The 57671-nt window shown below is 62.1% G+C and carries 47 protein-coding genes; 14 read left to right on the forward strand and 33 right to left on the reverse strand.

Annotated features, from left to right (window positions below; genetic code table 11):
* Positions 1-299: 299 nt before the first annotated feature.
* From V5F23_RS09960 to V5F23_RS09970, 3 genes are all read right to left on the reverse strand, one after another.
* Positions 300-1436 carry a hybrid-cluster NAD(P)-dependent oxidoreductase gene (locus V5F23_RS09960; RefSeq protein WP_338498291.1) on the reverse strand — a complete coding sequence of 379 codons (1137 nt, stop codon included), beginning with the start codon at positions 1434-1436 and terminating at the stop codon, positions 300-302.
* Between the two features lie 9 nt (positions 1437-1445).
* The gene (locus tag V5F23_RS09965) at positions 1446-2702 is read right to left on the reverse strand and encodes an aromatic ring-hydroxylating dioxygenase subunit alpha (protein WP_338498292.1); all 1257 of its coding nucleotides are present in this window, start codon (positions 2700-2702) and stop codon (positions 1446-1448) included.
* A gap of 137 nt (positions 2703-2839) precedes the next feature.
* Entirely contained in the window at positions 2840-3778 is a 939-nt protein-coding gene (locus V5F23_RS09970; RefSeq protein ID WP_042729776.1) for a LysR substrate-binding domain-containing protein, read from the reverse strand.
* Between the two features lie 176 nt (positions 3779-3954).
* Here V5F23_RS09970 and V5F23_RS09975 point away from each other — a divergent pair, with 176 nt between their 5' ends.
* Together V5F23_RS09975 and V5F23_RS09980 are read left to right on the forward strand one after the other, a co-directional pair.
* Positions 3955-4662, forward strand: coding sequence for a TetR/AcrR family transcriptional regulator (locus V5F23_RS09975; RefSeq protein ID WP_042729775.1), 708 nt, complete (start codon positions 3955-3957; stop codon positions 4660-4662).
* Positions 4652-5437 carry a pyrroline-5-carboxylate reductase dimerization domain-containing protein gene (locus V5F23_RS09980; protein ID WP_042729774.1) on the forward strand — a complete coding sequence of 262 codons (786 nt, stop codon included), beginning with the start codon at positions 4652-4654 and terminating at the stop codon, positions 5435-5437. The genes V5F23_RS09975 and V5F23_RS09980 overlap by 11 nt, the downstream gene beginning before the upstream one ends.
* 48 nt (positions 5438-5485) lie before the next feature.
* Here V5F23_RS09980 and V5F23_RS09985 read toward each other — a convergent pair whose 3' ends face one another.
* Positions 5486-7522 carry an NADH:flavin oxidoreductase gene (locus V5F23_RS09985; protein WP_042729773.1) on the reverse strand — a complete coding sequence of 679 codons (2037 nt, stop codon included), beginning with the start codon at positions 7520-7522 and terminating at the stop codon, positions 5486-5488.
* A gap of 191 nt (positions 7523-7713) precedes the next feature.
* Between V5F23_RS09985 and V5F23_RS09990 the strand changes: the two genes are divergently transcribed.
* On the forward strand, positions 7714-8616 hold the full coding sequence (locus V5F23_RS09990) for a glycine betaine ABC transporter substrate-binding protein (protein WP_042729772.1): 903 nt from the start codon (positions 7714-7716) through the stop codon (positions 8614-8616).
* Positions 8617-8786: 170 nt separating this feature from the next.
* Here V5F23_RS09990 and V5F23_RS09995 read toward each other — a convergent pair whose 3' ends face one another.
* Together V5F23_RS09995 and V5F23_RS10000 are read right to left on the reverse strand one after the other, a co-directional pair.
* A complete protein-coding gene (locus V5F23_RS09995) occupies positions 8787-10730 on the reverse strand; it encodes a methyl-accepting chemotaxis protein (RefSeq protein WP_042729771.1) in 1944 nt (647 codons plus the stop codon).
* Positions 10727-11008: a hypothetical protein gene (locus V5F23_RS10000; RefSeq protein WP_152622915.1), complete on the reverse strand. Its 282-nt coding sequence runs from the start codon at positions 11006-11008 to the stop codon at positions 10727-10729. Before V5F23_RS10000 ends, V5F23_RS09995 begins: the two co-directional genes overlap by 4 nt.
* An 8-nt stretch (positions 11009-11016) precedes the next feature.
* Between V5F23_RS10000 and V5F23_RS10005 the strand changes: the two genes are divergently transcribed.
* Complete coding sequence (locus tag V5F23_RS10005; protein WP_042729770.1) at positions 11017-12045, forward strand: GlxA family transcriptional regulator; 1029 nt, start codon at positions 11017-11019, stop codon at positions 12043-12045.
* 115 nt (positions 12046-12160) lie between these two features.
* Here V5F23_RS10005 and V5F23_RS10010 read toward each other — a convergent pair whose 3' ends face one another.
* Positions 12161-12883, reverse strand: coding sequence for a pirin family protein (locus V5F23_RS10010; protein ID WP_042729769.1), 723 nt, complete (start codon positions 12881-12883; stop codon positions 12161-12163).
* A gap of 230 nt (positions 12884-13113) precedes the next feature.
* On the opposite strand from V5F23_RS10010, the gene V5F23_RS10015 reads away from it, so the two are divergent.
* Both V5F23_RS10015 and V5F23_RS10020 read left to right on the forward strand, forming a co-directional pair.
* Positions 13114-14064: a GlxA family transcriptional regulator gene (locus V5F23_RS10015; RefSeq protein WP_042729768.1), complete on the forward strand. Its 951-nt coding sequence runs from the start codon at positions 13114-13116 to the stop codon at positions 14062-14064.
* 183 nt (positions 14065-14247) lie between these two features.
* Entirely contained in the window at positions 14248-15714 is a 1467-nt protein-coding gene (locus V5F23_RS10020; RefSeq protein ID WP_042729767.1) for a winged helix-turn-helix domain-containing protein, read from the forward strand.
* On the opposite strand, the gene V5F23_RS10025 is transcribed toward V5F23_RS10020, so the two are convergent.
* Positions 15661-18468, reverse strand: a complete 2808-nt coding sequence (locus V5F23_RS10025) for a winged helix-turn-helix domain-containing protein (protein ID WP_042729766.1) — start codon at positions 18466-18468, stop codon at positions 15661-15663. The genes V5F23_RS10020 and V5F23_RS10025 overlap by 54 nt on opposite strands.
* Positions 18469-18725: 257 nt before the next feature.
* Here V5F23_RS10025 and V5F23_RS10030 point away from each other — a divergent pair, with 257 nt between their 5' ends.
* From V5F23_RS10030 to V5F23_RS10060, 7 genes are all read left to right on the forward strand, one after another.
* A complete protein-coding gene (locus tag V5F23_RS10030) occupies positions 18726-19547 on the forward strand; it encodes an alpha/beta hydrolase (protein WP_042729765.1) in 822 nt (273 codons plus the stop codon).
* A 176-nt stretch (positions 19548-19723) separates the two neighbouring features.
* Complete coding sequence (locus V5F23_RS10035) at positions 19724-20671, forward strand: LysR substrate-binding domain-containing protein (protein ID WP_338498302.1); 948 nt, start codon at positions 19724-19726, stop codon at positions 20669-20671.
* Entirely contained in the window at positions 20668-21081 is a 414-nt protein-coding gene (locus V5F23_RS10040) for a DoxX family protein (protein WP_042729763.1), read from the forward strand. The genes V5F23_RS10035 and V5F23_RS10040 overlap by 4 nt, the downstream gene beginning before the upstream one ends.
* Positions 21074-21691: an antibiotic biosynthesis monooxygenase gene (locus V5F23_RS10045; RefSeq protein WP_042729762.1), complete on the forward strand. Its 618-nt coding sequence runs from the start codon at positions 21074-21076 to the stop codon at positions 21689-21691. The genes V5F23_RS10040 and V5F23_RS10045 overlap by 8 nt, the downstream gene beginning before the upstream one ends.
* Before the next feature lie 151 nt (positions 21692-21842).
* On the forward strand, positions 21843-23681 hold the full coding sequence (locus tag V5F23_RS10050) for an amidohydrolase (RefSeq protein ID WP_053150969.1): 1839 nt from the start codon (positions 21843-21845) through the stop codon (positions 23679-23681).
* Positions 23682-23822: 141 nt separating this feature from the next.
* Positions 23823-24452: an isochorismate family cysteine hydrolase YcaC gene (gene ycaC / locus V5F23_RS10055; RefSeq protein WP_047737223.1), complete on the forward strand. Its 630-nt coding sequence runs from the start codon at positions 23823-23825 to the stop codon at positions 24450-24452.
* A gap of 257 nt (positions 24453-24709) precedes the next feature.
* Positions 24710-25591, forward strand: coding sequence for a LysR family transcriptional regulator (locus V5F23_RS10060; protein ID WP_042732424.1), 882 nt, complete (start codon positions 24710-24712; stop codon positions 25589-25591).
* Positions 25592-25673: 82 nt separating this feature from the next.
* Here the strand turns inward: V5F23_RS10060 and V5F23_RS10065 are convergent, their stop codons facing one another.
* The 24 genes from V5F23_RS10065 to V5F23_RS10180 all read right to left on the reverse strand — a co-directional run bounded on the left by V5F23_RS10065 (position 25674) and on the right by V5F23_RS10180 (position 55389).
* Positions 25674-26150, reverse strand: coding sequence for a hemerythrin domain-containing protein (locus V5F23_RS10065; RefSeq protein ID WP_042732423.1), 477 nt, complete (start codon positions 26148-26150; stop codon positions 25674-25676).
* 339 nt (positions 26151-26489) lie between these two features.
* Positions 26490-27953: an NADH-quinone oxidoreductase subunit NuoN gene (nuoN, locus tag V5F23_RS10070; RefSeq protein WP_042732422.1), complete on the reverse strand. Its 1464-nt coding sequence runs from the start codon at positions 27951-27953 to the stop codon at positions 26490-26492.
* Positions 27954-27960: 7 nt separating this feature from the next.
* Entirely contained in the window at positions 27961-29493 is a 1533-nt protein-coding gene (gene nuoM, locus V5F23_RS10075; protein WP_042732421.1) for an NADH-quinone oxidoreductase subunit M, read from the reverse strand.
* Between the two features lie 39 nt (positions 29494-29532).
* Complete coding sequence (gene nuoL / locus V5F23_RS10080; protein WP_047737220.1) at positions 29533-31386, reverse strand: NADH-quinone oxidoreductase subunit L; 1854 nt, start codon at positions 31384-31386, stop codon at positions 29533-29535.
* Positions 31383-31691, reverse strand: a complete 309-nt coding sequence (gene nuoK / locus V5F23_RS10085; RefSeq protein WP_003180046.1) for an NADH-quinone oxidoreductase subunit NuoK — start codon at positions 31689-31691, stop codon at positions 31383-31385. Before nuoK ends, nuoL begins: the two co-directional genes overlap by 4 nt.
* Positions 31692-31695: 4 nt before the next feature.
* Positions 31696-32196: an NADH-quinone oxidoreductase subunit J gene (nuoJ, locus tag V5F23_RS10090; protein WP_042729789.1), complete on the reverse strand. Its 501-nt coding sequence runs from the start codon at positions 32194-32196 to the stop codon at positions 31696-31698.
* 9 nt (positions 32197-32205) lie between these two features.
* Positions 32206-32754 (reverse strand): NADH-quinone oxidoreductase subunit NuoI, encoded by a 549-nt coding sequence (nuoI, locus tag V5F23_RS10095; protein ID WP_003180051.1) that lies wholly within the window; start codon positions 32752-32754, stop codon positions 32206-32208.
* Positions 32755-32765: 11 nt separating this feature from the next.
* Positions 32766-33773: an NADH-quinone oxidoreductase subunit NuoH gene (nuoH, locus tag V5F23_RS10100; RefSeq protein ID WP_042729788.1), complete on the reverse strand. Its 1008-nt coding sequence runs from the start codon at positions 33771-33773 to the stop codon at positions 32766-32768.
* Positions 33770-36484 carry an NADH-quinone oxidoreductase subunit NuoG gene (gene nuoG, locus V5F23_RS10105; protein ID WP_042729787.1) on the reverse strand — a complete coding sequence of 905 codons (2715 nt, stop codon included), beginning with the start codon at positions 36482-36484 and terminating at the stop codon, positions 33770-33772. The genes nuoH and nuoG overlap by 4 nt, the downstream gene beginning before the upstream one ends.
* A 142-nt stretch (positions 36485-36626) precedes the next feature.
* A complete protein-coding gene (gene nuoF / locus V5F23_RS10110; protein ID WP_042729786.1) occupies positions 36627-37985 on the reverse strand; it encodes an NADH-quinone oxidoreductase subunit NuoF in 1359 nt (452 codons plus the stop codon).
* Positions 37982-38479, reverse strand: coding sequence for an NADH-quinone oxidoreductase subunit NuoE (nuoE, locus tag V5F23_RS10115; RefSeq protein WP_042729785.1), 498 nt, complete (start codon positions 38477-38479; stop codon positions 37982-37984). The genes nuoF and nuoE overlap by 4 nt, the downstream gene beginning before the upstream one ends.
* Before the next feature lie 2 nt (positions 38480-38481).
* On the reverse strand, positions 38482-40266 hold the full coding sequence (gene nuoC / locus V5F23_RS10120) for an NADH-quinone oxidoreductase subunit C/D (protein ID WP_042729784.1): 1785 nt from the start codon (positions 40264-40266) through the stop codon (positions 38482-38484).
* 74 nt (positions 40267-40340) lie between these two features.
* Positions 40341-41015, reverse strand: a complete 675-nt coding sequence (locus V5F23_RS10125; RefSeq protein WP_030141322.1) for an NADH-quinone oxidoreductase subunit B — start codon at positions 41013-41015, stop codon at positions 40341-40343.
* Positions 41016-41025: 10 nt separating this feature from the next.
* The gene (locus V5F23_RS10130) at positions 41026-41439 is read right to left on the reverse strand and encodes an NADH-quinone oxidoreductase subunit A (RefSeq protein ID WP_030141323.1); all 414 of its coding nucleotides are present in this window, start codon (positions 41437-41439) and stop codon (positions 41026-41028) included.
* A 624-nt stretch (positions 41440-42063) separates the two neighbouring features.
* Positions 42064-43389 (reverse strand): isocitrate lyase, encoded by a 1326-nt coding sequence (aceA, locus tag V5F23_RS10135; RefSeq protein WP_041021072.1) that lies wholly within the window; start codon positions 43387-43389, stop codon positions 42064-42066.
* Positions 43390-43893: 504 nt separating this feature from the next.
* Entirely contained in the window at positions 43894-44655 is a 762-nt protein-coding gene (locus tag V5F23_RS10140; RefSeq protein ID WP_042729783.1) for a secretin N-terminal domain-containing protein, read from the reverse strand.
* 190 nt (positions 44656-44845) lie between these two features.
* Positions 44846-47044, reverse strand: a complete 2199-nt coding sequence (locus V5F23_RS10145) for a hypothetical protein (RefSeq protein ID WP_212803624.1) — start codon at positions 47042-47044, stop codon at positions 44846-44848.
* A 360-nt stretch (positions 47045-47404) separates the two neighbouring features.
* A complete protein-coding gene (locus V5F23_RS10150; RefSeq protein ID WP_042729781.1) occupies positions 47405-47830 on the reverse strand; it encodes a GNAT family N-acetyltransferase in 426 nt (141 codons plus the stop codon).
* Positions 47823-48989: a cupin domain-containing protein gene (locus V5F23_RS10155; protein WP_042729780.1), complete on the reverse strand. Its 1167-nt coding sequence runs from the start codon at positions 48987-48989 to the stop codon at positions 47823-47825. The genes V5F23_RS10150 and V5F23_RS10155 overlap by 8 nt, the downstream gene beginning before the upstream one ends.
* Positions 48990-49073: 84 nt before the next feature.
* Positions 49074-50444 (reverse strand): adenylosuccinate lyase, encoded by a 1371-nt coding sequence (purB, locus tag V5F23_RS10160; RefSeq protein ID WP_042729779.1) that lies wholly within the window; start codon positions 50442-50444, stop codon positions 49074-49076.
* A gap of 272 nt (positions 50445-50716) precedes the next feature.
* Positions 50717-51340 (reverse strand): high frequency lysogenization protein HflD, encoded by a 624-nt coding sequence (gene hflD / locus V5F23_RS10165; RefSeq protein ID WP_042732087.1) that lies wholly within the window; start codon positions 51338-51340, stop codon positions 50717-50719.
* A complete protein-coding gene (mnmA, locus tag V5F23_RS10170; RefSeq protein ID WP_042732086.1) occupies positions 51337-52461 on the reverse strand; it encodes a tRNA 2-thiouridine(34) synthase MnmA in 1125 nt (374 codons plus the stop codon). The genes hflD and mnmA overlap by 4 nt, the downstream gene beginning before the upstream one ends.
* A 59-nt stretch (positions 52462-52520) precedes the next feature.
* Entirely contained in the window at positions 52521-52967 is a 447-nt protein-coding gene (locus tag V5F23_RS10175; RefSeq protein WP_042732085.1) for an NUDIX hydrolase, read from the reverse strand.
* Positions 52968-53163: 196 nt separating this feature from the next.
* The gene (locus V5F23_RS10180; protein ID WP_042732084.1) at positions 53164-55389 is read right to left on the reverse strand and encodes an NADP-dependent isocitrate dehydrogenase; all 2226 of its coding nucleotides are present in this window, start codon (positions 55387-55389) and stop codon (positions 53164-53166) included.
* A gap of 496 nt (positions 55390-55885) precedes the next feature.
* Between V5F23_RS10180 and icd the strand changes: the two genes are divergently transcribed.
* The gene (icd, locus tag V5F23_RS10185) at positions 55886-57142 is read left to right on the forward strand and encodes an NADP-dependent isocitrate dehydrogenase (RefSeq protein ID WP_042732083.1); all 1257 of its coding nucleotides are present in this window, start codon (positions 55886-55888) and stop codon (positions 57140-57142) included.
* 79 nt (positions 57143-57221) lie between these two features.
* Here the strand turns inward: icd and cspD are convergent, their stop codons facing one another.
* A complete protein-coding gene (gene cspD / locus V5F23_RS10190; protein WP_152622963.1) occupies positions 57222-57473 on the reverse strand; it encodes a cold shock domain-containing protein CspD in 252 nt (83 codons plus the stop codon).
* Between the last annotated feature and the right edge of the window lie 198 nt (positions 57474-57671).

The following is a 57671-nucleotide window of genomic DNA, read 5'->3' on the forward strand; positions in this document are numbered from 1 at the left end:
AATCAGACACTTAAGCCGATCAGATGGGTCGGCTTTTTTGTGCCTGCGTAAAACCTGCGCAAAGCGACCCCGTGCTCACACGGTGTGTTTCCCGCATCCAGCCCAACCCAAAACAGGTCGGGCGCGTGCCTACATCCCCTCAGTCCTCTCAAATCACCACCCGCCGCACCCTCCCACCCAACGGCACAATCCGCCCCCCCGGCGCCGGTAACGGCCGTCCCGTCAAGCCCATGCCTTCGCTGATCAATACCGCACCGTCCACCACGCAAAGGACTCGTCAGGGGCTCCAGAAGAGCTTGTCAGAGATCGATTACCAGGTCCGACGTCGGCTTGCTGCAGCACAGCAGGCGCAGGCCCTTATCGATTTCCCGTTGGCGGATCCCGCCGTTGTGGTTCATGTCCACTGTGCCTTCGAGCAGCGCCGTCTTGCAGGTGCCGCACACGCCCTGGCTGCAAGAGGAGGGCACGATGGCGCCGGCTTTCTTGGCCGCACTCAGCACGGTCTGGGTGCCAGTCATGGTGAAGGTCTTTCCCGAGCGGGACAGGGTCACCGTGAACAGGCTCGCCTGATCCAGCGAAGGCGCTTGTTCGATCACCGGCTCTGCGTTCAGCACCGAGATGTCGAAGCTTTCCTGGTGGTAGTGGGCGAAGTCGAACCGCGCGTCCTTGAGCAGCGATTTGACGGCCTCCATGTAGCCTTGAGGGCCGCAGATGAACACTTCGCGCTCCCTGAAGTCCGGGACGTGTTGGCTGAGCAAAGGCAAATCGAGCCGGCCGATGGGGTGTTGCCAGTCGACGGTGGTGCCCGGGCTTTCGCAGACGTGCAGCACGCGCAGGCCGGCCATGCGCGCCTGCATGCCCTGGAGTTCGTCGTGGAAGATGATGTCGGTCGGCGTACGGGCGCTGTGCACGAAGACGATGTCCAGGTCGCTGGCCATGTCGAAGGCTGTGCGGGTCATCGACATCAGGGGCGTCACGCCGGAGCCTGCCGACAGGTAGAGCCATTTCTTCGCCGGAATGCCGACCGGGGTAAAGCTCCCCGCCGGGCCGGACGCGCGCAGGCAGTCCCCGGGCTGGAGGCGGTCGTGCAGCCAGTTCGACACGAGCCCACCCGGCACCCGCTTGACGGTGATGGCGAACGCGAACGGGCGAGTGGGGGACGACGACACGGTGTAGCAGCGGGCGATGGGCTGGCCGGCGATGACCGGTGATAGCGTGATGAATTGGCCCGCTTCGAAACTCAGCGCGCTGAAGTCCGCGCAGCGAAACACGAACGTCTTCACGTCATGGGTTTCCGGGTACACGGCGCAGCACACCAGGGTTTTCTGTTCGCCGCTGTTCCATTGCGCGCCAAACGTGCCCCATGTCTGTGGGTCGGTAAAGCGTCTGGCAGCGTCGGTAGGCTCAAGGGGGGCAAGGTTTTCGTAAGTTGTCATGTCCATTGCTCACACGCCATGGGCGGCCAGGCGCGCCGAGTACCAGCGCGAGAACTGATCGACATAGGATTCGGTGAAGGCCGAGAACGGTCCCGGTGCGTAGGCCGGGTCCTGGGTGCCGCTGTGGGTGATGCCCACGAGGCTGGCGTCCTGGAGGTTGGTCGCGGCCCAGACTTCGGTCAGTTTATCCAACTGGTAGTCCACGCCCTCGATGGCGTCCGCGTGGACCAGCCACTTGGTCCGCACCAGGGTTTTGTCCGGTGCCAGGGGGATGATGTAGGAGATCACGGCGTGGTCGCTCATGACGTGCGTCCATGAGTTGTGCGTCCACAGGTGCATGTCTCCCAGGTCACGGCGGGTGATGTGGCCGAACAGGCGCGTGCAGGCCACTCGGGTATCGAGGGTCTGGGATTCGCCATGGCCGGCGATGACCAGGCGCTGGGAGCGGAATTGAGTGACCACGTCCTCGCCCAGGTGTTCGACGGCGTCGCAGAGGTAGCCCTCGTTCTCCCAGTTGCGCTTGGTGTCGGCATTGCGACGGTGGTATTCGTCGAGCGCCTGAAGCGAGTCCTCGCTGAGCCCGTCGGTGCAGAAGCCGAAATCTTCCGGCAGGAACGACGCTGTCAGTTCGGGATGAGTACCGGCGCAGTGATAACACTCACGGTTATTCTCGATGACCAACTTCCAATTGCCGTTCTCGATAATTTCCGATTCATGGGCAATCTTTGAATAAGTAAGTTCGTATTGGGCAAAGCGCGGTGACATGACGTGGTCAAGGTAACTGATATCTTCCGGCGCTTCGTCAGCCAGGCAAACGAATATATGCGTGCCGACTACTTTGGTGTGAACCGGTATCAGGCGCTTGCAGGTAGGGTCGAAGTTCTGGCCCATGTGCGCGGCATGTTTCAAACTGCCGTCCAGGTCATAAGTCCACTGATGATAAGGGCAGACCAACAGGCCCACGGTGGATTTGCCCGCCGGCTTCAAGCGCGCCCCGCGATGCCGGCAGACATTGCGAAACGCCTGCACCTGCTCGTCATCGTCGCGTATCAGGAGGATCGAAGACTTGCCGATGTCGAGGGTGGAGACGTCCCCGGGCTCGGCAATGTCGCTGGTCACACCGACCAGTATCCAATGCTGGGTAAAGAAGATATCCACGTCGTTTTCGAAGACATCCTGTCGACCGAACAGGCCGCCGGGCATGCCGTGCCCGGTTGTGCGATCGGTTAGAAGTTCTCGGTGGGTTTTCACGGCGCTGAGGGTCATTGAGGGATCTCGCTCGAACTAATAAAAGTCGCTAAGTGGCGGCCATCACAGTATCGAAACGGGGTATTTTTCCGTCAACGCGCTTTATTTTCACCTTGGCATAACCCGCAGTTATGCCAGCAAAGTATTACGGTCGATCAATGTTTCAGGTGGCTGTCGTCCTGTAACCAATCAACTAACGTGGGAGTGATCGCGCCCGGTTCTCGACCGGTGGGCACGACCACGTAGTAGGCGTCCTTGGGCTTGACCACGTAGGGGGTGATCCTGACCAGTTCGCCACTGTTGAGCAGGTGCGCAATCAGTCGGCCCCAGCCCAGCGCGATGCCGTACCCCTGGAGAGCGGCCTGGATCGCGTCGTTGTAGGCGCTGCACCGCAGTGAATAATTCAGCTTGGGATGCATGTCCCCGAGTTCCCGGCACCAGCCGTTCCAGGTCATCCAGCCTTCGAGGGTGGCGTCGGAGTCGATCAGGGCCACGTCCAGGAAATCATCGATCGACGTTGGCGCCGGGTGGGCCGCCAGCCAGGCGGGCGAGCACACGGGAAATACTTCTTCGTCGAACAGGAAGATCGAGCGGCCGTCATCCCATTTGCCGTTGCCGAAGCGGATGGCCAGGTCCGCGTCATCCCGATAGGCGCCCGTCGAAAGCAACGGCGTGATCAAGCGCAGTTTCAATTGCGGTTGCAGCGTACGCAGCGACATCAACCGAGGCAGGATCCTCATATGGGAAAACGCCCCGGTGCAGGCCAGGGTGATCTCCTGTTCGCCGATGCCCTCGGCAATCTTGTCGAATACGCTGGCCATGCGGTGAATGGATTCGGCCACGACCGAATGCAGCAGATAGCCCTCGTGTGTCAGCTTGATGGCGCGGTGCAGACGATGGAACAGCTTGGTGCCCAGCGTATCTTCCAGCAGGCGGATCTGCTTGCTGACGGCCGCCTGGGTCACACCCAGCTCCTGGGCCGCGAGGGTAAAACTGGCAAGCCGCGCCACGGCTTCGAACTCCAACAGGGCGGTCATGGACGGGATCAACCGTCGATAGCCCTTGACCTTTTTATCCATCTCGCTGGGTTGCATGGGCACATTCCGCTACGGGGCTTGTGGGCGTTCATGGGCGGGGTTTGCATCGAAGAACACGAACCGGATCAAGCCTGCCTGCTCTCAACTGTTTGGTCAATGAAATGTACTCAGATGTACATTTTTCGGTCGGCAGGGTACATTCGGTTCAGGTTTTTTGAAGAAGGTGAAGCGAGATGTCCCAGTTAGGGAAGGCGCGTGGCAAGGCCCAGGACAGCGGTTGGCGCGGGTCGCCGGAAGGTTGGCTGGAGGCCGCCTACGACGCCTTGAAGGAATCGGGCATCGACGCCGTCAGGGTCATGCCGCTCGCCAAGCGCCTGGGTCTGTCGCGAACCAGCTTCTACTGGTTTTTCGAGGATCGCGAACAGTTGCTGGCGGCCTTGCTCTCTCGCTGGCGGGAGACCAACACCGGCGGACTGATCCGCCAGACCGAAAGTTATGCCGAGAGCATTTCCGAAGCGATCCTGAACGTGTTCGAGTGCTGGCTCAACCCGCAACTGTTCGACTCCCAATTCGAGTTCGCGGTGCGCAGTTGGGCGCTGCAGTCGGCGGAGGTGGCCCAGGAAGTCGCTACCGTGGATGAACAGCGGATGAATGCGCTGGCGAGCATGTTCAAGCGTTTTGGCTACGACAGCCAGGGGGCCGATACCCGGGCCCGAACGATCTATCTGACCCAGATCGGCTACATCAGCATGAACACCCGTGAGCTGATCACCACGCGTTTCGAGCGTATTCCGCATTACGTGAGCATCTTCACCGGCAAGGTGCCCAAGCAGCGCGAGCTGGATCGTTTCTATGGGAAGTTCGGCTACGCCGAAAAAGAACCGGGGGTCTTCGTGCCCTTGGCAGAGACGTTCGAGGAAGGGGCGGGTGATGATCAGTAAGACCCTGGGCATCATCGGCGGAACCGGCTGGCTGGGCGGGGCAATCGCCCACGCGTTGCTGGCCACTGCGCGGCTGCCGGCCGCTAACCTGGTGCTCTCCAACCGCTCGGGCAGTTATCCGCTGGCCGGGCAAGGTGTGTGCCTGGTCACGGACAACCAGGCCTTGGTGGCGCGCAGCGATGTGGTGATCATTGCCGTGCGACCCGAGCATTTCGCCAGCCTGGACATCGATGCGACAGGCAAGATCGTCATTTCGTTGATGGCCGGGATCACCGCGCAGGCGATTGCCACGCAGACCTCGGCTTCGGCGGTGGTGCGGGCGATGCCCAACGCGGCGGTGGAAATCCGGCAGTCCTTTACGCCCTGGTTCTGTTCGGGGACGGTGGACACCGCGACGCGAGAGCTGGTGCAGCAACTGTTCGAATCCGTGGGCACGGCGGCAGAGGTCCGGGAGGAGGGGTTCATCGACTACCTGTCTGCGCTGTCGGGCACCGGCCCGGCTTTTCCGGCCTTGCTGATGACCGCGCTGGCCAACCAGGCAATGGCCGCCGGCCTGCCTGCCGATATCGCGCAATTGGCCGCCAGGAACGTGGTGGTCAATAGCAGCCAACTGCTGCAAACCCATGACGCGCAGCAAATGATCGAGGCCTTGGTGGCCTATCGGGGCGTCACGGCCGCGGCGTTGCAGTCAATGGCCGACAGCCGCTTCGAAGAACACCTCGGCCAAGCCTTGCAGGCCGGGGCGGCGGTGGCTCGCAAAGGGCTTCACGGCTGAGACGGATAACCCCTGTGGCAAGAGCCCTCGCCACAGGGGGGCAAGACCTCAAATGTCCTTGAGCAAGCGCAGTGCATCATAGATGGCCGCGTGGGTATTGCGTGCCGACACGGCATCGCCGATGCGGAACAGTTGGAAGCGGCCTTCCGGGTGGGTCACGATGTTCTGGGGCTTGCCGGCGATCAGATCCTGCTGCTCGACCGCACCGTTGTTGCGCGAGTAAGGGCGCAATTCGAAGTACAGATCATCGAGGGGAAGGGTGCCGTGGTTGATCACCACCTGATCGACCACGCGCTGCTTGTGTACCTGGCCATAATCGCTGCCGAAGGTGGCCACCAGTTGCCCGTCGCGTTGCTCGACGGTGTCGACCCGGTAGGTGACGGTAAAGGTGACGTTCAGGTCTTGCAGGCTGCGCATGTAGGGCACCAGGTTCATCGCCATCACTTCCGGGGCGAATGACCGGTCCGGTGTGACGATCTCCAGTTTCGCGCCGCTGCTGGCGATGACTTCGGCCGCCTGCAGCGCGGCGTGGTCGCCCGCGTCGTCGAAGATCAGCACGTTCCTGCCGGGTTTGACGTCGCCGCAAATGATGTCCCAGGTCGACACCACCAGTTCATTGCCGTGCTTGAGCACCTCGGTGTGGGGCAGGCCGCCGGTGGCGACGATCACCACGTCCGGTTCCTCGGCCAATACCGTCTCGGCCTCGGCCCAGGTGTTGAAGTGGAACTTGACGCCCAAGCGTTCGCATTGCGCCATGCGCCATTCGATGATGCTGATCATCTCGCGGCGGCGTTCGCTGAGGGCCGTCAGGCGGACCTGCCCGCCGGGTTGGTCCGCCACCTCGAACACCGTGACGGCATGCCCGCGTTCACCGGCCACCCGTGCCGCTTCCAGGCCTGCCGGGCCGGTGCCGATCACCACCACCTTGCGCTTGAGCGGCGCCTTGGAAATCTCGTGGGGCATGGTGGTTTCGCGCCCGGTGGCGGCGTTGTGGATGCAATACGCCGCGCCCCCCTGGTAGATGCGGTCCAGGCAGTAGTTCGCGCCCACGCAGGGGCGGATGTCCTCTTCGCGTTTTTCAATGATCTTGCGCACGATGTGCGGATCGGTCATGTGCGCGCGGGTCATGCCGATCATGTCCACCTTGCCGGAGGCGATGGCGTGGCGTGCCGTGGCGACGTCGGGAATCTTGGCGGCGTGGAAGGTCGGGAAACCGGTGGCCGAGCGGATCTCGCCGGCAAAGTCCAGGTGCGGGGAATTGCGCATGCCCTGGATCGGGATTACATCGGTGAGGCCGGCGTCGGTGTCGATGTGCCCGCGAACGACGTTGAGGAAGTCGACCAGGCCGCTGTCCTTGAGCATATGGGAGATCCGCAGGCCGTCGCTGGCCCCGAAACCGCCGGGCAGGTCTTCATCGCCGGTGTAGCGAATCCCCAGCAGGAAGTCTTCGCCGCAGCGTTGGCGGATGCCGCGCAGGATATCGAAGGTAAAGCGCAAGCGGTTCTCCAACGAACCGCCGTAGGGGCCATCGAGGTCGTTGGTCAGGGGCGACCAGAACTGGTCCATGAGATGACCGTAGGCCTGCAGTTCCAAGCCATCGAGTCCGGCCGCCTTCATGCGTTCGGCGGCGTCGACGTAGTCCTTGATGATGCGATCGATGTCCCAGTCTTCCAGCTTTTTCGGGAAGGCCCGGTGCGAGGCCTCGCGGCGATGCGAGGGCGAGACCACCGGCAGCCAGTCGGCCTTGTCCCAGCGTGTGCGCCGCCCCAGGTGGGTCAGTTGAATCATCACCGCCGCGCCATGCTCGTGGCACTCGTCGGTCAGGTCCTTCATCCATTTGACCACTTCGTCCTTGTACGCCAGCACGTTGTTGAACACCGGCGGGCTGTCCCGCGATACCGCGGCGGACCCGGCGGTCATGGTCAATGCCACGCCGGCCTTGGCACGTTCGACGTGATAGGCCCGATACAGGTCTTTCGGCATGCCGTCGACTGGGTAAGCCGGCTCATGGGAGGTGGTCATGATCCGGTTTCTGAGGGTCAGGTGTTTGATCTGGTAGGGCTGCAGCAAGGGATCGCTGGACATGGTGTTGCGCTCCGGGAACAGAACATCAGGCTGGGTTTTGACATGACGGTATGTGCAATGTTCACCTGTGTCAACGGTTGTGACACTGGTGTACATTTCCCTTGCCCAACCCCAAGGCCGGGATTACTATCGGCTTGAAATTTTTTCTACTGCCCTGCCAATAACCATTAATACAGACGCGGAGACGCACCATGATCACGTTATCCAGTAGAAGCTGTATCGGCTGGCTCGCCGGCCTGGCGATGGCCTCCAGTTGCCTGGTTGCACAAGCCGAGGAACCCACGCCTATCCGGATCGGGTGGGTGAATTGGTCGGATACGGAAATCGCCGTGAAACTGGCAGACACGGCCCTGCGAGACCATCTCAAGCAACCGGTCAAGCTGGTCCTGGCCGATATCGGCATTCAGTTCCAGGCACTCGCCAACGGCAGCATCGACCTGATTCCGATGGTCTGGCTGCCAAACACGCACAAGTCGTTCTATGACAAGTACCAGGACAAGCTCGAAGACCTGGGCTGGTTGTATGAAGGGCGGATCGGCATGGCGGTGCCGACGTCCGTTCCCACCAGCGAGCTGGCCAGCGTCGAAGACCTCAACAAGCCTGAGGTGCGGGAGAAACTCGGCGGCAAGATCCTCACCTCCGAAGTGGGCAATGGGCAGTACAAGCTCACCGAGAAAGCCATCCAGGCCTACAAGCTCGATGGCTACAAGATGGTCGCGTCCTCGGAGTCCGGCATGCTGAGCGAGCTGGACCGCAACCTCAAGCGTGACCGGTGGTCACTGATCAACGCCTGGAGCCCCCATTGGATGTTCTCCAAATGGTCGCTGCGCTACCTCGATGATCCCAAGCAGATCTTCGGCGGCGCCGAGCAGATCCACGCCGTTGCCCGCAAAGGCTTCAGCGCGCAGCACCCTGACGTCGCGCGGTTTTTCGCCAATTTCAAGATTCCCCAGGCTGATCTTGAGAAGTTGATGGCCAGCGCCCGCGACAGCTCGGCTGACAAAGTGGTTGCCGAGTACTACGCCGCGAACAAGCCGCGTTTCGAAGCCATGTTCGGCAACCAGACGGCGTCCGCGACAACGGGCCAGCAATGATCGCCGGCGTTGAGTGATGGGGCGGGCCGGTGCCCGTGATGGACGGTGAGGGGCACCGGTTTCGTTGGCAGTTTTTGCAGGAGCATCGTCGCTGATGACGATTGATCGATCAGGCGATGCATTAGACAGTCTGACCCCGGAGCCGTCCCTGGCTCCCTCGGGGCCAATGCTTAGAACTTGAAGCGTCCCACCAGCCCCTTGAGCTGCCCGGAAATGTCCGTCAGGCGGCCCGAACCGGTTTGTGCCGAGTGGGCGAATTCCTCGACCAACTGGGCGTCGGCATGGATCTGCGCGATGTGCCGGTTGATGTCTTCCGCCACCTGATGCTGTTCCTCGGCGGCCGTGGCGATCTGGGTGTTCTGGTCGCGAATCGAGTCCACCGAGTGGCGGATCTTGTCGAAACTGTCGCGGGCCTGCTGGATGCGCTCGACACTGGTTTGCGACACTTGCAGGCTGCTCTGCATCTGCTGCGTCACTTCCTGGGTCCGTCGGGCCAGGTTGCCCAGCAGGCTGTCGATTTCGCCGGTGGAGTCGGCGGTGCGCCGTGCCAGTGCCCGTACTTCATCGGCCACCACGGCGAACCCGCGGCCCTGGTCGCCGGCGCGCGCGGCTTCGATGGCGGCGTTGAGGGCCAACAGGTTGGTCTGTTCGGCAATCGAGCGGATGGTGTCGAGGATGGTGTTGATGTTCTTGCTGTCCTGCTCCAGGGCCTGCATGGTCTGGGTCGACTTCTGCAGGTCCTCGCTCAGTTTCAACACGCTGCCGGTGGCTTCGCCGATGTGATGCTGGCCGTCGTGTACGTCACGGTAGCCGGTGTCGGCACTGGAGGCGGCTTCGCTGCACGAGCGCGCCACTTCGTTGGCGGTGGCGACCATTTCGTTGAACGCGGTGCTCACCAGTTCCACGGCCTGGCGCTGGCGCCCGGCGGCTTCGTTCATGTTCTGGGCGACATCGCTGGTATCGGCGGCGGCGCTCTGCAGATCGGACGACGCACTGCCGATGCGTTGCACCAGCTGGGCGATCATGCCCAGGAACTGGTTGAACCAGCTCGCCAGGGTGGCGGTTTCGTCCTTGCCTTGCACGCTGAGCTGACGGGTCAGGTCGCCTTCACCTTCGGCGATTTCCTGCAGGCCGTTGGCCACGCCGCGGATCGGACGCACGATCACGCTGGCAAAGCTCGCCCCGACCACCGCGAACACCGCGGCCAGTACGGCGGCAATCACTGCGATCAGCCACGTCAGGCTCGACGCCTCGGCCATCACTTCGTCGCGCTTGATCAGGCCGATGAAGCGCCAGCCCAGGCCCTTGGAGCTGACCACGTTGGCCATGTAGGGCACGCCGTCGATCTCGATCTGGGTCACGCCGTCGCCGCTCTTGGCCAGTTCGGCATAGTTGGGGCCGAGGTCGGCGAGGGGCTTGAAGTTGTGCTTGGCGTCACTGGCATCCACCAGGACGTTGCCGTTGCCCTCGATCAGCATCAGGTAACCGCTGTCGCCCAGCTTGATGGCCTTGACCAGTTCGGTCAGTTGCTTGAGCGACACGTCCAGGCCGACAACGCCGATGACCTTGCCGTTGGCGTCGGTGACGGTGTGGACCGTGCAGATCAGTGTCACGTCGTCCGGCGCCCAATAGTAGGCGTCGGTGCGGGTGGTGGTGCCGGGCGAGGCCAGGGCAGCCTTGTACCAGGGGCGCACGCGCGGGTCGTAGTTGGACAACTTGGCGTCGTCAGGCCAGCTGGCGTAGCCGCCGTCATTCTGGCCCAGGGAAAGGTACGCGGTGGTCGGATGGGACTTGGCGAAGCCGTCGAAGATCGCCAGCAACTGCTGGTTGGTTTCCGTCAGGGGAATTTGTGCGGCGTCGGCGCTCGAATAGTTCTTCAATCCCTTGGCCGAGACAATCCGCGGATCCTTGGCGAAGAACTCGACGTTCTGGCTGATGCCGTCGAAGAACATCTTCATCCCGTTGTCGATCTGGCGGATCTCGCGGCCGCTGCTGTCCAGGAAGTTGGTCTTTGCCGCGTCTCGCAGGTTCAATACGACGAGCACCGCCACCAGGATAACCGGGAGGCAGGCAATGGTCGCGAACGCCCATGTCAGCTTTTGCTTGATATTCATGACTTCTCCCGCGGAATATTTTTGATGTTGGAACGGCGGAAACGATAGCGGTTGGCGTTGCGAGTTTCTGGAAAGGGAAAAGCGCCCATGCCCACACCCGGTATATCGACCAAAGTCGTAGGCACTTGAGACCATTCAGCGTAATTTGGACCGGCCGCTGCGCCGCGCAGCAAGGTGATTGCAGCGAACGCGGCCAGGCTGGAAAATAGCGCGGATGGCCCTGCCGCCTTTGCGCGAACGCAAAAGTGAAGCAAGTCCTGATCGTCTTCTGTATTCACGAGGCCCTATGCCAAGCGCATTCGAGAGCGTACTTAAAAACAAGAACATGGCTTATCGACCCCAGGGGGCGACCCCGGCCAGCCAAGCGCCCATTCGCGTCGCGTTTGTATTGATGGACAATTTCTCGATGATGTCTTTCACCGGCGCGGTCGATGCGCTGGTGACCGCCAACCTGATGAGCGACAAGCCCCTCTATGAGGTGCTGACGGTGGGCGTCTCGGGTGGGCAGGTGACGAGTGACCTGGGAATTGTCATCTCGACCGACATCGAGCTGGCACAGATGCCGGAAAACCAGGACGTGATGATCGTCGCCGGCGGTTTTCGCGTGAAACTGCAAGGTCATCCGTTGCTGCGCCGCAAGCTGCGCGCCAATGCCACGGCCGGGGCGATCATGGGCGGGCTGTGGAACGGTGTGTTCTTTGTCGCCGACGCCGGCCTGCTGGAAGGGTTTGAGTGCGCCGTCCACCCGGAAAGCCGGGCGATGATGGCCGAAGTGTTCCCCAACGTGAAAGTGTCCAGCCGTGCCTATGTCCTGGACCGCGGACGCGTCAGCTGCGCCGGGGCCAACAGTTCGTTGCGCATGATGCTCCAGTTGATCCGCCAGACGGGCGGCGAGGCGCTGGTGGGCGCGATCGAGGAAATCCTGCGCTGTGATGAATCGGGCGATGCGTCGGACCTGCCGCCGGTGTTCGTCGAGACCGACCCAACGCTGCCGGAAAGCCTCAAGTTGGCCTTGGAATTGATGTGGCAAAACGTCGAGGAACCGCTGACGATCGATGAGCTGGCGGCCTGCGTGAAGATTTCCAAGCGCCAGCTGGAGCGGCGTTTCTGCAGTTTTCTCGGGGCGACCCCGACGCGTTACTACCTGGAGCTGCGCCTGACCCGCGCCCGCCAGCTCATCCAGCAGACCAATCGCTCGGTGACGGAAATCGCCGTGGCAACGGGGTTCGTCAGTTCGCCGCATTTCCAACGACGCTTCCGGGACTTCTTCGGCGTGCCGCCGGGCAGCTACCGTTCGACGTTCGCGCGCAAGTAAGCGCTGTGGGTGGGGGATGCGCCGAGGCCTCGTCTTGTCGGACGAGGCCTGCGCCTTGTGGGGTATTGCGGTCGCTTGAACGTTGCCTCGGTCATGCCCGGAGCCCTGTCGCGGCTCATGGCATTTGCGGCAGTTCCCGCGGTTGCAGGTCGAACACCAGCACTTCCGAATCCACGCCGTTGCTCAATGTCAGCACCTGTTCCTCGCGGACTCGCACGCCGTCGCCTTCCTGCAGTGACTGGCCATTGAGTTCGACCGAGCCCCGGGCGACGTGCACATAGGCGTAACGGTCCGGTGCCAAGGTCAGGGTGGCGCTTTCGTTGCCGTCGAACAGCCCGGCATAGACCCGTGCATCCTGGCGCACCTCGAGCGAGCCGTCGGCGCCGTCCGGGGAGATGATCAGTTGCAGGCGACCGCGTTTCTGCTCGGCGCTGAAGTGCTCCTGTTGGTAGCGTGGCTTGGCGCCGCTGACATTGGGCACGATCCAGATTTGCAGGAAGTGCACCAGTTCGTCCGCGCTGTGGTTGAACTCACTGTGGGCCACGCCGCTGCCGGCACTCATCAACTGTACGTCGCCGGGGCGGATCACCGAGCCTGTGCCCAGGGTGTCCTTGTGTTCCAGCGCGCCTTCGAGCACGTAGGAGAAAATCTCCATGTCCCGATGGGGATGCTGGCCGAAACCTTTGGCAGCGGCGACGCGGTCATCATTGATGACCAGCAGGTCGGAGAAGCCCTGTTGGTTGAGGTCCCGGTAGTTGGCGAAAGAAAAGGTGTGGAACGAGGTCAGCCAGCCGTGGCGGGCGATGCCGCGATCCGAAGCTTTGCGAAGGGTCAGCATGATGGATTCTCCTGATGTCTGTGGGCGGCGGCTGGGCCGTTCGCCGGGTTCAGAAGAAGATTAATGGTTATCGTAATCTTCAATAAGTAGATGAAAAACGAAATACTGTCTCTTTTGAGTGGACAATAGTCAGCTCGCCCCCGGCGCTTGGCTTCGTCATAATGCCCCTCCACCGACCTCGTGGGCTTGAACGTTTACTGTGTCTCTCTGATTTCCTGGCGTTTCTACTGATGAAAACCGTTGCAATGGTGCTGTTCCCCGATTTCTTGTTGCTCGACATGGCCGGGCCGCTGGAAGTGTTTTCGATTGCCAATCGGTACCTCGACGCGGATAACCATTATCAACTGTTGACCCTGGGCACCGAGCGCGGCCCGATGCGCGCTTCCAACGGCGTGACCGTGCAGGCCGACATCCACATCGACCAGGCGTGGGCCGCCTACGACGTGTTGCTGGTGCCGGGCGGGCCGGGCGCCTACAACGACCGGCACCCGGGGCTGCATATCTGGCTGAAGGCCGCCGCGCAGCGGGCCACGCGCTACGGCTCGATTTGCACCGGCGCCTTTGTACTGGGCGAGGCCGGGTTGCTTGACGGTTACCGCGTCACCACCCACTGGCACTACACCGAGCGGCTGATCCAGCGTTTCCCCAAGGCGCTGGTGGAGACCGACAAAATCTTCCTGCAGGACCGGCGCCTGATCACGTCCGGTGGCGTCACCGCCGGTATCGACCTGGCGCTGTCCATCGTTGCCCAGGATCACGGCCGCAAAGTGGCGCTGGACGTGGCCAAGGTGTTGTTGGTGGTGATGAAGCGCCAGGGCGGCCAGGCGCAGTTCAGTCCGCTGGTGGCCGCGGTGGCGGCGCAGGAATCGGCCATTACCCGGGTGCAGAACCATGTCATGGAACATCTGGAGGAACCGTTCACCATCGAGCGCATGGCGGCGCTGGCCTCCATGAGCTCGCGGCATTTCGCCCGGCTGTTCGCTCGTGAAGTGAAGATGACCCCGATGGAGTTCCTGCAAGGCGCGCGCATTGACCGGGCCCGCCAGTTGCTCGAAAGCACCGACCTGCCGCTCAAGACCGTGGCCTTTCGCAGCGGCTTCGGCAGTGTCCGGCACATGCGCTCGCTGTTCAGTGAAAAGCTCGGCCTGACCCCCGTCCAGTACCGCCAACAGTTCAGTTGAGCCGAAGATGTCCGTCCAGGGCATCGTCATGTCCGTGGTGCGTCCTGTGCCAGCATTGTTCTGCAAACGATGGCTGCCAAGATAACGGCACACCCTCTGGAAAGGATGTGCAGGAGCCGGGGCAGACGCGTTCGTTGATTCGCGACGTCATGCCCGCCGCGGTGATCCGGCGCTTGATTGCTCATGAACAGTCTCGTCACACCCGATACCGAAGCGGCGGTGGGCTTCGGTCCGTTTGTCTTCTACCCCCAGCAACGCCTGGTGACCCGCGATGGCGAACCGCTTGTGCTGGGGGGGCGGGCCCTGGACATTTTCCAGGTGCTGGTGGAGCACGCCGGCGCCTACGTCAGCAAGCAAGCCTTGTTGACCCGCGTCTGGCCGGACAGCGTCGTCGAGGAAATCAACCTGCGGGTGCACATCGCGGCCCTGCGCCGAGCCTTTGGCGACGGGCAGGACGGCTGCCAGTACATTCTCAACGATCCCCGGCAAGGCTATTGCCTTGCCGCCTCCCTGGCCCCGACGACCGACCTTGAACGACACAACCTGCCGGCCCGGCTGAGCCCGGTGATCGGTCGCGATAAAGTGCTGGGGCGGTTGCTGGCCGACGTGCCCCGTCAGCGCCTGACCACCGTGACCGGCCCGGGTGGCGTCGGCAAGACCACCGTGGTGCTGCGGGTGGCGGAGCTGTTGCTGGAGCATTTTGCCGACGGCGCCTGGTTTGTCGACCTGGCCACCCTCACCGAGCCGTACCAGTTGCAGGCACACGTGGCGCAGGCCCTGGGGCTCGCGCCCGACGCCCTGATCCGGCAACTGCAAGCCCGGCGCCTGTTGCTGGTGCTCGATGGCTGCGAGCATCTGTTGCAGGCCTGTCGGGAGCTGGCGCTGAGGGTGGGCGCCTCGGCGCCCGGTGTGACATTGCTGTTGAGCAGCCGCGAAGCCTTGAACATGGTCGATGAATGCACCGTGCAGTTGCCAGGCCTGGCACGGGTGTCGCCCCTTGAACTTGAGCCGCAACTGTTGGCGAGCCCGGCCACGCAGCTGCTGATCGAACGGGTTGGCGCCCGGCAGCAAGGGTTCGCCGCCACCGACCGCGACCTGGTGGCGATCGCGCAAATCTGCCAGCGCCTGGACGGCTTGCCGCTGGCGCTGGAACTCGCGGCGGCCCAGGTCGGGGTGCTGGGCGTGGCCGGCGTGCTGGAGCAACTGGAGCAGGGGCTGTCGTTGTTGAGCCACGGGCGGCGTACCGCGGTGGCCCGGCATCAAAGCCTGGAGGCGATGCTGGATTGGAGTTTCGAACGCCTGAGCGCCGCCGAGCAACGGGTGTTCCAACGGCTGGCGGTGTTTGAGCGGCCCTTTACCCTGAAGGCGGCGATGGCGGTCATCAGTTGCCCGGAGCTGGGCGTGGATCAACTGCCGTGGTTGCTGTCACGCCTGGCCAGCCAGTCCCTGGTGATGGTCGAGGCCTGTGCCAATGGCGTCCGGTTTTTCTGGCTCAATACCACGCGCGCCTATGCCCTGGAAAAGCTCCGGCGCAGCGGCCAGTGGTCGTTGTACCACCGGCGCTACCTCTTGCAGGACGCCGTCAAACCCTTGCATTCAAGGCCCGCACCGCCCCGACAAGGCCTGGAGCAGCGCGTCGGCCTCCATTAGGTCGGGGGTGTCGAAGCCTTCGGTGAAGCGCCGATAGACCGGGCCGAGTAACCCGTGTGCGTCCAGGTCCTGGCCCCGACGTTGCCACAGCCGCGCCAGGGTCGTGGCGCTGCGCAGTTCCCAGGCCAGGGCGTTGTCTCGCCGGGCCACCGCCAGTGATTTGAGCAATTGTTCTTCGGCACGCGCCTCCAGCGCGGGGTCGTTGCGTGCCAGCAGGGTTTGCGCGTCGGCCCGAAGGATCTCCGCCGCACACCAGCCCGCCGCGCCGCTGTGGGCGCGTTCCAGTTGTGCCGGGGTGACGCAATCGGCGCGCAGGGTGGTGACGATGTCCTGGACCAACCGCGCGCTGGTCGAGTCGATGTCCGGCGGCGGGTTATCGAAAGCGCGGACGTAATGCCGGGCCCAGTCGTGGAAGAACATCACGAAGTGCTTTTTCGTCTGGTGCTGCAACAGGTCGAGCCTGTCCTGGGCGGTTGCGTGATCGCCGTTGTAGCGGGCGATCACGCAACTGGCCAGCGCCAGGGTGTAGCAGATCGAGGTGCCATGGTTGATCTGCAAGGCAATCTGCAACGCCAGGTCGGCGGTCCGCTGGGCTTTCTCGGCGAAGCCCTGTAGCCACAGGATGCGCGCCAGAATGGTCAGCGATGCCACGCTCTGGTCGTACTGCACGCCGAAACCGTGGGTGAAACGGCTCAGATGCCCGCTCTGGGCCATGCGCTGGATCACCTGCTCGGCGTCGCGGCGGGCCACGGCCTGGTTCCCGGCGAAGTGCAGCGCCAGGACACGCAGGCGCTGGGCGCTGAGGGACAGGATCGGGTCGCCCTGAGGCCCCAGCCGGTCGAAATCCTGGCTCTGCTCCAGCGCCTGGCGGTAATTGCCGCAACTGAGGTTGACCGCCATGTGGCCGGACACCGCCCGCAATTCGCCGGCCAGGTCCTGGCTTTGCCGGGCCAGCCGGCGCGCCGTGATGAAGGCATTGATGGTGGCCGGGGTGCCGCCTTCGGTGTGGTAACGGTAGCTGCCGTGCGCCAGTTCCAGGGCAAGGGTCAGCTTCGGACATGGCGTGGGCGTGGCCCGCAGCAAGGCCAGCGCCTTGCTGACGTAGAGGCCATGCTCCTTGAGCAAGGACAACTCCTGCCAGAGCGGCAAGGTTCGGGCGGTCAGGCGGATCGCCACGGCCCGCACACCCTGCGCGCCCAACCCCCAATCGAGCGCCGCGCGAATGTCGTCGCGATAGGCCGCGTAACGGCCGATCCACAGTCGCGTCGGGGTGGTCTGCCAATCGTCTTCGGCCTGTTCCATCAGCGTCAGGCAGCGCTCGGCGTGACGTTCCCGGCTCGCGGACAGTTCTCCGGCATCGGTGAGTTTTTCCAGGGCATAACTGCGCGTGGTGTCCAGCAGGCGGTAGCGCACTTCTTCGTCGCCGATCTCGACGTTGAGCAATGACTTGGCCACCAACTGGCTGACGGACACCAGCACCTGTTCGGGCGCCACCTGCTGGCCGACGATCACCGCCGCCGCCGAGACTAGGTTGAAACTGCCCATGAACACCGCCAGCCGTCGCAGGCAGGTTTGCTCGCAAGGGGTGAGCAGGGCGAAGCTCCAGTCCAGCGTGGCGCGCAAGGTCTGCTGACGGGGGGCGGCATCGCCGCTGTTGTGAAGCAAGGCCAGACTGTCCAGCAGTTGCCGGTGCAGCTGTTGCACGGTAAAGCGGCTGATCTGCGCGGCGGCCAGTTCGATGGCCAGGGGAATGCCGTCCAGCCGCCGGCAGATGTCCACCACCAGCGGCACGTCGGCGTCGGTCAGCTCGAAGTCGTCGCGGCTGGCCATCGCGCGCTCGGCGAACAACTGCAAGGCCGGGTACGCCAGGGCCGGGAAGCCTTCGATGGGCATTTCCGGCGGTGGGAACGCCAGGGCATCCAGGCGCTGGACGTGTTCGCCTTCGGCACGCAGGTCTTCGCGGCTGGTGGCGAGGATGTGCAGATGCGGGGCGCCGCGCAGCAAGGTTTCGCTGAGCTGGGCGACGGCGTCGATCAGGTGTTCGCAGTTGTCGATGACCAGCAGCAGGTGCCGTTCCTTGAGTTGCCGGGTGATGGTCTCCAGCGGGTCGCCGTCCTGCAACGGCAGGTCCAGCAGCGCCGCCAGGTTGGGCGCGATCATGGCCGGGTCGTTCAGTGGGGCCAGGTCCAGCAGGTAGGTGCCATCACGGTAGCGGCCGATCAGCCGTTCGGCGACCCGCAGGGCAACGGTGGTCTTGCCGATGCCGCCGGTGCCCACCAGGGTGATGAAGCGTTTGCGTGGCAGTTGCGCCACCAGGTTTTCCAGCAGGGCGTGGCGTCCGATCATCCGCGTGTGCCGCAGCGGCAGGTTGTGCGCCAGGGCAGGGTGGGGCGTGGGCGCCGGTGGTTCGAGAGGGGCCAATGACACGGGGGCCACGAAGCTGTAGCCGCGCTGCGCCACGGTGATGATGTAGCGCTGGCCAGCCTGGCCGTCGCCCAGGGCCTTGCGCAGCGCCGCGACGTGCACCCGCAGGTTGGTGTCTTCGACAACGCTCTTGGGCCAGACGCGGGCGATCAGTTGTTGTTTGCTCACCACCTGCCCGGCGTGTTCGAGCAGTACCAGCAGGATATCCACCGCCCGTCGTCCCAGGCGCAACGGTTGCCCGGCTTCCATCACCAGGCGCTGTCTAGGGTGGACCCGGTAAGGGCCGAAATGCACCGTCTGGTCGACGGGCAGGCTGGGGGATTGACTCATCATGCGCTCGATATTCTGTCCCGGTGCAGGGCGGGTATACCTGAGCATGTTCCTCAGGTTTGTCGGCAAGTGCAACGGTTTAGAGCCTTGCAGGCGCAAAAGCTTGTTCGTGATGAAGCCGCTTCGGCCCCCAGGAAACGTCACACCCTCATCGCGGGAGGGTCTTGCTCCGACAAAAAATTAACAACGTTTAACTCACGCTCACACCCCTGCTGACCAGACCATGAAGCCATTCACTCACCTCAAGGAATCATGGCATGAGTACCTTCATCACCCGCGACGGCACCGAGCTCTACTACAAGGATTGGGGCAGTGGACAACCGGTGGTGTTCAGCCACGGCTGGCCATTGAACTCGGACAGTTGGGAAGCGCAGATGATGTTCCTGGCTTCCAACGGCTACCGGGTGATCGCTCACGACCGCCGTGGGCACGGGCGCTCCAGCCAGCCTTGGGACGGCAACGACATGGACACCTACGCTGACGACCTGGCCGAGCTGATCGAGCGACTGGACCTGAAGGACGCGGTGTTGCTGGGCTTCTCCACCGGCGGTGGCGAAGTGACGCGCTACATCGGTCGCCACGGTGCCGCGCGCGTCGCCAAGCTCGGCCTGATCTCGGCGGTGACCCCGCTGATGCTCAAGACCGCGTCCAACCCGGGCGGCTTGCCCATCGAGGTGTTCGACGGCTTCCGCCAGGCCTCCCTGGCCGACCGTTCTCAGCTATACAAGGATGTGGCCAGCGCGTTTTTTGGCGCCAACCGTCCGGGCGCCAAAGTCTCCCAGGGCATGATCGACTGGTTCTGGATGCAAGGCATGCTCGCCGGGCACAAGAACACCTATGACTGCATCAAGGCGTTCTCGGAAACCGACCTTTCCGACGACCTGCGCGGCATCGACGTGCCGACCTTGGTGGTGCATGGCGACGACGACCAGGTGGTGCCGATCGAAGCCGCCGGCATCGCCGCCGCCAAGCTGCTCAAGAACGCTCAGTTGCTGGTCTACCCCGGCGCGCCCCATGGCCTGACCGATACCCACAAGGACCGTCTGAACGCTGATTTGCTGGCGTTTATCCGGGGCTGAAGGGGGCTGCCCTGATGCTTGGGGCAAGCCACAAAACCTAATGTGGGAGCGAGCTTGCTCGCGAAAGCGCAGGGTCAGTCGACGAGGATGTTGAAGGTCGGCACGCCTTCGCGAGCAAGCTCGCTCCCACAGGGACTTCACCCATCCCTGGCCATTCAACAGGATCAAATAACCCGATGAACCGCAACGATTTACGCCGTCTCGACATGAACCTGCTGGTGATCTTCGAGGCGCTGATGTTCGAAAAGAACCTGACCCGCGTCGCCGAGAAGCTGTTCATGGGCCAGCCGGCGGTGAGCGCGGCGTTGGGGCGGCTGCGGGATCTGTTCGACGACCCGTTGCTGATCCGCCACGGTCGTGGCATGGAGCCGACGCCTCGGGCCCTGGCCATTCTGCGGGAACTGCAACCGGCCATGGACACGATTTCCGGCGCGGTCAGCCGGGCCAAGGCGTTCGACCCGTCCACCAGTTGCGATGTGTTTCGCATCGGCCTGTCGGACGATGCCGAGTTCGGCCTGTTTCCACCCTTGCTCAGCCAACTGCGTGAAGAAGCGCCGGGCATCATCGTGGTGGTGCGTCGGGCCAACTATCTGCTGATGTCGTCGTTGCTGGGCAGTGGCGAAATCAGCGTGGGCGTCAGCTATACCACCGATTTGCCGGCCAATGCCAAGCGCAAGAAGCTGCGGGACATCCCCTGCAAGGTCTTGCGCGGCGACAATCGCCCAGGGCCACTGATCCTGGATGAGTACTGCGCAAGGCCCCACGCCATGGTGTCGTTTTCGGGCGACCTGAGCGGCAACATCGACCTGGACCTGGCCCGCATCGGCCGGACCCGCAAGGTGGTGCTCGGGGTGCCACAGTTCAGTGGCTTGCGCGCCTTGCTGGCAGGCACCGAGCTGATCGCCACCGTGCCCGACTATGCCGCCTGTGCCCTGGTCGAAGGCTGCGCGCTGCGGGCCGAGGACCCACCGTTCGAGATCAACGCGGCGGAACTGTCGATGGTCTGGAGCGGCGTGCATGACAACGACCCCGCCGAGCGCTGGCTGCGCTCGCGCATTGCCACCCACATGTCCCAACCGTTGCCGGCCGCGGCTTACGCAGATTCGGACGGAGCCCACCGATGAACATCACCGATGAACGCCCGATGCAGGATCTGGGCTTGCTGTTCCTGCGCCTCAGTGGCGCGCTGTTTTTGCTGTGGGTCCATGGCTTGCCGAAGCTGTTGCACTACAGCGCCGAACTGACCCGCATCGAAGACCCGTTTCACCTTGGCGCGGCGCCCACGCTGATCCTGGCGATCTTCGCCGAAGTGGTGTGCCCGCTGCTGATCATGGCCGGCGTGCTGGTGCGCCTGGCCTGCCTGCCAATCCTGTTTTTGCTGGCCGTGGCGCTGCTGGTGGTGCACCCGCAGTGGAGCCTGGAAGAAGGGCAGTTCGGTTGGTTGCTGCTGATTGTATTTACCAGCGTCTTCATCGCCGGCCCTGGCCGCCTGGCGATGAACACGCGCTTTGTTGGAGTGCTTCGTCATGTCTGAATTGCAAACCGTTGAGCCCAAGGCCAAGCCTGGCGTCGACGAAATCGTCACCCTGGTGGTCAAGCACCGGATCAAGGCCGGCCAGGACGCGGCCTACGAGGCCTGGCTGCGGCGCATCGTGCGCGTCGCCGGTGGCTGGCCAGGGCACTTGGGGGTGGACGTGGTGCGAGGCAAGCAGGACGGCCTGTCGCTGTTCACCTGCGTGCTGCGCTTCTGTTCCACCGAGGCCTTGCAGCGCTGGCTGGATTCGCCCGAGCGCAGCGAGTTGGTGCAAGAGGCGGCGCCGTTGCTGGCCGATGGCGACCAGACCGAAGTCGCGTCCCACAAGGAGTTCTGGTTCACCCCGCTGGCGGACGCCGCCACACCGCCGCCGCGCTGGAAGCAGGCCGTGGTGACCTTGCTGGTGATCCTGCCGCACACCTTGCTGGTGCCGCTGATCTGGGGGCCCGTGCTGCAACTCCACGCGATTCTTTCCAACTACGTGGTCGCGACGTTCCTGATCACCCTGACCATCGTGCTTTCGGTCTGCTACGTATGCATGCCGCTGGCGACCCGTCTGTTCGCACCGTGGATGGAGGCTTCGAAGGCGCATGAGCATTTGGAGCCTTAGCTTGTTGAGTGTTGCGCCGAGCACTGTTGTGGCGAGGGGATTTATCCCCGCTCGGTCGCGTAGCGGCCGCTCTTTCAGGACTGCTTCGCAGTCCAGCGGGGATAAATCCCCTCGCCACAATTTCTATTTTTGATCGTTGAAGGAAAACCCTATGAACGCCGATCTGATTCTGTTCAATGGCCAGTTCCACACCGTCGACCGGGAAAACCCCCGGGCCAGCGCCGTGGCGATCAGCCAGGGCAAATTCGTTGCCGTGGGCACCGACGCCGAAGCCATGGCCCTGCGCGGCAGCGGCACCCAGGTCATCGACCTCAAGGGCCGCACCGTCATCCCCGGGCTCAATGACTCGCACCTGCACCTGATCCGGGGTGGCTTGAACTACAACCTGGAACTGCGCTGGGAAGGCGTGCCGTCCCTGGCCGATGCTCTGCGCATGCTCAAGGACCAGGCCGACCGCACGCCGACGCCTCAATGGGTGCGTGTGGTGGGCGGCTGGAACGAATTCCAGTTCGCCGAAAAACGCATGCCGACCCTGGAAGAACTCAACCAGGCGGCCCCGGACACCCCGGTGTTCGTCCTGCACCTGTATGACCGCGCCTTGCTCAACCGCGCCGCGCTGCGCGTGGCCGGCTACACCCGCGACACGCCGAACCCGCCCGGCGGCGAGATCGTGCGTGACAGCAACGGCGAGCCGACCGGCATGCTGGTGGCGCGACCTAACGCGATGATCCTCTACTCGACCCTGGCCAAGGGACCGAAGTTGCCGCTGGAGTACCAGGTCAACTCCACCCGCCAGTTCATGCGTGAACTCAATCGCCTCGGGCTGACCAGCGCCATCGATGCCGGCGGTGGTTTCCAGAACTACCCGGACGATTACGCCGTGATCGAGCAGTTGGCCCGGGAACAGCAGTTGACGGTGCGCATCGCCTACAACCTGTTCACCCAGAAACCCAAGGAAGAGCTCAGCGACTTCAAGAACTGGACCGGCAGCGTCAAGCTGCACCAGGGCGACGACTTCCTGCGGCATAACGGCGCCGGCGAAATGCTGGTGTTCTCGGCGGCCGACTTCGAGGACTTCCTCGAACCGCGTCCGGACCTGCCGGCGAGCATGGAGCAAGACCTGGAACCGGTGGTGCGGCACCTGGTGGAACAGCGCTGGCCGTTCCGCCTGCACGCCACCTACAACGAGTCCATCAGCCGCATGCTCGATGTGTTCGAGAAGGTCAACCGCGACATCCCGTTCAACGGCCTGCCGTGGTTCTTCGACCACGCCGAAACCATTACCCCGCAGAACATCGAGCGGGTCCGCGCGCTGGGCGGCGGCATCGCCATCCAGGACCGCATGGCCTTCCAAGGTGAGTACTTCGTGGACCGCTACGGCGCCAAGGCCGCCGAAGCCACGCCGCCGATCAAGCGCATGCTGGCCGAAGGCGTGCCGGTCGGCGCCGGCACCGACGCCACCCGGGTGTCGAGCTACAACCCGTGGACCTCGCTGTACTGGATGGTCAGCGGCCGCACCGTCGGCGGCCTGGCATTGCACGAAGAAGGTCTGCCGCGCCTGACCGCCCTGGAACTGTTCACCCACGGCAGCGCCTGGTTCTCCTCGGAGCAGGGCAAGAAGGGCCAGATCAAGGTCGGCCAACTGGCGGACGTGGCAGCCCTGAGCGCGGACTTCTTCAGCGTCGAGGAAGAAGCCATCAAGTGGATCGAGTCCGTGCTGACGGTGGTGGGCGGCAAGGTGGTCTACGCCGCCGGCGATTTCGAGAAGCTCGGCCCGGCCAGCGTTCCAGTGCTGCCGGACTGGTCGCCAGTGGTCAAGGTCCCTGGTCACTGGCGCCCGAGCTCGCCGTTGCAGGCGCAAGTCCACCAGTGCAGCGGGCCGTGCACGGTGCACGCCCACAGCCATGAACGGGCACGCCTGTCGAACGTTCCGGTCAGCGATTTCCAAGGCTTCTGGGGCGCGTTCGGCTGTTCCTGCTTCGCGTTCTGACGAACACCAACATCCCCCTGTGGGAGCGGGCTTGCTCGCGAAAGCGGTGTGTCAGCTTGCGACGTCGTCGGATGTGCCGACGCATTCGCGAGCAAGCCCGCTCCCACAGGACTTGTAACATCCATCCAAAGGAGTCATCCCATGAGCAATGTTCCCAGCTACAACCGCCTGAACAAAGACGACGCTGTGGTCCTGCTGGTCGATCACCAGACTGGCCTGATCTCTCTGGTCCAGGACTTTTCGCCCAACGAGTTCAAGAACAACGTGCTGGCCCTGGCTGACCTGGCGAAGTTCTTCGAACTGCCGACCATCCTGACCACCAGTTTCGAAAAAGGTCCGAACGGCCCGATCGTGCCGGAACTCAAGGAAATGTTCCCGGACGCACCGTACATCCCGCGTCCAGGCCAGATCAACGCCTGGGACAACGAAGACTTCGTCAAGGCGATCAAGGCCACCGGCCGCAAGCAACTGATCATCGCCGGTGTGGTGACCGACGTCTGCGTAGCGTTCCCGACCCTGTCGGCACTGGCTGAAGGTTTTGACGTGTTCGTCGTCACCGACGCTTCGGGCACCTTTAACGAAACCGTGCAACAAGCCGCCTGGGTCCGCATGACCGCCGCTGGCGCGCAAATGATGAACTGGTTCTCGGTGGCCTGCGAGCTGCACCGTGACTGGCGCAACGACATCGAAGGCCTGGGCAACCTGTTGTCCCAGCGCATTCCGAACTACCGCAACCTGATGAACAGCTACTCGGCGCTGACCGCCAAGTAAGCTGAGCTCACAGGCTAAACGGATGCCCGCCATCGTGCGGGCATCTTTTTGCCTGGCGAAAACCTGTGGCGAGGGGATTTATCCCCGTTGGGCTGCGTAGCAGCCCCAAAGTTGATCACCTGGTGTGTCAGACTGTTTACCGGAGTCAGTAATCAGGTCTGCTGCGCAGCCCAGCGGGGATAAATCCCCTCGCCACAGGGTTGAGTTCACCCTGAACACCTTTATAAAGTTCTTGATTATTCACCCACGGATCCCCAATGAACCCCTTCGAAGACATGCGCATTTTCGTCCAGGTCATGGAGTCGGGCAGCTTTACCGCGGCGGCGGACAAGCTCGGGCTGTCCAAGCAGTTCGTCAGCCGCAAGCTGATGGAGCTGGAGCAGCGTCTGGGCGTGCGCCTGCTCAATCGTTCGACGCGGCGCCTGGACATTACCCCCTTGGGCCAGCGTTATTACGAATCAGCATTGCGCCTGCTCAGTGAAATCGAAGAGGTGGAGCAGGGCATCAGCGGCCAGACCGACGCGCCACGCGGCACCATTCGCCTCAGCGCGCCGCTGTCGTTCGCCGTGGCGCACCTGGGGAGCCTGCTGCCGGTGTTCCTGCAACGCTACCCCGACGTCAGCGTCGAAGTGGATTTGAGCGACCGCTCGGTGGATCTGCTGGGGGAGGGCTACGATCTGGCGTTGCGCATTGGCGTGCTGGAGGACTCGACGCTGATTGCCCGGCGTATCGCCAGCATCGAGCGGCTGTATTGCGCCAGCCCGGCCTACCTGGCAGAACGCGGTACGCCCGAGCGACCTGAAGACCTGCGCAATCACGATTGCCTGCCTTATGGTCACAGCCGGCAAGTCCAATGGCGCTTCGAAGGACGTGGCAAACCTTTGTCCCTGGATGTCACCGGACGCATGCGGGCCAACAATGGTGACCTGCTTCGGGACGCCGCCATTGCCGGCATGGGCATCACCTACCTGCCCACCTTCATTCTCGGCGATGCACTGAAGGACGGTCGATTGACCCGGGTGCTGGAGGGTTACGAGACCGAGCCACTGACGCTGTCGGCGGTTTACCCGCAACATCGGCAGGGCTCGCGCCCGGTACAGGCGCTGGTGGAGTTTCTGCGCGAACAGATGCAGCCGTGACGCACGGGGCTGGATCGGTTAGTACAGGACCCCATAACGACGTTCAGCCGTCCGGAGACGGCTGAAGCACTCGAGGCAAGGATCAGGCGGCGAGGTTGGCGCTGCCCAGTTCCTTTTTGTACTGCGCTTTCATGGTTTCCATTTCCGCACCCAAGGCATCCAGCTTGGCCTTGCCCAAGACTTTCTTGGCCTGGGGGAACATCTCCTTTTCTTCCTCTTCGATGTGGTGTTCGAGCAGTTCCTTGACCACCTTCACCCGACCGGCGAATTCAGGCTGGGATGGATCGGTGGCTTTCAGGTCCGGCAGCACCAGCGAGTCGACGGTGCGATGCTCTTCCTTGGCCTCGTAATACATTTCCGCTTCGTCCTTGCCACCCGCTTGCTTGAAAGCCGGATACAGGATCTCTTCTTCCAGGCGGGTGTGGATGGTCACTTCCATTTCCAGTTTCGCCAACAGATCGGTGCGTTTCTTGATGGCGCGATCAGTGGATTCGCTCAGTTGGGTCAGAATCGCTTTCACGCGTTCATGGTCGGCTTTCAAAAGGTCGATGGCGTTCATAAGTAGCTCCTGGCAATTCACGGTTGCGGGTAGGCTTCAAGCGCCGACGCCGCGTATGGGGTAAATTGCATCAGCCATGCCAGCCAGCGCTTATAAAAAAGTACAGGTAAAACAAAGAGTTGGATGAGTGGTAAGTTCCGGCTTCGTGCAAGCTGCAAGACCCGGGGTAAAAGCTCGTTGCACTTTGCGCTGACGCGCGGCTAAAAGCTCCTGTTGACACACCTGGCCCGTGGCGAGGGAGCTTGCTCCCTCGCCACGATTTGTCATTCTTCAGAACCAGCCATAAAAAAACCCGTATCTCGCGATACGGGTTTTTTCACAGCGGTGCTGCCGAGGCGATCAGCCCACCAGGCCCGCTTGCTGGACCAGGGTCAGCAACGGTTGTGGGTACACGCCCAGGAAGAACGCCAGTACGGCGATAGCCAGCAGCATCACGCCGCCTGCCTTCTGCTCCCAGTGCAACTCGGCGTCGTGGCGACGCAGGTTCGGTTCCATCAGGTACAGGGTGACCATGACGCGCAGGTAGTAGAACACGCCGATGGCACTGCCCAGCACCAGGGAGCCGACCAGCCACCATTGGTGCGCCTCGACGCCGGTGGCGATGATGTAGAACTTGCCGATGAAGCCGGCGGTCAGCGGAATGCCGGCCAGGGACAGCATCATCACGGTCAGTACGGCGGTCAGGTACGGACGGCGCCAGAACAGGCCACGGTATTCGTACAGGGCGTCGGCGTCGCGGCCGTTGTATGGCGAGGACATCAGGGTGATCACGCCGAACGCGCCGAGGCTGGTGATGACGTAGGTGACCAGGTACACGCCAATGGCTTCCACCGCCAGGCCCTTGCTGGCGATCAACGCGATCAGCAGGTAGCCGAAGTGGGCGATGGACGAGTAACCCAGCAGGCGCTTGAGGTTGCTCTGGGTCAGTGCCAGCAGGTTACCGAACAGGATCGACACGATGGCAATGATCGTCAGCACGTCGTTCAGCACGCCGCTGCTGGCCACCGGGGAGATCTGGAACAGGCGAACCATCACCGCGAACACCGCCACTTTCGACGCGGTGGCCAGGAACGCCGCCACCGGTGCCGGGGCGCCCTCGTAGACGTCCGGGGTCCAGAGGTGGAAGGGCACCAGCGACAGCTTGAACGCCAGGCCGATCAACATCATGCCCAGGCCCAGTTGCGCGATCGGGCTTGGCAGGCCGGTGGCCGCCAGGGCCTGGCCGATACCGACGAAGCTCAGGGTGCCGGCTTCTGCGTAGAGCAGCGCCATGCCGAACAACAGGAACGCGGAGCCGGCCGCCGACAGCACCATGTACTTGATGCCGGCTTCCAGGGAGCGCTTGTTGAAGAAGGCGTAGGCCACCAGACCGTAGACCGGTACCGACAGCAGTTCCAGGCCGATGAACAGGCTGGCCAGGTGCTGCGCGCTGACCAGGACCAGGCCACCGGCGGCGGCCATCAGGATCAGCAGGTACAGTTCTTCGCGGTTGCCCGGGTAACCCGAACCGCCATCGCCGAGGTAGGCGTGGGCGAGGGTGACGCAGGCGAGGGTGGCGACCAGGATCAACGCCATGTACAGGCAGGCGAAGCTGTCGATCTGGATCAGCGGCGTGACCACCAGGGGCGCGACTTTCAGGGCCGGCAGGATCGACAGCAGGGCCAGGTTCAGCCCCGCCACCGACAGCAGGAAGGTCTGTGAGTGATTGCGCCGCCAGGCGATCGCCAGCATCACCACGATGATCGTGGCGCTGGTGATCAACAGCGGCGCAAGCGCGATAAAGTGTTGAATCGTGAATTCCATAGCGCTCTTACCGGGCCGAAGCGAGTTGAGAGAAGGCGGTGCCGAGCCACTGCTGCACGCCATGCATCGTGGCGGCAGAGGTGTCGAGGAACGGTTGCGGGGAAACGCCGAGGTATACCAGCAGCACCGCAAGGCCAAGCACCATGATCAGTTCGCGAGCGTCCATGCCGCGCAGCACTTCATCCGACTTGGCCGGACCGAAGTAGGCGCGGTGGATCATGATCAGCGAGTAGACCGAACCGAACACCAGGCCGGACGTGGCGATGGCCGTGATCCATGGCGCACTGACGAACGAGCCGATCAGGATCAGGAACTCGCCGACGAAGTTGCCGGTCCCCGGCAGGCCCAGGGAGGCGGCCGCGAAGAACAGACTGATGGCCGGCAGGTAGGCGATGCGCGACCAGACGCCGCCCATCTCGCGCATGTCGCGGGTGTGCAGGCGCTCGTACAACTGGCCGCTGAGGATAAACAGCGCCGCCGCCGACAGGCCGTGGGCGAGCATCTGGATCACCGCGCCTTGCAGGGCCAGCTGGCTGCCGGAGTAGATACCGATCAGCACGAAGCCCATGTGCGAGACGCTGGAGAAGGCGATCAGGCGCTTGATGTCGGTCTGGGCGAACGCCAGGAACGCACCGTAGAAAATCCCGATCAGGCCCAGGGTCATGGCGATGGGCGCGAACTCGGCCGAGGCGTTGGGGAACATCGGCAGGGCAAAGCGCAGCAGGCCGTAGGCCGCGGTCTTGAGCAAGATACCGGCCAGGTCCACGGAACCGGCGGTCGGCGCCTGGGCGTGGGCGTCGGGCAGCCAGGAGTGGAATGGCACCACCGGCAGCTTCACCGCGAACGCGATGAAGAAGCCCAGCATCAGCACGTACTCGGTGGTGCGCGACATCTGCACTTTCAACAGGTCGGCGTAGTTGAAGGTGATCACGCCGGTGTTGTTGAAGTTGACCAGCACCAGGCCAAGGATCGCCACCAACATGATCAGGCCGGACGCCTGGGTGAAGATGAAGAACTTGGTCGCCGCGTAGATCCGGGTCTTCTTGCCGTCCGAGGAACTGTGACCCCAGAGCGCGATGAGGAAGTACATCGGCACCAGCATCATTTCCCAGAAGAAGAAGAACATGAACAGGTCCAGCGCCAGGAACACGCCGACGACACCGCCCAGGATCCACATCAGGTTCAGGTGGAAGAAGCCGACGTGACGCTGGATCTCTTTCCAGGAGCAGAGCACCGAGAGGATACCCAGCAGGCCGGTCAGCAGGATCATCAGCAGCGACAGGCCGTCGAGGGCCAGGTGCACGCTGATGCCGAAGCGCGCGATCCACAGGTGCTTGAATTCAAGCGCCCAGGTCGGCTCGGCGCCAGGCGCCGGGGCAAATGTGAAGTCGCCGGTCGCCCACAGCCAGAGGCCGAGCGCGAGTTCCAGGGACATGGTCAGCAGCGCAATCCAGCGCGGGAGCGTGGAGCTGGAGCGCTCCGCGATCCAGCACAACAGGCCGCCGATGAAGGGGATCAGGATTAGCCAGGGCAGAATCATGACGGGCTCGTTTCCTTTCGCAAGTTCGCAAGGTTCATATCAGACCGCTACCAGCACGATGGCGCCGATAACCAGCACGGCGCCAGCCGCCATGGAAGCCGCATACCAACGCAGTTGACCGGTCTCGGTACGGCTCAGGGCGGTGTGGCCGCCCTTGGCCATGCGCGGGATCAGGCCAATGGTCTGGTCGAGCGGGTCTTTGCGCAGAATGTGGCTGATCGCAAGGTATGGCTTGACGAACAGTTTGTCGTAGATCCAGTCGAAGCCCCAGGCGGCGAACCACCAGGCCGAAAGGACACGGCCCAGGCCGCTGTTGGCGATGGCGGTGACGAAACGACGCTTGCCCAGGAACAGCAGGGCGGCCAGCAGGATCCCGGCCAGGGCGATGGCGCCCGAGGCGATTTCCAGGCTGTGCTTGGCTTCGCCGCCGGCATGGCCGACGCTTTGCGGCAGTACGCCGTGCAGTGGCGGGGCGATCATGGCGCCGACGAAGGTCGACAGCACGATCAGCACCGACAATGGCAGCCAGTGGGCAATGCCGTGGCCGGCGTGGGCTTCGGTCTTGGCTTCACCGTGGAACGCGATGAAGATCAGGCGGAAGGTGTACAGCGAGGTCATGAACGCACCCACCAGGCCGGCATAGAGCAGGCCCTGGTTACCGCTGGCGAACGCTTCCCAGAGGATCTCGTCCTTGGAATAGAAACCGGCGGTGACCAGTGGCAGGGCCGCCAGGGCCGCGCCGCCAACGATGAAGCTGGCGTAGGCCAACGGCAGTTTCTTCCACAGGCCACCCATCTTGAAGATGTTCTGCTCGTGGTGGCAGGCAACGATTACCGCACCGGAAGCAAGGAACAGCAGGGCCTTGAAGAAGGCGTGAGTCATCAGGTGGAAGATCGCGCCTTCCCAGGCACCGACGCCCAGGGCCAGGAACATGTAGCCGATCTGGCTCATGGTCGAGTAGGCGAGGATACGCTTGATGTCGGTCTGCACCAGCGCGGCGAAGCCGGCCAGTACCAGGGTCACGCCGCCGACGATGCCCACCAGGTGCAGGATGTCCGGCGCCAGGGCGAACAGGCCATGAGTACGGGCGATCAGGTAGACGCCCGCGGTCACCATGGTTGCGGCGTGGATCAGTGCCGAGACCGGGGTAGGGCCGGCCATTGCATCCGCCAACCAGGTTTGCAGCGGCAATTGCGCCGATTTACCGACAGCGCCGCCCAGCAGCATCAGGGTCGCCAGGACGATCCAGAAATCGCCGACCTTGAAGTGCTCGGGGGCCTTGACCAGCAGTTCCTGGATATTCAGCGTACCCAGCTGCTGGAACAGGATGAACAGGCCGATGGCCATGAACACGTCGCCGATGCGGGTGACGATGAACGCCTTGAGTGCCGCGTTACCGTTGTTGCGATTGGTGTAGTAGAAACCGATCAGCAGGTACGAGCACAGGCCCACGCCTTCCCAGCCGAAGTACAGGAACAACAGGTTATCGCCGAGCACCAGGAACAGCATGCTGGCGATGAACAGGTTGGTGTAGGCGAAGAAACGCGAGTAGCCGTCTTCACCGCGCATGTACCAGGACGCGAACAGGTGGATCAGGAAACCCACGCCAACCACGACGCCGAGCATGGTGATCGACAGGCCGTCGATGTACAGGGCGAAGTTCGGCGTGAAGCCTTCCACCGCCATCCAGCGCCACAGCACCAGGGTGTAGTGCCCGCCTTCAGGTGGTGCGACGTTGAATTGCCAGATCACGTAGGCAGCGACAATCGCCGACAGGCCGATGGAACCGACACCGATCAGTGCCGAGAGGTTTTCCGAGAGGCGTCCCCGGGAGAACGACAGCAGCAGGAAACCGATCAGGGGAAATACGAAAGTCAGAAAGATCATGTTCATCCGCGCATCTCACTGGCAGCGTCGATATCGAGCGTGTGGAAGCGGCGATACAGTTGCAACAGGATCGCCAGGCCGATACTGGCCTCGGCGGCTGCCAGGCTGATCACCAGGATGAACATGATCTGTCCATCCGGTTGCGCCCAGCGAGCGCCTGCCACGATGAAGGCCAGGGCAGAGGCGTTCATCATGACCTCCAGGCTCATCAGCACGAACAGGATGTTGCGACGGACCATCAGGCCGACCAGGCCGAGACAGAACAGGATGCCGGCGACTGCCAGGCCATGCTCGAGAGGGATAGCAGGCATGTGATTACTCCTTCGCCTCGTTACGGCCCAAATGGAACGCCGTGACGGCTGCGGCAAGCAGCAGCATCGAGGCGAGTTCGACCACCAGCAGGTATGGGCCGAACAGGCTGATGCCCACGGCCTTTGGACCTACGGTGGTGTGGCCGATGGCCTGGCCGCTCTGGTGGGCGAACAGCACGTACAGCAGTTCCCCCAGCAGCAGGACGGCGAGAATCACCGGCCCTGCCCAGATGCCGGGCTTGAGCCAGGAGCGCTCCTGCTGCACCGAGGCGGGGCCCAGGTTGAGCATCATCACCACGAACACGAACAGCACCATGATGGCGCCGGCGTAGGCGATCACTTCCAGCGCACCGGCAAACGGCGCGCCGAGGGCGAAGAAGGTCATGGCCACGGCGATCAGCGAAATGATCAGGTAGAGCAGGGCATGGATGGGGTTGGTGTTGGTGACCACACGAAGCGTGGACACCACCGCGATACCCGATGCGAAATAGAAAGCGAATTCCATCTTTCTTCCTTAAGGCAGCAAGCTCTTCACGTTGATCGGTTCGGCTTCGTTCTGCGCGGCGCCTTTGGGCTTACCGGCAATGGCCATACCTGCAACACGATAGAAGTTGTAATCAGGGTTTTTACCGGGACCGGAAATCAGCAAGTCTTCTTTCTCGTACACCAGGTCCTGACGTTTGAACTCGGCCATTTCGAAATCCGGGGTGAGCTGGATCGCGGTGGTCGGGCACGCTTCCTCGCAGAGGCCGCAGAAAATGCAGCGCGAGAAGTTGATGCGGAAGAAGTCCGGGTACCAGCGACCGTCTTCGGTTTCAGCTTTCTGCAACGAGATGCAACCGACCGGGCAGGCCACGGCGCACAGGTTGCACGCCACGCAACGCTCTTCGCCGTCGGGATCACGGGTCAGGACGATGCGGCCGCGATAACGCGGAGCCAGGTAGACCGGCTCTTCGGGGTATTGCAGGGTGTCGCGCTTGCGAAAGCCATGGCCGAAGATCATGACCAGGCTTCGCAGTTGGGTACCGGTACCCTTAACGATGTCGCCAATATATTTGAACATGGGTCAAATCCTCACTGAACCGCGGCCGCAGGCGCGTTCATTAAAACGATCGCAGCGGTCACCAGCATGTTGATCAGGGTCAGCGGCAGGCAGAATTTCCAGCTGAAGTCCATCACCTGGTCGTAGCGTGGGCGCGGGATCGAGGCGCGCAGCAGGACGAACAGCATGATGAAGAACGCGGTCTTCAAGGCGAACCAGACGAAGGACAATTGCGGCAGGATGCCGAACGGACCGTGCCAGCCACCGAAGAACAGCGTGACCAGCAGCGCCGAGATCAGGATGATGCCGATGTACTCGCCGACGAAGAACATGCCCCATTTCATGCCGGCATATTCAATGTGGTAACCGTCGGCCAGTTCCTGTTCCGCTTCCGGCTGGTCGAAGGGGTGACGGTGAGTCACGGCCACGCCGGCGATGAAGAAGGTACAGAAGCCGAAGAACTGCGGAATGATGAACCACAGGTTCTGCGCCTGGTACTCGACGATGTCACGCATGTTGAACGAGCCGGCCTGGATCACGATGCCCATGAGCGCCAGGCCCATGAACACTTCGTAGGACACGGTCTGGGCCGAGGCCCGCAGGCTGCCCAGCAGGGCGAACTTGTTGTTGCTCGACCAGCCGGCGAACAGCACCGCGTACACCGACAGGCCGGCCATGGCGAAGAAGAACAGCAGGCCGATGTTCAGGTCCGCCACGCCCCAGGTCGGGGTGATCGGGATGATCGCAAAGGCGATCAGCAAGGCGCTCATGGCCACGACCGGTGCCAGGGTGAAGATCACCTTGTCGGCAAACGGTGGGGTCCAGTCTTCCTTGAAGAACATTTTCACCATGTCGGCGGCGATCTGGAACATGCCGAACGGGCCGACGCGGTTCGGACCGTAGCGGTCCTGCCACCAGCCCAGCAGGCGACGTTCGACGAAGCTCAACAGTGCACCTGCGACCACCACGGCCAGCAGGATCACGATGGCCTTGAGGACCGTCAGGATCACGTCGATCACTTCAGGGGTGAACCAGCTCATTGCGCTGCCTCCTGCAGACCGTCGACGGTTTTGCCGAATATCGCCGGTGGGATGCCGGCCAGGCCGGCGGGCAGCGCCACCAGGCCGGCGCCCAGCGCTTCATTGATACGCAGCGGCAGACGCAGGGTCTGGCCCGCCACGTTCAGGCTCAGCAGAGCCCCGTCGTTGACGCCCAGGCGATCGGCTTCGGACTTGGCCAGCGCCACGTAGGCGGCCGGGATGCGCTCCTGCACCGGTGCGGCCTTGGAAGAGTTCTCTTCGCTGCCGAACAGGTGATGGAACGGCACGACCTGCCAGGTCCCTGGTGCCGGGTTGAAGGCGCGCGGCACGCTGGCGAACCAGCTGAGGCCATCGCCCTGGCTTTCGATCAGGCGCTTGCCCGGGTCACCGGCACGCAGGTGACCGCCGACCTCGTCCTGGAACTTGTTCCAGGCTTGCGGCGAGTTCCAGCCCGGCGACCAGGCGAACGGCACTTGCGAGCGCGGTTCGGCGGAGCCCGAGTAACCTTCCATGGAGAAGGCGAATGGGGTGTCCTGGTCTTGCGGGGTGCGCGGTTCGTGCACGCTGATGTTGGCGCGCATGGCCGTGCGGCCGGAGTAACGCAGCGGCTCGCGGGCCAGCTTCATGCCCTTGATGCGGAACGCGGCGGACGGCGCGGCGTCGACGATGGCAGCCAGTTGCGGGCTGCTCGACGCGCAGGCGGCGGTGACGTGGTCCAGTTGGGTCCAGTCGATCGGCTGGTTCAGCAGGGTGGCGCGCAGGGCATGCAGCCAGCGCCAGCCTTCGTGGACCAGGATGCTGGCGTCCAGGTATTGCGGGTCGAAGACCTGGAAGAAGCGCTGGGCGCGACCTTCCTGGCTGACCAGGGTGCCGTCGCCTTCGGCAAAGCTCGCCGCCGGCAACACCAGGTGGGCGCGGTCGGTGGTGGCGGTCTTCTGGTGGTCGGCGACGATCACGGTTTTCGCGGCGTTCAGGGCGGCGTCCACACGGGCCTTGTCGGTCCGGGTGTAGAGGTCGTTTTCCAGCACCACGATGGCGTCGGCGCTGCCGTCGATCACCGCTTGCAGGGCTGCATCCACCGACTCGCCACCGAGCATGGCCAGGCCAAGGCTGTTGGCTTCCGGCACGACCAGGCTGATGGAGCCGTTCTTCTCGCGCAGCTTCAAGGCCTTGGCGATGTTGGCGGCGGCTTCGATCAACGCCTTGGAACCCAGGGACGTGCCGGCAATGATCAACGGACGCTTGGCGGCCAGCAGGGCGTCGGCGATGCGCTGCACCAGTCCGGCGGCTTCGCTGTCGAGGCCTTCGACGGCCGGTGCACTGGCGTCCAGGGCGTGAGCGACGGCAAAGCCGATGCGGGCCAGGTCGTCAGGCGCGGCATGCACGCATTCTTCGGCGACGTCGTCGAGCTTGGTTTCGGCGAGGCTGGCGATGAACAGCGGGTTCAGCGCGTGCTGACCGATGTTCTTCACGGCGGCGTCGAGCCAAGGCTGCACACGCATGGCGTCGGCCATGTCCTCGGCCTTGCCCTTGACCGACTGGCGCAGGGCCAGAGCCATGCGCGCGGCGGTCTGGGTCAGGTCTTCGCCAAGGACGAACACGGCGTCGTGGTCTTCGATGTCGCGCATCGTCGGCACGGGCAGCGGGCTGTCCTTGAGCACTTGCAGCACCATGCGGATGCGCTCCAGCTCGGTGGCTTCGATACCGCTGTAGAAATGTTCGGCACCGACCAGTTCACGCAACGCGTAGTTGCTTTCCAGGCTCGCCCGTGGCGAACCGATGCCGACGATGTTGCGGCCGCGCAGCAGGTCGGCGGCCTTGTCCAGTGCTTCGTCCAGGCTCAGCTTGGTGCCGCCCGCCAGCAGCGGTTGGCGCGGACGGTCGGTGCGGTTGACGTAGCCGTAGCCGAAACGGCCGCGGTCACAGAGGAAGTACTGGTTCACCGAACCGTTGTAGCGGTTCTCGATGCGACGCAGTTCGCCGTAGCGCTCGCCCGGGGAGATGTTGCAACCGCTGGAGCAGCCGTGGCAGATGCTCGGCGAGAACTGCATGTCCCACTTGCGGTTGTAGCGCTCGGAGTGGGTCTTGTCGGTGAACACGCCGGTCGGGCAGACCTCGGTGAGGTTGCCGGAGAACTCGCTTTCCAGGGTGCCGTCTTCAACGCGTCCGAAGTACACGTTGTCGTGGGCGCCGAACACGCCCAGGTCGGTACCGCCGGCGTAGTCCTTGTAGAAACGCACGCAGCGGTAGCAGGCGATGCAGCGGTTCATCTCGTGGGAAATGAACGGGCCCAGTTGCTGGTTCTGGTGGGTGCGTTTCTTGAAGCGATAACGGCGCTCGTTGTGGCCGGTCATCACCGTCATGTCTTGCAGGTGGCAGTGACCGCCTTCCTCACAGACCGGGCAGTCGTGCGGGTGGTTGGTCATCAGCCATTCGACGACGCTGGCGCGAAACGCCTTGGATTCTTCATCGTCGATGGAGATCCAGGTGTTGTCGGTGGCGGGGGTCATGCAGGACATGACGATCCGACCACGGGTGTCGTTCTCGTCGGTGTATTGCTTGACTGCGCACTGGCGACAGGCGCCGACGCTGCCAAGGGCGGGGTGCCAGCAGAAATAAGGAATGTCGAGGCCCAGCGACAGACATGCCTGTAACAGGTTGTCTGCCCCGTCGACTTCGAGCGCTTTGCCGTCTACGTGGATAGTGGCCATGGTTCAAAGTTCTTCGTTGGCCCGGTGTCAGCGGGCGTGGCTAATGGAATCTTGTCGTTCGTCCGAATCCAAACAGCCTCGGTGAAAAGGCGTCATCGGACGAAAGGCGAAGGGCACGGACCCTTCGCCTGGTAAAGCGTCGTTACGCGCCGACCATGGTCGGCGTGACCACCTGATTGAGGTCACCGGCGCGGGTTGGCGCGATGCCGGCCTCGAATTCAGGGCGGAAGTATTTGATTGCGCTGCCCAACGGCTCCACGGCACCCGGTGCGTGAGCACAGAAGGTCTTGCCTGGGCCGAGGAAACCCACCAGGCCCAGCAGGGTCTCGATGTCGCCAGGCTGGCCTTGGCCGTTCTCGATGGCCATCAGCAGCTTGACGCTCCACGGCAGGCCGTCACGGCAAGGGGTGCAGAAGCCGCAGGATTCACGGGCAAAGAACTGCTCCATGTTGCGCAGCAGCGACACCATGTTGACGCTGTTGTCCACCGCCATGGCCAGGCCGGTACCCATCCGGGTGCCCACCTTGGCGATGCCGCCGGCGTACATTTGTGCGTCCAGGTGTTCCGGCAACAGGAAGCCGGTACCGGCGCCGCCTGGCTGCCAGCACTTGAGCGTGTAGCCGTCGCGCATGCCGCCGGCGTAGTCCTCGAACAGCTCGCGCGCGGTGACGCCGAATGGCAGTTCCCACAGGCCCGGGTTCTTGACTCGGCCGGAGAAGCCCATGAGCTTGGTGCCCATGTCTTCGCTGCCGTCGCGGGCCAGGGATTTGTACCAGTCCACGCCGTCGGCAATGATTGCCGGCACGTTGCACAGCGTCTCGACGTTGTTCACGCAGGTCGGCTTGCCCCACACGCCCACGGCGGCAGGGAAGGGCGGCTTGGAGCGTGGGTTGGCGCGGCGGCCTTCCAGGGAGTTGATCAGCGCGGTTTCTTCACCGCAGATGTAGCGCCCGGCACCGGTGTGGACGAACAGCTCGAAATCGAAGCCGCTGCCCAGGATGTTCTTGCCCAGCAGGCCCGCGGCCTTGGCTTCTTCCACGGCACGGTTGAGGTGCCTGGCGGCGGTGGTGTATTCGCCACGCAGGAAGATGTAGCCGCGGTAGGTCTTCAGCGCGCGAGCACTGATCAGCATGCCTTCGATCAGCAGATGGGGCAGTTGCTCCATCAGCATGCGGTCTTTCCAGGTGTTGGGTTCCATCTCGTCCGCGTTGCACAGCAGGTAGCGGATATTGATGGATTCGTCCTTGGGCATCAGGCCCCACTTCACGCCCGTGGGGAAGCCCGCACCACCGCGGCCCTTGAGGCCGGAGTCCTTCACGGTCTGGACAATGTCGTCCGCGGCCATGTCGGCGAACGCCTTGCGCGCGGCGGCATAGCCGTTCTTGGCCTGGTACTCGTCCAGCCACACGGCTTCGCCGTCGTCGCGCAGGCGCCAGGTCAGGGGATGGGTTTCGGCCGAACGCTGGATGCGGTTGGCGGGCCCGAAGGAAGTCAGGGTCATACGTAGCCCTCCAGCAGTTTGGCGACGCCTTCAGGCTTGACGTCACCGAAGGTGTCGTCGTCGATCATCAGCGCCGGTGCCTTGTCGCAGTTGCCCAGGCAGCACACCGGCAACAGCGTGAAGCGGCCGTCGGCGGTGGTCTGGCCCAGGCCGATGCCCAGCTTGCCCTGGATCTCGCTGACCACGGACTCGTGGCCGCCGATGTAGCAGACCATGCTGTCGCAGACGCGAATGATGTGGCGGCCCACCGGCTGGCGGAAGATCTGGCTGTAGAAGGTGGCGACGCCCTCGACATCGCTGGCCGGGATGCCGAGGATCTCGCCGATGGCGTAGAGCGCGCCGTCAGGCACCCAGCCACGTTCCTTCTGAACGATCTTCAAGGCTTCGATCGACGCCGCGCGCGGGTCTTCGTAGTGATGCAGCTCGTGCTCGATGGCCGAGCGCTCGGTTTCGCTGAGGGCGAAACGGTCTGTCTGGATAAGCGTGCTGTTCATGCTTAGCGGTCCACGTCGGCCATAACGAAGTCGATACTACCCAGGTACGCGATCAAGTCCGCGACCATGCTGCCTTTGATCACCGAAGGGATCTGCTGCAGGTGCGGGTAGCTTGGGGTGCGAATCCGGGTACGGTAGCTCATGGTGCCGCCGTCGCTCGTCAGGTAATAACTGTTGATGCCCTTGGTCGCTTCGATCATCTGGAAGGACTCGTTGGCCGGCATGACCGGGCCCCACGAAACCTGCAGGAAGTGCGTGATCAAGGTCTCGATATGCTGCAGCGTGCGCTCCTTGGGCGGCGGCGTGGTCAGCGGGTGATCCGCCTTGTACGGGCCTTCCGGCATGTTGCGCAGGCACTGGTCGATGATCTTGACGCTCTGGCGCATTTCCTCGACGCGAACCATGCAGCGGTCGTAGGCGTCACCGTTGGCGGCCAGCGGGACTTCGAATTCGAAGTTCTCGTAGCCGGAGTAAGGGCGTGCCTTGCGCAGGTCGAAGTCGCAACCGGTGGAACGCAGGCCGGCACCGGTGACGCCCCATTCCAGGGCTTCCTTGGTGTTGTACGCGGCAACCCCGATGGTCCGGCCCTTGAGGATGCTGTTCTGCAGGGCAGCCTTGGTGTATTCGTCCAGGCGCTTGGGCATCCATTCGACGAAGTCCTTGACCAGCTTCTCCCAGCCGCGCGGCAGGTCGTGGGCGACGCCACCGATGCGGTACCAGGCCGGGTGCAGGCGGAAACCGGTGATGGCTTCGATCACCGTGTAGGCCTTCTGGCGGTCGGTGAAGGTGAAGAACACCGGGGTCATGGCGCCGACGTCCTGGATGTAGGTGCCCAGGAACAGCAGGTGGCTGGTGATACGGAAGAACTCGGCCATCATGATGCGGATGACGTCGACCTTCTCCGGTACCTTGATCCCGGCCAGCTTCTCGACCGAGAGCACGTACGGCAGGTTGTTCATCACCCCGCCGAGATAATCGATGCGGTCGGTGTACGGGATGTAGCTGTGCCAGGACTGGCGCTCGGCCATTTTCTCGGCGCCACGGTGGTGGTAGCCGATGTCCGGGACGCAGTCGACGATTTCTTCGCCGTCCAGTTGCAGGATGATGCGGAACGCACCGTGGGCCGAAGGGTGGTTCGGACCCAGGTTGAGGAACATGTAGTCCTCGTTGGCGCCCGAACGCTTCATGCCCCAGTCTTCAGGCTTGAAGCGCGCGGCTTCTTCCTCGAGCTGTTGTTTGGCCAGCGACAGGCTGAAGGGGTCGAACTCGGTGGCCCGGGCCGGGAAGTCCTTGCGCAGCGGGTGACCTTCCCAGGTCGGCGGCATCATGATGCGCGACAGGTGCGGGTGGCCGGGGAAGTCGATCCCGTACATGTCCCACACTTCACGCTCGTACCAGTTGGCGTTCGGCCAGATACCGGTCACGGTCGGCACGCTGAGGTCGCTCTCGGACAAGGCGACCTTGATCATTACGTCACTATTACGCTCGATCGACAGCAGGTGGTAGAACACGGTGAAGTCGACGCCGTCGGGCAGGCCCTGGCGCTTGGTGCGCAGACGCTCGTCCACGCCGTGCAGGTCATAGAGCATGACGTACGGCTTGGGCAGGTTGCGCAGGAAGGTCAGGACTTCGATGAGTCGGGCGCGGGCAACCCACAGCACCGGCATGCCGGTGCGGGTCGACTGGACGGTGAACGCGTCGGCGCCAAAACGGTTGTTCAGTTCGACGACCACATCCTGGTCGTCTGCCTTGTAAGGCGGGATGTACAGAGCACTGCCTGTAGTCATGGTTATTTATCGCTTTCGGTCAACGTAAAGAATGAAGCCAGGTTCTCGTTTCTACTGTGAGGAACAGAGCTGGATCAGACTTCGTCGGGGCTGCGCAGGTTGGTGACTGCGATACGCTGTTCGCGACGCTGTTCCTTTTGCGACGGCATCTCGGCGCGATAAACGCCTTGATCACCAACGACCCAGGACAGTGGGCGACGCTCCTGGCCAATCGACTCCTGCAACAGCATCAAGCCTTGCAGGAAAGCTTCAGGGCGAGGTGGGCAGCCAGGCACGTAGACGTCCACGGGCAGGAACTTGTCCACCCCTTGAACGACGGAATAGATGTCGTACATGCCACCGGAGTTGGCGCACGAACCCATGGAGATCACCCACTTGGGTTCGAGCATCTGCTCATAGAGACGCTGGATGATCGGCGCCATCTTGATGAAGCAGGTTCCGGCGATAACCATGAAGTCCGCCTGGCGCGGCGAGGCCCGGATCACTTCGGCGCCGAAGCGCGCGATGTCGTGGGGCGCCGTGAAGGCGGTGGTCATTTCCACGTAGCAGCACGAAAGGCCGAAGTTGTACGGCCACAGGGAGTTCTTGCGACCCCAGTTGACCGTGCTGTTCAGCACGTCTTCGAGCTTGCCCATGAAGATGTTCTTGTGGACTTGATCTTCTAACGGATCGGCGACGGTTTCCCGCTTGCCAATCGGATACTGCTCGTTAGGAGCATCGGGGTCGATCCTGGTGAGATTGTATTGCATTGCCAAAGCCTCATTGTTTCAGCTTCGCTTGCCGCTTGCGCCGAGCTTCCGGAGCCCAATCAAGTGCCCCCACCCGGTAAAGGTAGACAAGACCTGCCAACAGAATTGCTATGAAAACGAGTGCTTCGACGAATCCGGTCCAGCCGCTTTCGCGGACGGACACAGACCATGCAAAGAGAAAGAGGGCTTCGATATCGAAGATCACGAAGAGCATCGCGACCAGATAGAATTTGGCTGAGAGCCGCAAGCGGGCGCCACCGGTAGGTAGCATGCCGGACTCGAACGGTTCGTTTTTGCTGCGGCCCCAGGCTTTTGACCCGAGCAGGCTCGACACGCCGAGCATGAAGGCACACAGGCCGACGACGCCCAGAAGGAAAATGGCAAAGCCCCAGTTGTGGGCCATGAGTCCTGTCGCTTCGGGCATGCTGGAAATCCTTAACAGAGGGCAAGGGCCTCTGAGCTTGAAAAGAAATAACGCAGTGACGATATGTCGCAGCAATCAATCGCGGTGATTTTATGGCTAAACACCGGGCAAGTAAAATTCCTATAGCGAAATTATTTATTGGAATAAGGACATAGCGCACCTCCAAGGCCCCGCGGCCCCGGTGGGATGGGCATTGGCCGTTGATTCTTCAATAATATTTCGCGTTGGTTGTAACAAAGAGATGTTCGCCTAAATGATAATTGTTATTGTTTGTGCGGGCGTTTCATCAAGTAAGCCCGCGCAGTAGCTGAGTACTTTTCTTACAGGGTAGTGACTGCAATTGTCAGCGCCGGCCGTTTTACTCTTTTTCAGACTGCCCGATACTGCGTTCGATCAATTTTTCTGAAGGTTCTTTCGTTTCTGATGGGAGCGGGCTTGCTCGCGAAAGCGGTGTGTCAGTTGTGCATTCATTGCCTGGCGCGTCGCCTTCACGAGCAAGCCCGCTCCCACAAGGGCGCTTCGCCCCTTGAAGCGTAGGCGAAAAAAAGCCCCGAACCGGTCGGGGCGTCAGATATAGGCCTTGCGGTTAGTTTTTACTCGGTCCGCAAGGGCCGTTCAGGCGGATCAGTGGAACTGTTCTTCTTCGGTCGAACCGGTCAGCGCGGTCACCGACGAGGTGCCGCCCTGGATCACGGTGGTCATGTCGTCGAAGTAGCCAGTGCCCACTTCCTGCTGGTGGGCCACGAAGGTGTAGCCTTTGGCAGCGTCAGCGAATTCCTGCTCTTGCAGCTTCACGTAGGCGGTCATGTCGTTGCGGGCGTAGTCGTGCGCCAGGTTGAACATGCTGTGCCACATGTTGTGAATGCCGGCCAGGGTGATGAACTGGTGCTTGTAGCCCATGGCGGACAGTTCGCGCTGGAACTTGGCGATGGTCGCGTCGTCCAGGTTTTTCTTCCAGTTGAAGGAAGGCGAGCAGTTGTACGACAGGATCTGGTCCGGGTATTCCTTCTTGATCGCTTCGGCGAAACGACGGGCTTCGTCCAGGTCCGGCTTGGCGGTTTCGCACCAGATCAGGTCGGCGTACGGCGCGTAGGCCAGGCCGCGGGCGATGGCCTGGTCGAGGCCGGCGCGGACCTTGTAGAAGCCTTCCTGAGTGCGGGTGCCGGTCACGAACGGCTGGTCGTACGGGTCGCAGTCGGAGGTCAGCAGGTCAGCAGCGTTGGCGTCGGTACGGGCCAGGATGATGGTCGGTACACCGGCAACGTCGGCGGCCAGGCGGGCAGCGGTCAGCTTCTGCACGGCTTCCTGGGTCGGAACCAGTACCTTGCCGCCCATGTGGCCGCATTTCTTCACCGAGGCCAACTGATCTTCGAAGTGCACGCCGGCGGCGCCTGCCTCGATCATGCTCTTCATCAGTTCGTAGGCGTTCAGGACGCCGCCGAAACCGGCTTCGGCGTCAGCCACGATCGGTGCGAAGTAGTCGATGTAGCCTTCATCGCCCGGGTTCTTGCCAGCTTTCCACTGGATCTGGTCGGCGCGACGGAACGAGTTGTTGATGCGCTTGACCACGGTTGGCACCGAGTCCACCGGGTACAGCGACTGATCAGGGTACATCGACTCGGCGGAGTTGTTGTCCGCGGCCACTTGCCAGCCCGACAGGTAGATCGCCTGGATGCCGGCCTTGACTTGCTGAACGGCCTGGCCGCCGGTCAGGGCGCCCATGCAGTTGACGAAATCTTTCTCGGGACGGAAGGATGGCTTGGCGCCCTGGGTGACCAGGTTCCACAGCTTCTCGGCGCCCATCTTTGCAAAGGTGTGCTCAGGTTGAACCGAGCCACGCAGGCGGACGACGTCAGCAGCGGAATAATTGCGCTTCACGCCTTTCCAGCGCGGGTTTTCAGCCCAGTCTTTTTCAAGGGCTGCAATTTGCTGTTCGCGTGTCAGTGCCATGGAGATAAACCTCGTCGCGTCGTGTAGAAAAAATCGGTCTGGGTCAAATGTCCTGCGTGCCTACGGCGCCAGTCATTGGCGAAGGAGGCTGCTCGCTGGCCAGGGGGCCGGGCGGACAAGTCGGTTCAGGCGGGGCGGCGACGGGATGAACGATGGGCTCGAGGGGAAAGTGAGCAGGTAGGGGCGAACTGCGGGCGCATGCGGGCGTCGTGGGCCTTTATACGAACTCAGAGTGATGCCGGGTTACCTAGTTACGCTTCCGTCCCTCGGGACAACTTCGTTCCAGTCGCAACCTCGTCAAACACACCTTGTGGGCGGTACAGACACGAATCGGCTCGCAGGGTGGTTGCAAGCGTCGACCCGAAGGCCCTTGCCAGGGCCCCTGATTAGCGGGAGCGAGGCCATCATGCCTTCGGTTTTTTGGCTCGTCAAACGTTTTGTAGTGCTTTTTTTTGAGCACTACATCTTTGGTCTAATACGACTCATCAGTCAGTTTTTGGTGCTTCAGTTCAGGGTGTCGACCTTGACCCGCAAAATCATGTCATCGCGGCCCTGGGTCGAGTAGCTGCGGGTCAGCCCCTGTTTATCGGCCTGGGTCTGGCGATTCACTCCGGCCAGGGTGATCCATTCGCCCAGGCGTCCGCTGACGGTTGTGTCGGTACTTTGCACGTTCACTACATCGGGACGTTCTTGGCTCATGCGGTCACGGTTGGTACTGATGCTCAGGTGAACGGTTTCGCCGGTGACGCTAGCGGTGACGTAGAAACCCTGGGTGACGTTGCGGTATTCGGTCTGGCTCTGCACGCGACCGTAGTTGTCGCTCTGGCTGCTGGTGAACGGCACGCTCTGGCCCACCTGGATCAGGGCCGGCTGGCCTTCGCTGGCCTGCACCTGCTGCACGCCGCCGTCGCGGCTCGCGGTGCTGCGGTTGATGATGCGGGTCTGGCTGGGGGCGGCGCCGTTGATGGAATAGCCCTGGTCACCCTGCAGATTGTTCTCGTTGGTGTCGACCGTGATCAGCAGGCGCTTGGGGGCGGTGTCCAGTTGTGCCAGGAACTGGCGCAGTTCTTCGATCTTGCCGGGCTCGCCATTGACGATCAGTTGATTGCCATAGGCGCTGACCTGGCCGTCCTTGCCCATGAAATTCTGCGCCACCGGCAGCAAGTCGGCGCTGGTTCGGTAATTCAATGGGACGATTTGCGTGTCGGCCATCACAGACAGGCTGCACCCCAGTAGCAGGGTGGTCAGGAGGGTGCGTAGGGACATTCCATTTCTCCGCGGGACAAAGGCTTGATATTGCCAGTTTGTCGGCCCAGCGTGGTGCAAGTTGAATGATAGGCAGCAAAACGCCCCGGCATTGGAGGATGGCGGGGCGTTTTCTTGGACAGGCGTCTGGTAGAGCGATAGGCGGCGAACCGCCCATCTGATGAGATTGTCTCAGAAAGTCTGCCGCGCCTCAGCTGACAATGACTCGTATTAGGCTTGACTGGTTGTCATGCATGCCGTCTCCCCTGTCGTTCATTCTCAAGAAAATGTCTCCGATCTTCTGTTCACCTCGCTCCTCCGAATGCCAAGCGGGCAGCGGTGTCCCGTTTTCTCCCCATTTATAGATGAGCTGGCCATATCTGGCGCCTGGCCCGCTGTAGGGATAAGACGTGTCGCCGACGATGGAAATAAGTTTTTCCGATACGCCTGCTGGGCCGCAATCTCCTGAAATCGAGGCAACCGTAGTGGTGAGCGCCGGGGCTCCCCAGTTGTTTTTTCGTGAGACGGCCGGTGCATCGAGCGCCATGAATATCGGTTCACTGGAATTTCCCAAGTGAACGATCTTGTCCCAGTTCTGATGTCTGGTGATGCCGCACCTGACCCAGCCGCTGTCCGGGATTACTGTAACGAATACGAGTTCTCCACTGGGTCTGAATGTGCCGACGTAAACCTGCATGGCGCCGTAGCATCGGGTAAGCCGCTCGTCAGGTATGTTCATTCTCAGAAAAAGTTCACCTTGCTCGCTCAGTGTGCTTGCATAGTGTTCGTTATAAATCGGCAAGGCCTTTCCGTTCTCCCCAAACTTATAGAGCAATTGTCCAACATAGGCTCCCGGCCCATTGAAAGGGAAGTTATTGTCACCGCTGGCTATAGGATAATTGGTGTCGCCAGCTGCTTTGCAGTAAAGATTATGGCCGTATTCCCATGTGTCGGCAGGCAGGGGGATCGGCACCGGGAAAGCAACACTTGAAGATACAAATGACACCAGCCAGTCCCTGCTTACGGATACGCTGGCACGTTGCGGAGTCCGCGTATTTGCGTCGACTGTGAGTATGACCCCCGTGCGGTCGTGGCGTGTGGTGTCAGGTGTTCTATTCCATATGAAGCCATACTCTTTTATATCGTTGTATACATTCAAGGCGACACCTACAACATCTCCTGTAATAGGTATTGCACTTCCGCCCCCGGAGGGAGGGGTGTAAGCGCCGCTTTGTATAAGTCCAAGTATTTTATTCGCAAACGGGACAATCTCGTTTAAATAGCCAGTCACTTGGTGGGCGATCTTGTCGATGTCTGGGGGGGAGGGGGCCACATAAATATATCGATTGTTTGACCAACCATTACCATCGTTGGCGACCAGCCCGAACCTGGTCTGCGGCAGATCATCGGAGAGGATAATGTACCATCGTCCATACTGGTCAGCATAACCGCTGCCCCATATCTTGTTTCCGACATATGACTCGTAGATGTCAATTTTCGAATTTGGAGCAGCGGTTCCGGATACCATCGGACGCCGCGATACCTGAGTGTCCTCGCCGGGCCTGTCGATGTTCAGGGCGGTGTTTTGCCCTGGGGATGGATTGCCCAAGTTCGATACATTGACATATCGATTGTTCGACCATTGTTTGCCATCACTGGCAATCAGACCAAACCTGGTCTCTGGCAGATCCTCGGGAAGATCGATGCTCCAATATCCATATGGGTCGGTATTGCCACTGCCCCATATCTTGTTGCCGACATTAGCCTCATATATATCTATCTTTGAATTGGGTTCGGCGAATCCGGCTACCGTGGGGCGTCGTGGTACCTGATCATCCTCGTGAGGGTACCAGATGAGCAGAGAAAAAGACGGCGTCGGAGAGAGAACACCCGCCGTTACAGTGACATATCGATTGTTTGACCATTGTTTACCATCATTGGCAACCAGCCCAAACCTGACGTCTGGTAGATCTTCGGAAAGTGTAATGCTCCAAGATCCATATTTGTCGGCATGGCCGCTACCCCATATCTTGTTTCCGACATTAGACTCATAAATATCTATTTTTGAATCGGGTTCGGAGATTCCGGATATCGTGGGGCGTCGTATTACTCGGGCATCCTCTTCGGGGGTGTTAATGAGAAAGTCCCAATCCCGTACTTGGACATAACGATTATTCGACCATTCACCATTTTCCGAGACTACTAGCCCAAACCTCCCCAGCGGCAGGTCTTCGCTGGGTACAAGGGTCCAGTTGCCACTGGCATCTGCATAAGTGCTACCCCATATCTTATTACCGACATTGGACTCGTAGAGCGTGATGGCAGCGTTTGGGCTGCTGGTGCCTGTCACTTTGGGTCTGCGGGCGACTGCAATCTCATCATAAAGGGGATTTAGAATCATAGCTGTCATTTCACTTCTCCATTCGGCATAAACATAAACTGAAGGATTGGAAAAGCTAAACTCACATACTGTTCTGGGTGCCCATGTGTGCAACGCGTAGGCAGCAGACCTAACTTCATCGTCTTTTCCAAGTTTCAGTTCGATGCTAGGGGCTGACGATTCAAGCGGCTACTGTCAGAAATGGCAGTATTGACCAACGGTGATCCGTTTATCGGGAGGGTGCTTAAGGAAGGTTTCTGGTATTAGGTGTTATGCAAAAAAGCGGCCATCTCACGATGGCCGCTTTTTTGCCGATCCATTTATTTGGGCAACCTGCATGCAAGCCCATGGCTTTCTTGCTGGTGCTCGATCAATCGTGGGGCGCAGCGCTCAGGCGCTACCGCGCACCATATCCACATGAGGGATCCCGGCTTCCAGGAACTCCTCGCTGACCACGGCGAAGCCCAGTCGCTCATAGAACGGCGTGGCGTGCACCTGGGCGCTGAGTTTCTGTTGCTTGAGGCCACGCTTCTCGGCTTCCGCGATCACCGCGTGCATCAGGGCGTCGCCGACCTTCAGGCCGCGCCAGTCCTTGAGCACCGAGACGCGCCCGACATGGCCGTCGGTCAGCAGGCGCGCGGTGCCGATGGGGAAATCGCCTTCGAAGGCGAGGAAGTGCACGGCGCCCTGGTCGTCGGCATCCCATTCCAGCTCGGGTGGGACGGATTGCTCGGCAATGAACACCGCTTCACGAATGCGCCGGATCTCGGCGTTATCCTTTTGCCAGTCTGCGACACGAACGTGAATTTTATTCATCGGCGAACCCCAGGCTGCCTTGTTTGACCAGCTCGCAGATCAGGCCGCGGCCGTCTTCATCGGCCAGCCAGGGGCCGAGGTTCTCGATGTGCAGGGCGTCGGCGGCGCAGATCATCTTCAGCAGATCGCGCAGCTTGCCCGGCAGGTAGCGGCTCTGGCCGCTGGCGAACAGCAGCAGGTCGTCGTCGACTTCCGACCAGGCCAGGCGCGCGCTCGGATTGCGGATGATCACCGCGCCTTGTTCCAGGCCGGCCAAAAGGTCGTCTTCTTCCAGTTCCGGGCCAACCACCAGTTCCGGGTAGCGTGGCTCGGTCATGAACTGGCCGAACCAGGTCAGCAGCAGGCGTTCGTCGCTCATGTGTTCGGCCAGCAGGCCCTTGAGGCGGTCGAGGGCGTCGTGCTGGATCTGGTGTGGATCGCTCACCGGGCGCGCATCGGCGTCGGTGTAGCGTTCTTCGTCCGGCAGGAACTGGCTGAGGAAGTCGGTGAAGTGGGTCAGCACTTCGGCCGCGCTCGGTGCGCGAAAGCCCACGGAGTAAGTCATGCAGTCATCCACGGCCACCCCGCAATGGGCCAGGCGCGGCGGCAGGTAGAGCATGTCGCCGGGTTCCAGGACCCATTCGTCGGTGGCCTCGAAGTCGGCGAGGATGCGCAAGTCGGCGTGGGGCAGCAGCGGGCTGTCGGAGTCGCACATCTGGCCGATCTTCCAGTTGCGCTTGCCATGGCCTTGCAGCAGGAACACGTCGTAGTTGTCGAAATGCGGGCCGACGCTGCCACCAGGGGCAGCGAAGCTGATCATCACGTCATCGATGCGCCAGCTTGGCAGGAAGCGGAAGTGCTCCAGCAGTTCGCTGACTTCCGGGACGAACTGGTCGACGGCTTGCACCAGCAGGGTCCAGTCTCGCGCCGGCAGTTGGCTGAATTCGTCTTCGGCGAACGGGCCGCGACGCAGTTCCCAGGGGCGCTCGCCGTGCTCGAGCACCAGGCGCGATTCGACTTCTTCTTCCAGGGCCAGGCCGGCCAGTTCGTCGGCATCGATCGGGCTTTCGAAGTCAGCAATGGCCTGGCGGATCAGCAGGGGCTTTTTCTGCCAGTAGTCGCGCAAGAACTCCCGTGCCGTGATGCCGCCCAGAAGTTGCAGAGGAATATCAGGATTCATGTGTAACCTATTGAAAAAATATACTTTTCATACGCGAATAAAAACGCCCGGCGCGGCCGGGCGTCTCAAGGGTGCAGCGGTGCGTCAGATGCGCTTGGCTTGTGCCGCGGCGTTGCCGATGTAGCTGGCCGGGGTCAGCTTCTTCAGTTCGGTCTTGGCGTCGGCGGGCATGTCCAGGCCATCGATGAAAGTCTGCAACGCTTCAGGGCTGATGCCTTTGCCGCGGGTCAGTTCTTTCAGTTTTTCGTAGGGGTTTTCGATGTTGTAGCGGCGCATGACCGTCTGGATCGGCTCGGCCAGGACTTCCCAGCAGGCGTCCAGGTCGGCGGCGATCTTCTGCTCGTTCAGTTCCAGCTTGCCGATGCCCTTGAGGCTGGCTTCGTAGGCGATGACGCTGTGGGCAAAGCCCACGCCCAGGTTGCGCAGCACGGTGGAGTCGGTCAGGTCGCGCTGCCAGCGGGAGATTGGCAGCTTGCTCGCCAGGTGCTGGAACAGTGCGTTGGCGATGCCCAGGTTGCCTTCGGAGTTTTCGAAGTCGATCGGGTTGACCTTGTGCGGCATGGTCGAGGAACCGATTTCGCCGGCAATGGTGCGTTGCTTGAAGTAACCCAGGGAGATGTAGCCCCAGATGTCACGGTCGAAGTCGATCAGGATGGTGTTGAAGCGCGCGATCGCATCGAACAGCTCGGCAATGTAGTCATGCGGCTCGATCTGGGTGGTGTACGGGTTGAAGCTCAGGCCCAGTTCGTCTTCGATGAAGGCGCGGGCGTTGGCTTCCCAGTCGATGTCCGGGTAGGCCGACAGGTGGGCGTTGTAGTTGCCCACGGCGCCATTGATCTTGCCCAGCAGCGGCACGGCGGCCACTTGAGCGATCTGGCGCTCCAGGCGGTACACCACGTTCGCCAGTTCCTTGCCCAGGGTGGTCGGCGATGCCGGTTGACCGTGGGTGCGGGACAGCATTGGGACGTCGGCAAAGCGGATGGCCAGCTCGCGGATCGCCTGGGCGACCTGGCGCATCAGCGGCAGCATCACCTCGTCACGGCCTTCGCGCAGCATCAGGGCGTGGGACAGGTTGTTGATGTCCTCGCTGGTGCAGGCGAAGTGAATGAACTCGCTCACGTTGGCCAGTTCCGGCAGCTTGGCCGCCTGCTCCTTGAGCAGGTACTCGATGGCCTTGACGTCGTGGTTGGTGGTGCGTTCGATCTCTTTGACGCGCTCGGCATGCTCCAGCGCAAAGTTGTCCGCCAGGGTGTTCAACACCGCGTTGGCTTCGGCGGAAAACGCCGGGACTTCGCCGATGGCGGGGTGGGCGGCCAGGCGCTGGAGCCAGCGCACTTCAACCAGGACGCGGGCACGGATCAGGCCGTACTCGCTGAAAATCGGGCGCAGGGCCTGGGTTTTGCCGGCGTAGCGGCCGTCTACAGGGGAAACCGCAGTGAGCGAAGAGAGCTGCATGGGGTGTTCTCGGACAGTCGGGCAACGAAATGGGGCGCGTATCATACATGAAAACAATCGCCGATCCGTCGCCAACTGACCGGCGTGTTACGCGTAACGAAATAAAACTGTTTATTACCTGTGGCGAGGGGATTCATCCCCGTTGGGCTGCGCAGCAGCCCTAAAAGCAGCGAACTCAATCTTCTTGGCGCACCGAGTTACCTGGTTTGGGGCCGCTTCGCAGCCCAACGGGGATGAATCCCCTCGCCACAAAAAAAACCGGTTGAAGCGACTTATTCGTTGCGCATCAATGGGTAAAGCTCTTTCAGCAACTTGCGCCGGCTGATCACCAGTTGCCAGCGATGGCCGCCCAGTTGCCGCCACAACCGCGCCGAGCGGATCCCGGCGAGCAGCAGGGCGCGGATCTTCGAGGCGTTGCTCGGTTGCTGCAGGTTGCGCATGTCGCCGTGCACCTGGATGCGTTGGCGCAGGGTGCTCAGGGTGTCTTGGTACAGGGCGCCACAGGCGGCCACGACATTCTCGTGGGACGGGCCGAAGTGTTCGACCTGGGATTGAATCTGCGGCAGACGCTTGCCGATGGTCTCCAGCATGTCGTCGCGCTTGGCCAGCTGGCGCTCGAGCCCCAGCATAGACAGGGCGTAGCGCAGCGGTTCGCGCTGCAAGGCGCTGGGGTCGCGCTCCAGGGCGCCGACCAGTGCGCGGTAGCCTTCGCGCAGGTTGAGGTCGTCGCCACCGTAGACTTCCAGGGTGTCCTTGGGGTCGCGAACCAGCAGGCTGCCGAGCATGCAGCTCAGGCCCGCTTCGGAGGCCTGGCCGGTCTTGGCGATCCGGTCCACCAGCACGGCGGCGAGAAACACGCCGCCCAACGCCGTCAGTTGTTCCTGGATCGGGGTCATGCCTTGCTACTCCAGGGCTCGGCCACTTCGATGACGCCGCCGCCCAGGCAGATTTCGCCATCGTAGAACACCACGGACTGGCCAGGCGTGACCGCCCGTTGCGGATCGTCGAACGTGGCTCGGTAGCCGGTGGCGGTCTTTTCCAGGGTGCAAGGCTGGTCGCCCTGCCGGTAGCGGACCTTGGCCGTCAGGCGGCGTGGCTCGCTGAGGTCGATCGGGTTGACCCAATAGATGTCGGAGGCGAGCAGGGCGCGGGAAAACAGCCACGGATGGTCATTGCCCTGGCCGACGATCAGCTCGTTGTGTTCCAGGTCCTTGATCAGTACGTACCACGGCTCTTCGCCGGCGTCTTTCAGGCCGCCGATGCCCAGGCCCTGGCGCTGGCCGATGGTGTGGTACATCAGGCCATGGTGGCGGCCGATGACTTCGCCTTCGGTTGTCTTGATCTCGCCTGGCTGGGCCGGCAGGTATTGCTTGAGGAAGTCGCTGAAGCGGCGCTCGCCGATGAAGCAGATCCCGGTGGAGTCCTTCTTCTTCGCGGTGGCGAGGGCGTGTTTCTCGGCGATGGCCCGTACTTCGGGCTTTTCCAGTTCGCCCACCGGGAACAGCGTCTTGGCGATCTGTTCGCCGCCGACCGCATGCAGGAAGTAGCTCTGGTCCTTGTTCGGGTCCAGGCCCTTGAGCAGCTCGGTGCGACCGTCGATGTCGCGGCGGCGCACGTAGTGACCGGTGGCGATCAGGTCGGCGCCGAGCATCATCGCGTAGTCGAGGAACGCCTTGAACTTGATCTCGCGGTTGCAGAGGATGTCCGGGTTCGGCGTGCGACCGGCCTTGTACTCGGCCAGGAAGTGCTCGAACACGTTGTCCCAGTACTCGGCGGCAAAGTTGGCGGTGTGCAGCTTGATGCCGATCTTGTCGCACACGGCCTGGGCGTCCGCGAGGTCGTCCATGGCGGTGCAGTATTCGGTTCCGTCGTCTTCTTCCCAGTTCTTCATGAACAGGCCTTCCACCTCATAACCCTGCTCGATCAGCAGAAGGGCGGAAACGGAAGAGTCCACGCCGCCGGACATGCCGACAATGACGCGCTTCTTTTGTGTGTCAGAAGGGGCTGGATCGCGCATAGCAGTTCAATGAGTGTCTTGAAAAAGGACGCGATTCTATCAGGCCCGGGCGCTCAAGGCTAAAGAGAAGGACGGATCAGCGTCAGACTGTGGCGATGACCGGCCAGATAATCGTCGATGCAGCGGATGATCAGCTCGCTGCGCCAGCGTTCGCGCTGTTCGAGCAGTTCGTCGCGGGTCAGCCATCGGGCGCCGAGAATGCCGTCGTCCAGCGGTGCCTCGGGGTGGTGCCTGAGCGCCTTGGCGGCGAAGCAGACCCGCTGGTAGGTCACGCCATTGCTGGGGGCGGTGTACAGGTAGATGCCCACCACGCTGGTGGGCTCGACGTCCCAGCCGGTTTCTTCCAGGGTTTCGCGCACGGCGGCCTCGATCAGCGTCTCATCCGGGTCCAGGTGCCCGGCGGGCTGATTGAGCACCGCGCGCCCGCCCTTGGATTCCTCCACCATCAGGAAGCGGCCGTTGTCCTCGACGATGGTGGCGACGGTGATGTGGGGGTTCCAATTCATGTGGTGTCCTCGATCTCAATGTCTGAATGCGATTAATGTGGGAGCGGGCTTGCTCGCGAAGGCGGTGGGTCAGTCGGCCTATTCGTTCGCTGACCCACCGCCTTCGCGAGCAAGCCCGCTCCCACAAGGTGATGTGGCAAGGCTGAAAACACAAACCCCGGCACAAGGCCGGGGTTCGTGGTGCTTCCTGAGGACCTTACACCAGCGCAGCGATTGCCGCGTTGAAGGTGGCGCTCGGGCGCATGGCCTTGCTGGTCAGTTCCGGGTTGGCGAAGTAGTAGCCGCCAATGTCCACGGGCTTGCCCTGCACGGCGTTGAGTTCGGCAACGATCTTCTCTTCGTTGTCGGTCAGCGTCTTGGCCAGGGCGGTGAACTGAGCCTTGAGGGCTTCATCGTCATTCTGTGCGGCCAGTGCCTGGGCCCAGAACAGGGTCAGGTAGAAGTGGCTGCCACGGTTGTCGATGCCGCCCACTTTGCGCGAAGGCGACTTGTTGCGGTCCAGGAACTCGCCAGTGGCCTGATCGAGGGTCTTGGCCAGCACCAGTGCCTTGGGGTTGTTGTAGGTCACGCCCAGGTGTTCGAGGGACGCGGCCAGGGCCAGGAACTCGCCCAGGGAATCCCAGCGCAGGAAGTTTTCTTCCAGCAGTTGCTGGACGTGCTTGGGCGCGGAACCGCCGGCGCCTGTTTCGAACAGGCCACCACCGTTCATCAGCGGCACGATCGACAGCATCTTGGCGCTGGTGCCCAGTTCCATGATCGGGAACAGGTCGGTCAGGTAGTCGCGCAGCACGTTGCCGGTCACCGAGATGGTGTCCTTGCCTTCGCGAGTGCGGGCCAGGGTGAACTTCATCGCTTCGACCGGCGACATGATGCGCAGGTCCAGGCCGTTGGTGTCGTGGTCTTTCAGGTAGGCCTGGACTTTCTCGATGACCACGCCGTCATGGGCGCGCATCGGGTCCAGCCAGAAAATCGCCGGCGTGTTGCTGGCGCGGGCACGGTTGACGGCCAGCTTGACCCAATCCTGGATCGGCGCGTCCTTGGTCTGGCACATGCGGAAGATGTCGCCAGCCTCGACGTTCTGCTCCAGCAGAGTGCGACCGGTGCTGTCGGATACACGCACCACGCCGTCGACCTTGATCTGGAAGGTCTTGTCGTGGGAGCCGTATTCCTCGGCCTTCTTGGCCATCAGGCCGACGTTCGGCACGCTGCCCATGGTGGTGGGGTCGAAGGCGCCGTGTTGCTTGCAGTCTTCGATCACCGCCTGGTAGATGGTGGCGTAGCAGCGGTCCGGGATCACAGCCTTGGTGTCGTGCAGTTGGCCATCGGTGCCCCACATCTTGCCGGAGTCACGGATCATGGCTGGCATCGAGGCGTCGACGATGACGTCGCTCGGCACGTGCAGGTTGGTGATGCCTTTGTCGGAGTTGACCATCGCCAGGGATGGACGCACCGCGTAGACCGCCTGGATGTCGGCTTCGATCTGCGCCTGCTGCTCGGCCGGCAGGGCCTTGATGCGGGCGTACAGGTCGCCGATGCCGTTGTTCAGGTTGAAACCGATCTGCTCCAGCACCTCGGCGTGCTTGGCCAGGGCGTCTTTATAGAACTCGGCCACGATCTGACCGAACATGATCGGGTCGGAGACCTTCATCATGGTGGCCTTGAGGTGCACCGACAGCAGCACGCCTTGTTTCTTGGCGTCTTCGATCTGGGCTGCGATGAATTCGCGCAGGGCTTTCTTGCTCAGTACGGCGCAGTCGAGGATCTCACCGACTTGCACGGTGGTTTTTTCCTTCAGGACAGTGGCAGTGCCGTCCTGGGCGATCAACTCGATTTTCACGCTGCCAGCGGCGTCGATCAGGGCGGCTTTTTCGCTGCCGTAGAAATCACCGTTGCTCATGTGGGCCACGTGGGACTTGGAGTCCGCTGCCCAGGCGCCCATCTTGTGCGGGTGCTTGCGCGCGTAGTTCTTGACCGACAGCGGCGCACGACGGTCGGAGTTGCCTTCGCGCAGGACCGGGTTCACGGCGCTGCCTTTGACTTTGTCGTAACGGGCGCGAGCGTCTTTCTCGGCATCGCTGGTCACGGTTTCCGGGTAGTCCGGCAGCGCGTAGCCCTGGGCCTGCAATTCCTTGATCGCGGCCTGCAGTTGCGGCACCGAAGCACTGATGTTCGGCAGTTTGATGATGTTGGCTTCAGGCGTAACGGCCAGGTCGCCCAGTTCGGCGAGGTGGTCGGCTACGGCTTTGTCACCCAATTGCTCGGGGAAGCTGGCCAGGATGCGCCCTGCGAGGGAGATGTCGCGGGTTTCCACGGCGATATCGGCCGAAGCGGTAAAGGCTTCGACGATCGGCAGCAGTGAATAGGTGGCGAGGGCGGGAGCTTCGTCGGTGAAGGTATAGATGATCTTCGAGCGGGTGGGCATATTCGGATTAACTCTCTTCTTTGCTAAAGCATGCGCAGAAACTCGAGGGGCGCCGGGTAAGCGCGTTCGTTCAAAGTCATCCGTGAGCCGAATGTCGAGGTTTCTTCGCGGTGATGTTGGGTGCATCAGTCGAGCGTCAAGCGGTGGAGCCGCGGTAACGGTCCGGCTTCGTAACTGGCGGAAAATCCTGGCTTTTTCTTCTCAAGCGCAAGCGTCCGGCCGTCGTGACCCTGTGGTCAGCGGCGGCATTATACATAGGTAGCTGGCAATCTGCCGATGCTTCATAGACTTCCGTACACGTCCATTGGTCTAAACGTCGCAGGCGCGGGCGGTCGGACTATGCTCATGTTTGGCGCCTTTCCCTTGGTTTTCAGGCTTGTACGCGGCCAACTGCAGCGCTTTGTGCCGGATGAGTCGAACGTAGGGTTTGCGTGCCGATACAACTGGGTTACGCTCGAATGCAGCCAGATGTTCAATCCAAGCAATGGAGTTCAGCATGGGGTATCAAAAGATTCAGGTTCCAGCCGTCGGTGACAAAATTACCGTCAATGCAGACCATTCTCTTAATGTTCCCGACAACCCGATCATCCCCTTCATCGAAGGCGACGGCATTGGCGTCGATATCAGCCCGGTCATGATCAAGGTTGTGGACGCTGCGGTGCAGAAGGCCTACGGCGGCAAGCGCAAGATTTCCTGGATGGAGGTCTATGCCGGTGAGAAGGCCACCCAGGTCTACGACCAGGACACCTGGCTGCCCCAGGAAACCCTGGATGCGGTCAAGGATTACGTGGTGTCCATCAAGGGCCCGCTGACCACGCCGGTCGGTGGCGGCATCCGTTCGCTCAACGTGGCCCTGCGCCAGCAACTCGACCTGTATGTGTGCCTGCGCCCGGTGCGCTGGTTCGAAGGCGTGCCGAGCCCGGTCAAGAAGCCGGGCGACGTGGACATGACGATCTTTCGCGAGAACTCCGAAGACATCTACGCGGGCATCGAGTGGAAGGCCGGCTCGGCCGAAGCCACCAAGGTCATCAAGTTCCTGAAAGAAGAAATGGGCGTGACCAAGATCCGCTTCGACGAAAACTGCGGCATTGGCGTCAAGCCGGTGTCCAAGCAAGGCACCCAGCGCCTGGCGCGCAAGGCCTTGCAATATGTCGTCGACAATGACCGGGATTCGCTGACCATCGTGCACAAAGGCAACATCATGAAGTTCACCGAAGGTGCCTTCAAGGAATGGGCCTACGAAGTGGCGGCCGAGGAGTTTGGCGCGACGCTGCTCGACGGCGGCCCATGGATGCAGTTCAAGAACCCGAAGACCGGCAAGAACGTGATCGTCAAGGATGCCATCGCCGATGCGATGCTCCAGCAGATCCTGCTGCGTCCGGCCGAGTACGATGTGATTGCGACGTTGAACCTCAACGGTGACTACCTCTCCGACGCCCTGGCGGCGGAAGTGGGCGGGATCGGTATCGCGCCAGGTGCCAACCTGTCCGACACCGTGGCGATGTTCGAAGCCACCCACGGTACTGCGCCCAAGTATGCGGGCAAGGACCAGGTCAACCCGGGGTCGCTGATCCTGTCGGCTGAAATGATGCTGCGTCACATGGGGTGGACCGAGGCGGCCGACCTGATCATCAAGGGCACCAACGGCGCGATTTCGGCCAAGACCGTGACCTATGACTTCGAACGCCTGATGGACGGTGCCAAGCTGGTGTCTTCCTCGGGCTTCGGCGATGCCTTGATCTCGCACATGTAAGCGGATCGGCGCCCAACGCGAATGCCCGGCTAGAGTCGATCGAGCCGGGCATTTTTCGTTCGTCCGGGGTAGTTGCCGGTCAAAGCGTCTCGACGACCCTGGCGGGTGCGGGGGCGGCGTTGTCTTCGACGCAGTCCACCTTGATGTTGACCGCGTGCAGGCCCTTGGGTCCCTGGATGACTTCGAACGTCACAGGTTGTCCAGCCTTCAGGGTCTTATAGCCTTCCATGCTGATTGCCGAGTAATGGGCGAAAAGGTCTTCATCCCGGCCGGCTGCGATAATGAATCCGTAGCCCTTGGCATTGTTGAACCATTTCACCTTGCCACTCATCTTGACAGCCGACATAAACCATATCCCTCTGCAACGCACTCCATCACTGGAGTATCATCCAGTCCATCCGCAGGCTAATCTTGAAAACAGGGTAGAAGCCACGGACCTTTTTAACCCACGATGGGCTCTATTGGTTGTAACACCGTTTTGCCGATAGTCAAGGTGGCCGGGTGGTCGTGGTTGAAATCGCCCGAAAGC

It is taken from the genome of Pseudomonas sp. WP18, assembly GCF_036689585.1.
GTDB classification, from domain to species: domain Bacteria; phylum Pseudomonadota; class Gammaproteobacteria; order Pseudomonadales; family Pseudomonadaceae; genus Aquipseudomonas; species Aquipseudomonas chlororaphis_E.

Bases quoted from the DNA above. Each gene is read 5' to 3' on its own strand.
- V5F23_RS10150 (WP_042729781.1), bottom strand. From the start codon at position 47,830: ATGAATAAAATTCACGTTCGTGTCGCAGACTGGCAAAAGGATAACGCC.
- V5F23_RS09965 (WP_338498292.1), bottom strand. From the start codon at position 2,702: ATGACCCTCAGCGCCGTGAAAACCCACCGAGAACTTCTAACCGATCGC.
- cspD (WP_152622963.1), bottom strand. From the start codon at position 57,473: ATGAGTGGCAAGGTGAAATGGTTCAACAATGCCAAGGGCTACGGATTC.
- V5F23_RS10035 (WP_338498302.1), top strand. From the start codon at position 19,724: ATGAACCGCAACGATTTACGCCGTCTCGACATGAACCTGCTGGTGATC.
- V5F23_RS10065 (WP_042732423.1), bottom strand. From the start codon at position 26,150: ATGAACGCCATCGACCTTTTGAAAGCCGACCATGAACGCGTGAAAGCG.
- nuoL (WP_047737220.1), bottom strand. From the start codon at position 31,386: ATGAACATGATCTTTCTGACTTTCGTATTTCCCCTGATCGGTTTCCTG.
- hflD (WP_042732087.1), bottom strand. From the start codon at position 51,340: ATGACCCCGATCCAGGAACAACTGACGGCGTTGGGCGGCGTGTTTCTC.
- V5F23_RS10145 (WP_212803624.1), bottom strand. From the start codon at position 47,044: ATGACAGCTATGATTCTAAATCCCCTTTATGATGAGATTGCAGTCGCC.
- V5F23_RS09960 (WP_338498291.1), bottom strand. From the start codon at position 1,436: ATGACAACTTACGAAAACCTTGCCCCCCTTGAGCCTACCGACGCTGCC.
- mnmA (WP_042732086.1), bottom strand. From the start codon at position 52,461: ATGCGCGATCCAGCCCCTTCTGACACACAAAAGAAGCGCGTCATTGTC.
- nuoH (WP_042729788.1), bottom strand. From the start codon at position 33,773: ATGAGCTGGTTCACCCCTGAAGTGATCGACGTGATCCTGACGGTCCTC.
- V5F23_RS10180 (WP_042732084.1), bottom strand. From the start codon at position 55,389: ATGCCCACCCGCTCGAAGATCATCTATACCTTCACCGACGAAGCTCCC.
- V5F23_RS10175 (WP_042732085.1), bottom strand. From the start codon at position 52,967: ATGAATTGGAACCCCCACATCACCGTCGCCACCATCGTCGAGGACAAC.
- V5F23_RS10050 (WP_053150969.1), top strand. From the start codon at position 21,843: ATGAACGCCGATCTGATTCTGTTCAATGGCCAGTTCCACACCGTCGAC.
- nuoF (WP_042729786.1), bottom strand. From the start codon at position 37,985: ATGACCCTGACTTCCTTCGGGCCCGCCAACCGCATCCAGCGTTCGGCC.
- nuoE (WP_042729785.1), bottom strand. From the start codon at position 38,479: ATGAACAGCACGCTTATCCAGACAGACCGTTTCGCCCTCAGCGAAACC.
- nuoM (WP_042732421.1), bottom strand. From the start codon at position 29,493: ATGATTCTGCCCTGGCTAATCCTGATCCCCTTCATCGGCGGCCTGTTG.
- V5F23_RS09985 (WP_042729773.1), bottom strand. From the start codon at position 7,522: ATGTCCAGCGATCCCTTGCTGCAGCCCTACCAGATCAAACACCTGACC.
- V5F23_RS09980 (WP_042729774.1), top strand. From the start codon at position 4,652: ATGATCAGTAAGACCCTGGGCATCATCGGCGGAACCGGCTGGCTGGGC.
- V5F23_RS10140 (WP_042729783.1), bottom strand. From the start codon at position 44,655: ATGTCCCTACGCACCCTCCTGACCACCCTGCTACTGGGGTGCAGCCTG.
- V5F23_RS09995 (WP_042729771.1), bottom strand. From the start codon at position 10,730: ATGAATATCAAGCAAAAGCTGACATGGGCGTTCGCGACCATTGCCTGC.
- V5F23_RS09975 (WP_042729775.1), top strand. From the start codon at position 3,955: ATGTCCCAGTTAGGGAAGGCGCGTGGCAAGGCCCAGGACAGCGGTTGG.
- nuoN (WP_042732422.1), bottom strand. From the start codon at position 27,953: ATGGAATTCACGATTCAACACTTTATCGCGCTTGCGCCGCTGTTGATC.
- V5F23_RS10155 (WP_042729780.1), bottom strand. From the start codon at position 48,989: ATGAATCCTGATATTCCTCTGCAACTTCTGGGCGGCATCACGGCACGG.
- nuoJ (WP_042729789.1), bottom strand. From the start codon at position 32,196: ATGGAATTCGCTTTCTATTTCGCATCGGGTATCGCGGTGGTGTCCACG.
- nuoK (WP_003180046.1), bottom strand. From the start codon at position 31,691: ATGCCTGCTATCCCTCTCGAGCATGGCCTGGCAGTCGCCGGCATCCTG.
- V5F23_RS10130 (WP_030141323.1), bottom strand. From the start codon at position 41,439: ATGCCCGAAGCGACAGGACTCATGGCCCACAACTGGGGCTTTGCCATT.
- V5F23_RS09990 (WP_042729772.1), top strand. From the start codon at position 7,714: ATGATCACGTTATCCAGTAGAAGCTGTATCGGCTGGCTCGCCGGCCTG.
- ycaC (WP_047737223.1), top strand. From the start codon at position 23,823: ATGAGCAATGTTCCCAGCTACAACCGCCTGAACAAAGACGACGCTGTG.
- V5F23_RS10005 (WP_042729770.1), top strand. From the start codon at position 11,017: ATGCCAAGCGCATTCGAGAGCGTACTTAAAAACAAGAACATGGCTTAT.
- purB (WP_042729779.1), bottom strand. From the start codon at position 50,444: ATGCAGCTCTCTTCGCTCACTGCGGTTTCCCCTGTAGACGGCCGCTAC.
- V5F23_RS10030 (WP_042729765.1), top strand. From the start codon at position 18,726: ATGAGTACCTTCATCACCCGCGACGGCACCGAGCTCTACTACAAGGAT.
- nuoC (WP_042729784.1), bottom strand. From the start codon at position 40,266: ATGACTACAGGCAGTGCTCTGTACATCCCGCCTTACAAGGCAGACGAC.
- V5F23_RS10125 (WP_030141322.1), bottom strand. From the start codon at position 41,015: ATGCAATACAATCTCACCAGGATCGACCCCGATGCTCCTAACGAGCAG.
- nuoG (WP_042729787.1), bottom strand. From the start codon at position 36,484: ATGGCCACTATCCACGTAGACGGCAAAGCGCTCGAAGTCGACGGGGCA.
- V5F23_RS10025 (WP_042729766.1), bottom strand. From the start codon at position 18,468: ATGAGTCAATCCCCCAGCCTGCCCGTCGACCAGACGGTGCATTTCGGC.
- V5F23_RS10060 (WP_042732424.1), top strand. From the start codon at position 24,710: ATGAACCCCTTCGAAGACATGCGCATTTTCGTCCAGGTCATGGAGTCG.
- V5F23_RS10045 (WP_042729762.1), top strand. From the start codon at position 21,074: ATGTCTGAATTGCAAACCGTTGAGCCCAAGGCCAAGCCTGGCGTCGAC.
- aceA (WP_041021072.1), bottom strand. From the start codon at position 43,389: ATGGCACTGACACGCGAACAGCAAATTGCAGCCCTTGAAAAAGACTGG.
- nuoI (WP_003180051.1), bottom strand. From the start codon at position 32,754: ATGTTCAAATATATTGGCGACATCGTTAAGGGTACCGGTACCCAACTG.
- V5F23_RS09970 (WP_042729776.1), bottom strand. From the start codon at position 3,778: ATGCAACCCAGCGAGATGGATAAAAAGGTCAAGGGCTATCGACGGTTG.
- V5F23_RS10020 (WP_042729767.1), top strand. From the start codon at position 14,248: ATGAACAGTCTCGTCACACCCGATACCGAAGCGGCGGTGGGCTTCGGT.
- V5F23_RS10010 (WP_042729769.1), bottom strand. From the start codon at position 12,883: ATGCTGACCCTTCGCAAAGCTTCGGATCGCGGCATCGCCCGCCACGGC.
- V5F23_RS10040 (WP_042729763.1), top strand. From the start codon at position 20,668: ATGAACATCACCGATGAACGCCCGATGCAGGATCTGGGCTTGCTGTTC.
- icd (WP_042732083.1), top strand. From the start codon at position 55,886: ATGGGGTATCAAAAGATTCAGGTTCCAGCCGTCGGTGACAAAATTACC.
- V5F23_RS10015 (WP_042729768.1), top strand. From the start codon at position 13,114: ATGAAAACCGTTGCAATGGTGCTGTTCCCCGATTTCTTGTTGCTCGAC.